Raw genomic sequence first — 57671 nt, forward strand, 5'->3', positions numbered from 1 at the left:
AGCGCTGCCGGGCACATCCATCACGAGCAATGCGGGCGCGAAGTGGGTCGACTACAACCCGCCCGCGCTCTACGCCGGTGTCGCACGGCAGGCCACGCAATACATCAGGATGCCCGACGGCACGAAGCTCGCGGCGTATGTGACGCTGCCGGCCGACGCCTCGGGCAACGCAGTCGCCGGTACATTCCCGACCGTGCTGGTGCAGACCTCGTACAACGGCGGCAACGCACAGTACGAAGCGTCAATTGGCGCCGCGCTAGGTGCGGCCGATCCGTACATCGTCCAGCACGGCTATGCGACGGTGGTGGTGGACGTGCGCGGCACAGGCCAGTCGCAAGGCACGTGGGACGCCTTTGGCGCCGACGAGCAGAGCGACTACGGCCACGTGGTCGACTGGGTCACGCAGCAGCCGTGGAGCAACGGTGCCATCGGCCTGTACGGCGTGTCATACCTTGGCATCACAACAGTCATCACGGCGGCGCAGAACCATCCGGCGGTCAAGGCGGCCTTCCCCATCGTGCCGATTGGCGATGGGTACCGCGACATCGTCTTTACTGGCGGGCAGACCAATCTGACGTTCATCCCGGCGTGGTTCGGGCTGGTGTCGGTGCTGAGCCTGACCGACCCGACACTGGTGACCGACCCCACCATCGGTCTGCCGGCGGTGCTGCAGCACCTGGTGTCTGCGGTAACGACATTCCAGTTGCCGACCATGCTGCAAGCGCTGCTCGGCACAACCGCCACCGCCTATGACGGCGCGTTCTGGGCGACGCGCTCGCCGCTGGAGAACGACGGCAAGATCAAGGTGCCGACGTTCGTGGTGGGCGGCCTGCACGATCTCTTCCAGCGCAGCGAACCGCTCACCTACGAGGCCATCAAGACGCAGGCGCCGGCCAAGCTGCTGATCGGCCCATGGACGCATCTGCAGGCTGGGGTGGGCAACGGGTTGCCGGTCGATGGCGTGCCGCCGCTGAACCATATTCAGTTGCAGTGGTTCGACCAGTATGTAAAGGGCATGAATGTGGACGCCGATGCGCTGCCGAACGTCACGCAATACGTGACTGGCCACGGCCACTACGCCACGGCGACCGACTGGCCGCATCCCCAAGTGCAGGCGCAGCAGCTCTTCCTGCGCGGCGACAAGAGTCTGTCAGCCACAGCGCCCGCGGCCAATGAAGCCAGCAATCAGGTCGCCCAGCAGCCACTGAACGGCGCGTGCTCGATCAGCTTGGCGCAATGGACAGCCGGTTTGACTGGCTTCATCCCGCTGCCATGCCAGACCGACGACACCCTGGCTGAAGCCGCTGATGTGAAGTTCGAAACGCCGCCCATGCCGGCTGATGTCTACCTCAACGGGCCAATTGAAGCGGACGTATGGATCTCCACGACTGCGCTGGATGCCGGCGTATCGGTGCGCATTGACGACGTGGATGCCGCAGGCAATGTCACGCCGCTCACCGACGGTCTGCAGACGGCCTCGTTGCGCGCGTTGGACACAAGCCGTTCACGCACGATGAACGGCCTGACGATCCAACCGTGGCACCCCTTCACGCCCAGCTCCGTGCAGGCGCTTGTGCCTGGCGAAGCCGTTATGGTGCCCGTCGAGGTATTCCCGACCAGTGCACTGGTCGCCAAGGGCCACAAGTTGCGCGTCGCCGTGGGCGCGAGCAACCTGCCCCAAGGCGTGCCGCCGCTGCCCACGCTGCTCAACTCGCTGATCGGCGTGCTGACGATCTATAGCGATGCGGCCCACCCATCCAAGGTGGTGCTGCCGGTCGTGCCCGCCACCGCGTTGTAGCAGGCACCCTGCTCCTCTGTTGTCTGACGGCCCGCTCTGGCGGGCCGTTTTCTTTGCACACTACGCGTAACCAAAATATGTAGTTATCTAGATACATGCGAAAAACCACGCAATGCACAGCCCGTAGAGAAAATAGAAATACCTGACTTCATTTACCGCAAATACGGTAGAGAAAAGTTGGCAACCGGCACCTCGTATAACCCGTCTCACGATACGGAATCCTGTAGCGCGCCCCCTTTCGAATGAGGTTTCACGTGCGAAACACGCGCACCCTCCATTGCCACACCCTCCATTGCATTAAGTGAAAACGCGTATGAAGAATGTTATTCAGAATTTTCTTTTCAATGCCGATAACCCTTGAGGAGACAGAAAAGCGAACGGAGACAAATCGGTCTCGCTGTGACTGAACCCGCATTTTTCTCATCTCACCTCATCTACGCAGCACCTTGCACATAACCAACGTGGCCGTCGACCGTCTTTCTCAAGTCGCTCCGGTGCGAGGCCACGCCTCAATTCAGTCTGCAAACCGGAGGACGCTGTGAACCTTTCCCGGATGACCATCAAGGCCAAGCTCGCCACAGGCTTTGGCGTGCTGGCAGCCATCGTTGTCGTGGTGTCGGGCATGTCGTTGCGGGCACTGTCCGAATCGACTCAAGGATTCCTGAACTACGTGCACGGCATCAGCGCCCGCGCAGACGTCGCCAACGACGTGCGTACGGCGGTGGATCGCCGCGCTATTGCCGCGCGCAACCTGGTGCTCGTGGTCACGCAACAGGACCTGGAACTGGAAAAGGCTGACGTCTTTCGCGCGCACGACGATGTGAAGAACAAGCTCAAGCAGCTCAACGACATGATCGCGAGCGCCAGGGACACCAACGACCGCGCCCGTACGCTGGTGGAAGACATCAACCGCGTGGAAGCGCAGTACGGGCCCGTGGCCACCGACATTGTCGGGCTGGCACTGGCCGGCAAGCGCGATGAGGCCATCCAGAAGATGGACAACGAATGCCGCCCGCTGCTGGCTAAGCTCATCAAGACCACCGATGCATATGCCACTTACACGCACGAGCGCCAGGAACAGCTAATGCAGGCGTACGAGGCACAGTACGGCATGCAGCGCAATCTGCTGGCCGGTCTGTCGATCGGCGCGGTACTGCTTGCGGTGATGGCCGGCATGATCATCACGCGCTCGATCACGCAGCCGATCCGCACTGCCGTGGATGTCGCCAGAACGGTGGCCCGTGGTGATCTGAGCAGCCGCATCAACGTGCAAGGCAAAGACGAAACGAGCCATCTGCTCTCCGCCCTGCGCGACATGAACGGCCGCCTGACCGAGATCGTTGACAAAGTGCGCGACAGCAGCAGCAGCGTCGCCGGTGCCGCCAAGCAGATTGCCGCCGGCAATGCCGACCTGAGCCAGCGCACGGAAGCGCAGGCATCGTCACTGCAAGAAACGGCCGCCAGCATGGAAGAGCTGACTTCTACCGTCAAGCAGAACGCCGACAACGCACAGCACGCCACCACGCTCGCCTCCACCGCGTCGGAAGTGGCGCTCAAGGGCAGCACGGTCGTGAGCCAGGTCGTGTCGACCATGCAAGACATCAGTGAGCGTTCGAGCAAGATTGCCGATATCACCGGCATCATCGAGGGCATCGCATTCCAGACCAACATCCTGGCGCTGAATGCCGCCGTGGAAGCCGCACGCGCAGGTGAGCAGGGCCGCGGCTTTGCGGTGGTCGCCAGCGAGGTGCGCAGCCTGGCGCAGCGTTCGTCAACGGCGGCCAAAGAGATCAAGGAACTGATCGCCTCGTCGGTGGAACGCATTCACGATGGCTCCACGCTGGCGGGTGAGGCGGGCGTGACGATGACGGAAGTCACGCAGGCGGTGGCCCGCGTTACGCACATCATGGAAGAAATTGCCGCCGCGTCGGTCGAGCAGAAGCGCGGCATCGAGCAGGTCAACCAGGCGATCTCGCAAATGGATGAAGTCACGCAGCGCAACGCAGCGCTGGTGGAAGAGGCTGCAGCCGCATCGCAATCGCTGCAGGATCAGGGGCAGGAGCTCAACGCAGCGGTATCGTTCTTCCGCGTCGATCCGCACGCCGTGCACGCCTGAGCAGAGCGATCCATGTCGTAGCCGTTATCTCCGAGCTGTCATTGCGCCCGCCGCCGAAAGGCCGCGGGCGCTTTCTCTTTCCGTCCTGTGTCTTTCGTTAGGCCGTCGTACGTGACTTCCGCCGCATTGGCGGGCGTGCAAGTGCGACGCAAAGTGGATTTGCCCCGTGCAACAAAACCAACGGGGCAAGCCAGGGCCGCGCACGGCCCACCCTGCCGACGAAGGCCACCATGCAAGCGAGCCAACCACACCTGCCGTGCCGCCGGTTCTGCGCTGTCATGCCGCGCATGCCATCCGTGCTACCCATGCGGTGCGATGGCGGGAGTCCGGCATGATCCCGCACGCCCTGGGGCACTGGCTATGCCCGCGTGTGGTGCCGCACATGCATCCAATTCCGGCTCTTGCTGAACAGCTTCGTGAGGAATGCGAGGCCATGGCCCGCTACGCCCTGCACCACGGGCTGCCAGTCGCACCAGAACTGATCGCCCAGCTTGGCGACCTGATCGATCGGCAGATGCCGGCACGTGCCACGCCGCACCACGCGTTGGCGGCCATCCACCGCAAGCTCGCGGCGGCCATCGCGCCAGCCACGCCGCAGGCCGTCACCCTGCTCGACGCGCAGCATCGCAGCGATCACCCATTCGCATGGCTTGGGCCCGTGCCGTTGATCCGGCTGCTGACCAGCGCGGCCATCGCCTTCCTGATCGCGGTGATTGCCACCGGCATGTCGCCCGACGTGTCGAGCGCGAACATCGACCGGGGCTTCCTGCAATCTGACGGCACACGCCTGCTATGGAACACGCTGTTCCTGCTGTTCTGCGCCGGGCTGGGGGCGTCGTTTGCCACGCTGTTTCAGGCGCATCGCTATGTTGCCGCCTCCACCTACGACCCGAAGTACGACGCTTCGTACGGCGCACGGTTGATCCTCGGCGTGATTGCCGGGCTGATCCTGGTGGAGATGCTGCCTGCGCAGCTGTTTGACCGCGGCAGCATGCACAACTTCGGCAAGCCGGCGCTGGCGATGCTGGGCGGATTCTCGGCCACCGCCGTACACCGGTTGCTGCAGCGGCTGGTGGATGCGCTGGAAACCCTGGTGCGCGGCGACCGCTCGGCCGATGCCGACGCCGCCATGCAAACCTACCGCGCCCGCGCCGCCAGCGAGCGCACGCAGTGGCAAAGCGAACTCGCTGCCAACCTGATTGACCTGCAGCAATCGTTCGACAGCACCGCCTCGCCCGAAGCGATACGCCAACGCCTGGCGGATTTCACACGCGCCATGCTCGCCGCCAGCGACCCGGCGGCCTCCTCTTCCCCCGCCACCCGACCATTCAAGGAGTGACCCCATGCTGTTCCTCTACAACATCCCCGCTTGGGCGATGGGTGCGCTCATCGTCTTCGCAACGCTGTTTCTGGCATTGGGTGGCTACGTACTGTTCCGCCGGTTTTTTCCGATCACGCTCGATGCCGAACAGCGCAGCATGACCATCGCCATGATGACGGCCGTCACCACCATCAACTCCTTGCTGGTGGCGTTCTCGGCCATTTCGGTATGGGGCGCGTATCAGGCCGCCGCCGACATCGTGGCCGCTGAAGCCGCGTGCGCCACAGAACTCGCTCGCGATCTCTCGGCGTTCTCGCACCCGAGTGCCACGACGGCGCGGCGCGAGCTGGTGGCCTATCTGGAACACGTCGTGCATGATGAATGGCCAAGCATGCAGCAGCACGCCCAGCCTGATGCGGATACGGAGACAGTATTCAACCGCATGTTCGCCACGGCCAACCGCATCACCCCGCGCGACGACCGCGAGCGCGTGCTGTTGATCGAAGTGCTCGCCCGCGTCAACGAGATGGTGAAGTACCGCGAAAAAAGGTTGCAGAACCTTGAGGCTGCCATGCCCGGCACGCTCTGGGGCGTGATGCTGATCGCCAGCGGCCTGTCGTTGCTGCTGCTCTATGCACTGCCGGCCACGCGTTTTCACATGGCGCTGGTGGCGGTATGGGCCATCACGCTGGGCCTGGCGTTCTTCTTTGTGCTGGCAGTGGACCGCCCCTTTGCAGGCGAAGTCAGCGTCAGTGCGGCGCCGCTCGATCGGGCCATCCAGACATTGTCGAACGACAAGCCGCAGACGAATCCTCTGCCCTCGCCCAACTAAGTGCGCCGCCTCGCCACGATGCCCGCCACGATGCCCAGCATGCAGGCTGGCGAGAGCGCTAGCCCTCGGGGCGGCGCCCCCCACGCTTCGGCCCCGCCTTTTACCGGCTCGTCGGGGGCCGGTTTTTTTACAGCGGCTCGCGAATGTAGCCGACCAGCTTATCGATCACCGGCCGGTTCGGTCTGGTGAGCAGACTTACGACAATCGCCACCACAAACCCCGCCGGCACGCCGAACGCTCCCGAGGCAATCGGGTCCACGCCAAACCACGGCTGGCCCAGCGCGCCCGTCATACGCGTGAAGAACGGATAGTTGGCGATGATGTAGTACACACTCACAGCCAGCCCGGTCAGCATGCCCGCGATGGCTCCGGCGCGGTTGGTGCGCCGCCAGAACACGCCCAGCACCAGCACCGGAAAGAAGCACGACGCCGCCAGCGAAAACGCCGCCCCCACCAGGAAGAGGATGTTGCCCGGCTTCAATGACGTCACGTAAGCCGCCAGCAACGCCACGCCCAGCAGCACCACCTTGGCGCTCGTCACACGCCGTTGATGGCTGGCCGTGTTGTCAATCATGTGGAAGTACACGTCGTGCGACAGCGCATTGGCGATGGTCAGCAGCAGGCCATCGGCGGTGGATAGCGCGGCCGCCAGCGCACCGGCTGCAATCAAACCAGACAGCACGTACGGCAGCCCGGCGATCTCGGGTGCGGCCAGCACGACCATGTCGGGCTGCATCATCACCTCGGCCCATTGCACGATGCCGTCACCGTTGATGTCGTGCAGCGCAAACACCGGCGGATCGACCTTGCGCCACGGCACGATCCACTGCGGCAAGTCAGCAAACGGCGCCCCCACCAGATGCTGCAGCAGGTCGAGCTTGACCAGCGCCGCCAGCGCCGGCGCCGACACATATAGCAGCACCACGAAGAACAGCGTCCAACTGACCGAGTTGCGCGTCTCCTGCACCGACGGCGTGGTGTGAAAACGCGTGAGGATGTGCGGCAGGCTCGCCGTGCCCACCATCAGGCAGAACACCAGCAGCACGAAATTCAGCCGCTCTGTACCGCGCCCGTTTTCCGATGTCGATGGGAACGGCTCAATAGACGGCGGTGCCACCCGGCTACGGGCCAGCGCATCTTCGCGCGCCTGGTTCCAGAGAATCGACGCCGTGGCGGCATCGGGCGGAAACTCCTCGCGTGCGCGCTCCAGCACCTTGATCTCGCGCAGCGGCGCATTGCGCTCACGCGCCAGCTTGAGCTGTGTGTTCAGCGCCTCGCGCGCGTTTTCGAACGACTGCGGCAACTGCGAGATGCGCTCCTGCAGCGCGCGCGCCTCGTCCAGAAAATGCTCGCGCACGTGCTGCTCGGCGGGGTCATGGGCGATGCGCTGTTCCTGTTTCTCGATCTGCTCCAGCAGGCGACCGGTTGAAAACTGCGGCACCGGATCGTGATGCTGATACCAGCCAATGATCGACACCACGCCCAGGAACGACACGATCATGATGATGTACTGCGCGACCTGGGTCCACGTGACCGCGCGCATGCCACCCAGGAACGAACACACCAGGATGCCCGCCAGCCCGAAGAACACGCCCACCGAAAACTCCACGCCGATGAAGCGCGTGACCACCAGCCCAACACCCTGGATCTGCGCGACGAGGTAGACGAACGAACACAGCGTCGCACCCAGCACCGCGATGCCGCGCACGACAGAGCTGCCGCCACGCTCCCCGTTGCCGTAGCGGTTGGCAAGAAAATCCGGCACCGTATAGCCGCCGAACTTGCGCAAGTACGGCGCCAGCAGGAAGGCGACGAGGCAGTAGCCGCCTGTCCAGCCCATCACATAGGCCAGGCCCTCGTAGCCGGAGGCAAACACAATGCCCGACAGGCCGATGAATGAGGCGGCGCTCATCCAATCGGCCGCGGTGGCCATACCGTTGAAGAACGCAGGCACGCGGCGCCCGGCCACGTAGTACTCGGTCAGATCAGCCGTGCGGCAGATGAGCCCGATGCACGCATAGATGGCAATCGTGACGAACAGGAACACATAACCGAGCCATACGCCCGGCCCGCGCACGCGTTCGATCGCGCCCATCATCACGATGAAGAGCAGCAGCCCTACGGTGTAGAGCCCGTAATAGAGAAACAGCCGCTTGCGAAAGCGGCTGTCTGGTTGGGAGTCAGTGGCCAAGATTGGCGACCAGCGCGACCGGTTAGCGGGTTTCCTTCAACTGGTCGAGGATGGCCGGGTTCTCCAGCGTGGATGTGTCTTGCGTGATGTCCTCGCCCTTGGCCAGCGAGCGCAACAGCCGTCGCATGATCTTGCCCGAGCGCGTCTTGGGCAGGTTGTCGCCAAAGCGGATGTCTTTGGGCTTGGCGATCGGGCCGATCTCCTTGCCGACCCAGTTGCGCAGTTCCGTGGCGATCTGCTTGGCCTCGTCGCCATCGGGGCGCGAACGCTTGAGAACCACGAACGCGCAGATGGCCTCGCCGGTCATGTCATCGGGGCGGCCCACCACAGCGGCTTCAGCCACCAGCGGGTTGGCCACCAGGGCCGATTCGATTTCCATCGTGCCCATGCGGTGGCCCGAGACGTTCAGCACGTCATCAATGCGGCCCATGATGGTGAAGTAACCCGTGTCCTTATCGCGGATGGACCCATCGCCCGCCAGATACAGATTGCCGCCCAGCTCTTCCGGGAAGTAGCTCTTCTTGAAGCGCTCCGGGTCGCCCCAGATGTTGCGAATCATCGACGGCCACGGACGCTTGACGACCAGGATGCCGCCCTGCCCGTTCGGCACGTCGTGCCCGGTTTCATCGACGATGGCAGCCATGATGCCCGGCAGCGGCAGCGTGCACGAGCCCGGCACAAGCGGCGTGGCACCTGGCAGTGGCGTCATCATGTGGCCGCCCGTTTCGGTCTGCCAGAACGTATCGACGATCGGGCAACGGCCCCCGCCAACATTCGTGTGGTACCACATCCAGGCTTCCGGGTTGATCGGCTCGCCCACGGTGCCAAGCAGGCGCAGGCTGGAGAGGTCGTACTGCTTCGGGTGAATTTTTTCATCCGCTTCGGCCGCCTTGATGAGCGAGCGGATCGCCGTCGGCGCGGTGTAGAACGTGCTGACCTTGTGGCGCTGGATCATGTCCCAGAAGCGGCCGGCGTTCGGGTACGTCGGCACGCCTTCAAACACGACTTGTGTGGCGCCAGCGGCCAGCGGGCCATAGGCAATGTAGCTGTGGCCGGTCACCCAGCCGATGTCGGCCGTGCACCAGAAGACGTCATCGGGCTTGAGGTCGAACGTCCACTGCATGGTCAGCAGCGTCCACAGCAGGTAACCACCCGTGCTGTGCTGCACGCCCTTCGGCTTGCCAGTCGAACCCGAGGTGTAGAGGATGAACAGTGGGTGCTCGGCGCCCACCGGCGTGACCTCGCAGGTGTCCGGCTGGCCGGCTTCGACCTCGTCCATTGCGCGGTCACGGCCTTCCACCCAGTTCACGTTGCCGTTGGTGCGGCGGTAAACGATCACGTGCTTGATGGCGCCGGTGCCTTCCATGGCCAGCGCTTCATCGGCGATGGCCTTGAGCGGCAGCGCCTTGCCGCCGCGCATCTGTTCGTCGGCGGTGATGAGCGCCACGGCGCCCACGTCGACAATGCGCTCCTGCAAAGACTTGGCCGAAAAGCCCCCGAACACCACCGAGTGCGTCGCACCAATGCGCGCACAGGCCTGCATGGCGACGATGCCCTCGACCGACATCGGCATATAGATCACCACACGATCGCCCTTCGTAATGCCGAGCGCCTTCAACCCGTTGGCAAAGCGGCAGACGCGTGCGTGAAGCTCGCGATACGTGATGCGCGTGACTTTGGCGTCATCCGTCTCGAAAATGATGGCGACCTTGTCGGCGTTGCCGTTCTCAAGGTTGCGTTCGAGGCAGTTGTACGAGGCGTTGAGTTCGCCGTCTTCAAACCACTTGTAGAACGGTGCGTTGGATTCATCCAGCACCTTGCTGAAGGGCTTGTGCCACAGCAGATGCTCGTGTGCGAGACGTGCCCAGAAGCCTTCGTAGTCGTGCTCGGCTTCGGCGCACAGCGCACGGTACGCATCCATGCCGGCAATGTTTGCCTGTTTGACAAAGGATTCGGGCGGGTCGAACACGCGCGTTTCCTGCAGGACAGATTCAATGCCAGTCATGGTGTCTCCTGATAGCGATGTCTGTAGTCGTTTTGCGGCGAATCTAAGGGAGTGACCTGACTCCAGCCTTACGCATTTGTGCACCGCAAGCCGGCACGAAGGGCACTACTATAATGCGTCACCTTACGTTACGGCACGCATCGCAATGCAGCATGACCGGCCAGAGAGCCGCGTCCCGTGCCGGTTTCCACCTGATTTCGTCATCGTGCCCATCCACGCCTTTTTCCTCATTGCTGCCATGGCATTGGTCGGCAGCAACGTCGGTTTCGGTAAGTCGATCGTCGCCGTCATACCGGTGATGCTGTTTGCATTGCTGCGCTTTCTGATCGCCATCATTTGCATGGCGCCGTGGTACAAGCCGTCGCGCATGCGGCGCGTGACGCGGAGCGAATGGACCAACCTGTTCCTCCAGGCATTGTTCGGCACGTTCGGTTTCACGCTGCTGATGCTCAATGGCGTGAAGCTCACGTCTGCGCTGGCTGCAGGCATCATCACCAGCACGATTCCAGCCGCGGTGGCGCTGCTCTCGTGGCTGGTACTGCGCGAGAAACCGTCCGGCCGCACGCTGGTATCGGTGGTGCTGGCGGTGGCGGGCGTGGCCATCCTCAATGCCTATCGCGGCGGCGAGTCGTCGGGGGCTGCGCCGGCCGATGCCTCGCAAGAACTCCTGGGCAACGCGCTGGTGATGGGCGCGGTATTGTGCGAATCGATTTACGTGATCCTGTCGCGGCGGCTGACGCAAACATTGCCCGCCATCGAGATCTGCGCGTACACGCATTTGATTGGCGGCCTCTTGATGCTGCCGCTGGGGCTGGTGCCGCTGCTCACGTTCGATGCGTCGAGCGTGCCGCTATCTATCTGGGGCCTGGTGCTCTGGTATGCGCTGTCTGCCAGCATTTTCTCGTTCTGGCTGTGGATGAAGGGCATCCGGCATGTGCCGGCGCACTTGGCAGGCGTGTTCACCTCGGTGCTGCCGATTGCAGCCGCCACGTATGGCATTGTCGCGCTGGGCGAAACACCGGGCTGGCCGCACGGCGTGGCGCTGGCGTGCGTGGTGGCCGGTATCCTGGCGGCGAGCTGGCCCGCACGGCCACGCAAGCCAGTGCGGCGTGGGCGGGTGATTGACCCATTAGACCCGCTCGATCCGTCGCTGGACCAGGAGTAAAGCGCAACGCAAGCGTTTTCCTGTAAACGATTTCGCAATCACGGAACGTTACAATCGCGCGGTTTTTTTCGTCCACCCGCCCGTTCCGCCTTATGAAGCCGCCCATCGCTCCACTGCGCCCGATTCCGCGTCTGATCTTCTTTTCCCGCTGGCTGCAACTGCCGCTTTACCTGGGGCTGATCATCGCCCAGGCAGCGTATGTGTACCTGTTCGTCATCGAGGTGTGGCACCTGGTTTCGCACCTGGGCGACATGGACGAAACCAGGATCATGCTGGCCGTGCTCGGGCTGATCGACGTGGTGATGATCTCCAATCTGCTGATTATGGTGATCATCGGCGGGTACGACATCTTCGTGTCAAAGCTCGGCATCGAGGGGCACGAAGACGAGCCCGAATGGCTGGACCACGTCAACGCCGGCGTGCTGAAGGTCAAGCTGTCGATGGCGCTGATCAGCATTTCGTCGATCCACCTGCTCAAGACTTTTATCGATGCGGCCCAGAAAGACGCGCATACGATTCTGTGGCAGGTCGTGATTCACGTGGCGTTCTTGGTGTCGGCGCTGGTGATGGCGTGGGTGGATCGCATCGTTTCGCACGCGCATCCGCACGGCGGGGCCGTTGACGCACATTGACACCGCCGCCTTGTCGGACCAGCGATTCCGATCAATCCGCTCGGACAATCCGCCCGCAACATTGGGTGTATGATCTCAGGCTGTTCTGAGCCTGCGGCGCCCGCCGTCCAGGCCACAGGCAGGGTGTGCCGATTGCTGAGCCCGCCCTGCCGCACCCCGGCTTTTCATTCCTATACGTTGGTCCCCCACCATGACCGTCATTCGTCAAGAAGACCTCATCCAGAGCGTCGCCGACGCACTGCAATACATCAGCTACTACCACCCGATGGACTACATCACTGCTCTGGGCCGCGCCTATGAGCAGGAGCAGAGCCCCGCGGCCAAGGACGCCATCGCGCAGATCCTGACCAACAGCCGCATGTGTGCAGAAGGCAAGCGCCCGATCTGCCAGGACACCGGCATCGTCACCGTGTTCCTGAAGGTCGGCATGAACGTGCGTTGGGACGGCGCCACCATGAGCCTGGAAGACATGGTCAACGAAGGCGTGCGCCGTGCGTACAACGACGTCGACAACAAGCTGCGCGCAAGCGTGCTGGCAGACCCCGCCGGCAAGCGCACCAACACGAAAGACAACACTCCGGCCGTGATCAATATGTCGATCGTGCCGGGCGATACGGTGGATGTGATCGTCGCGGCCAAGGGCGGTGGCTCGGAAGCCAAGTCGAAATTCGTGATGCTCAATCCGTCCGACTCGATCGTCGACTGGGTGCTCAAGACCGTGCCGACCATGGGCGCCGGCTGGTGCCCGCCGGGCATGCTGGGCATCGGCATTGGCGGCACGGCGGAAAAGGCCATGCTGCTGGCCAAGGAAGCCCTGATGGAGCCGATCGACATTCAAGACCTGATCGCCCGCGGCCCGAGCAACCGCGCGGAAGAACTGCGCATCGAGCTGTACGAGAAGGTCAACGCGCTGGGTATCGGCGCGCAGGGCCTGGGCGGCCTGGCCACCGTGCTGGACGTCAAGATTCTCGACTACCCGACCCACGCGGCCAACCTGCCGGTCGCCATGATCCCGAACTGCGCAGCCACGCGCCACGCGCACTTCACGCTGGACGGCAGCGGCGTTGCCAAGCTCGAAGCGCCAGACCTGTCGCAATGGCCGAAGGTCGAATGGGCACCGAACACGGAAACGTCGAAGCGCGTTGATCTGAATACGCTCACGCCGGAAGAGGTCGCCTCGTGGAAGCCGGGCCAGACGCTGCTGCTCAACGGCAAGATGCTCACCGGCCGCGACGCCGCGCACAAGCGCATCGCCGACATGCTGGCCCGCGGCGAGAAACTGCCGATCGACTTCACCAACCGCGTGATCTACTACGTCGGCCCGGTTGACCCGGTGCGCGATGAAGTCGTCGGCCCGGCCGGCCCGACCACCGCCACGCGCATGGACAAGTTCACCGAGACGATGCTCGCCCAAACGGGCCTGATCGCCATGGTGGGCAAGGCCGAGCGCGGCCCGGTTGCCATCGAATCCATCCAGAAGCACAAATCGGCCTACCTGATGGCCGTGGGTGGTGCGGCGTACCTCGTGTCGAAGGCCATCCGTGGTTCCAAGGTGCTTGCATTCGAAGACCTGGGCATGGAAGCCATCTACGAGTTCGACGTGAAGGACATGCCCGTGACCGTGGCCGTGGACAGCTCCGGCACGTCTGTCCACAAGACCGGCCCGGCGGAATGGCAGGCGAAGATCGGCAAGATTCCGGTCGCAGCAGGCTGATTTGCTGAACGTCTGACATGACAACACGCGCGCAGGCACCGGTTGGAGTGTTCGACTCCGGCCTCGGAGGGCTCTCCGTCCTGCGCGCGATTCGCGCCGAACTGCCGGCCGAATCGCTTCTCTACCTGGCGGATTCCCGCCATGCCCCATATGGGGAAAAGTCTCCCGAATACATTGCCGATCGCACACTGCGCGTGTGCGAGTGGCTGGTCGGCCAGGGCTGCAAGGCGCTGGTCATCGCGTGCAATACCGCCACGGCACAGGCGGTGCATGTATTGCGGGAAAAGCTGACAGTGCCGGTAATTGGCGTTGAGCCGGGCCTCAAGCCGGCGGTGGCAACGTCAAAGAGCCGTGTAGTAGGTGTGCTCGCCACCGAAAGCACGCTACGCAGCGAAAAATTTGCGCGTTTGCTGGCCGCCGTCTCAGGCGATTGCAAAGTGCTGAGCCAGCCCGGCTACGGCCTCGTCCCGTTGATCGAACGCGGCGATACGCACTCCCCCGCCGTTCTGGAACTGCTGCAGGCCTATCTGCAGCCGATGCTCGATGCGAACGCCGACACGCTGGTGCTCGGCTGCACGCATTACCCCTTTCTGGAAGACGCCATCCGCGAGATTGCGGGCGATCGGTTGACGCTTGTCGATACCGGCCACGCGGTTGCGCGGCATCTGGGCCGCACCCTGGCGACCGCGCACTTGCAGGCGTCGGGGCAAGCCGCGTCACCGTGCTTCATGAGCACCGGCGACGTGCTCCCACTGCAGGCCATGGTAGCCGCGCTGCTGGGCGAAGCGCCAATGGCGCAGCGCGTTGATATTGGCGAGGCACCCATGACATCCATCGAAGCCTCGCTCGCTTCTCAGCCCGAATAATTCCCAGCGTGAATACAACAACGCCGCCCGAAGTGGGCGGCGCGTTGCGTTGCTGGCGTCAGCCGGCGCTCGGCTGTACAGCGGGCTCGGCGGCTTCCTCCGTCTCCTCTTCTCCCACCGGTTCGTACTTCGCCACCACGGCCGTCGCCAGGCTGTTGCCGATTACGTTGGTGGCCGTGCGGCCCATGTCGAAGAATTGGTCGATACCGATGATCAGCAGCAAACCCGCTTCCGGCAGGTGGAACATCGGCAGCGTGGCCGCCACCACCACCAGCGAAGCGCGCGCCACACCGGCCATGCCCTTGCTCGTGAGCATCAGCACCAGCAGCAGCGTCAGTTGCTGCGTGAAGCCCATCTCGATGTTGTAGGCCTGCGCGATGAACAGCACCGCAAACGCCTGATACATCATCGAGCCATCAAGGTTGAACGAGTAACCCAGCGGCAGCACGAAGCTGGAGATGCGCTTGGGCACGCCAAAACGGTCCAGGGCTTCGATGGTCTTCGGGTAAGCGGACTCGCTGCTCGCCGTGGCAAACGCCAGCAGTGTCGGCTCGCGAATCAGCCCCAGCAGGCGGCCCAACGAACGGCCCAGCAGTACATAGCCGACGAAGAACAGGATGGCCCACAGCAGCGCGAGGCCCAGATAAAACTCGCCGATCAGCTTGCCGTAGGTCCACAGCACGCCCACGCCTTCCACCGTGATGGCGGCCGCCATGGCGGCAAACACGCCCAGCGGCGCGAAGCGCATCACGTAGTCAGTAATGCGGAACATCAGCTTGGTCAGCTCTTCCAGGCCACGGCCGATCACGCTTTCCATCGGGTTCTTCATGGTCGACAGCGCGGCGCCGAAGAACAAAGAGAACACCAGGATCTGCAGGATTTCGTTGGTGGCCATTGCCTCCACAATGCTGCGCGGGAAGACGTGCGTGATGAAGGCCTTGAGCGTGAAGTCGCCCGTCTTCAGGCCCGACGTGGCCGACACATCAGGCAGCGCCAGGTTCAAGTGCAGGCCCGGCTGGAAGAAGTTGACCAGCAGCATGCCCAGCGCCAGCGACGTGGCCGATGCGCACACAAACCAGATCATCGCGCGCAAACCCACGCGGCCGACCGCATTGCCACCGCTCATGCTCGCCAGCCCCGTCACCAGGGTCGAGAACACCAGCGGCGCGATGATCATCTTGATCATGCGCAGGAAGATGTCAGTGATGATGCTGAAGTACGAAGCGATGTCCTTGGCCGCCGCGGCGTCCTTGGCGTATTCGTGGCAGCCCCAGCCGACAGCAATGCCCAGCAGCATCGCCAGTCCGATATGGGAGGTCAGACGTTTGGTGTTCAAGACTTTCTCCAAGGAATACCCGTGGCCGGAAGGACGGCGCGCGGAGACGCGGATCTCATGGGGCCAAAGGCCGGCCCAAGTTCGTCACGCTTTATAAAAAGCGACGATATTAGAGAAGCGCACGGCGATCGTTATGTCGATGTTGCATAGCACCATGCAATTTCTGCATACATTGATATGACGCTGTTGACGCCTCGCTGCGATGCCGCATGGACATTGGGATTACGCGGTGCGAGGCGGATTATTGAGCCGCACGCAATGCCGTCGGGGAGTACCAACAAGCGCGGCCTCATGCACATGGAATGCGATGCCTGCGTCACGCAAGCCGTTGCTACCATCATGGGCTTACACGTCACCCACCGGAACCCTGCAATGAAAATGGCACCCTTCGCCTTCGGCACGACCGATTGGTCCACCGTTGAACCAACCGAACACGCCGGTGAGACCGGCATGGCTTACTGGCGCACACGCTCCTTTGGTGACGAGCCGAACCGCATCCGCGTGCGCATGGTCGAGTACACGCCCGGCTACCTCGCTGACCACTGGTGCAAGAAGGGCCACATCTTGTTCTGCCTGAACGGCGAACTGGAAACCACATTGGAAGACGGCCGCAAGTTCACGCTCGCGCCCGGCATGAGCTACCAAGTTGGCGATGATGCTGAAGCGCACCAGTCATACACCAAAGGCGGCGCCAAGCTGTTCATCGTTGACTGAAGACGAGACCCGTTTTTTGCCGCGTACACGGCCCCGGTTGACCGGGGTCAAGCGATTCAAAAATCCAGGTCTTTAAGGCTCGTTGACCACAATATGTAGTGCTAGTCTGACTCCATACCACTAGATGGAGTACCCCATGACGGGCACACAAGTCACCAGGCAAGTCACCAAGCGCGACGGCTCACTGGCGCCGTTTGATGCACAGAAGATCCACCAGGCCATTGCTGCAGCGGGCCACGCCACTGGCGAATTCCACACTGCCGAAGCGCGGCGCCTGACCTCGGGCGTGGTGGCGCATCTCGCCTCGCTGCCCTGCCCGGGTATCGAAGTCATCCAGAACAGCGTGGAAGAGGTGCTGGTGGATGCCGGCTACTGGCGCACCGCGCGCGCCTACATCGTCTATCGCGAGCAGCACGCTCGGCTGCGATCGCTCAAGCACACGCTGGTTGATGTCGAGAGCACGATGGACGAGTACCTCGAGCAGCGCGACTGGCGCGTCAATGCCAACGCCAATCAGGGCTACAGCCTGGGCGGGCTCATCCTGAACGTGGCGGGCAAAGTCACCGCCAACTACTGGCTCTCGCACGTCTACAGCCCCGAGGCCGGCACGGCGCACCGGGAAGGTGACCTCCACATCCACGATCTCGACATGCTGTCGGGCTACTGCGCGGGGTGGTCGTTGCGGCAGTTGCTGACGGAGGGCTTCAACGGCGTGCCGGGCAAGGTGGAAGCGACGCCGCCACGCCACATGTCAGCGGCCATCGGGCAGATCGTCAACTTTCTCGGCACGCTGCAGAACGAATGGGCCGGCGCACAGGCGTTCAGCTCGTTCGATACGTACATGGCGCCGTTCATCCGCCGCGACGGCATGTCGTATGCAGCGGTGAAGCAGTCCATGCAGGAGTTGATCTACAACCTGAACGTGCCTAGCCGCTGGGGCACGCAAACACCGTTCACCAACCTCACCTTCGATTGGACGTGCCCCGCCGACTTGCGCGAGCAGATTCCATACATCGGTGGCGAAGAGATGCCTTTCACCTACGGCGATCTCCAACCCGAGATGGACATGATCAACCGCGCGTACATCGAGGTCATGATGGCCGGCGATGCCAAGGACCGCGCGTTCACATTCCCGATTCCGACCTACAACATCACGCCCGATTTCGATTGGGCGCACCCAAACACCACGCTGCTGTTCGAGATGACGGCCCGCTACGGGCTGCCCTACTTCCAGAACTTCCTCAACTCCGATCTGGAGCCGCACATGGTGCGCTCGATGTGCTGCCGCCTGCAGCTCGACCTGCGCGAGCTGCTCAAGCGCGGTAACGGGTTGTTTGGGTCTGCCGAGCAAACGGGGTCGATTGGGGTGGTGACCATCAACTGTGCGCGGCTGGGCCATCTGTATGCGGGCGATGAAGCGGCACTGCTGGCGCGGCTTGATACGCTGCTCGCCTTGGGCCGCGACGTACTGGAAGTCAAGCGCAAGTTCGTGCAGCGGCTGATCGACCAGGGGCTCTATCCGTACACACGCCGCTACCTCGGCACGCTGCGCAACCACTTCAGCACGCTGGGCGTGAACGGCATCAACGAGATGGTGCGCAACTTCACGCGCGATGCTGATGACATTACCACGCCCTTCGGCCACACCATGGCGGTACGCCTGCTCGACCACGTGCGCCAGCGCATGACGGAATTCCAGGAAGCCACCGGCCATCTGTACAACCTGGAGGCCACGCCGGCCGAGGGCACGACTTACCGCTTTGCCCGCGAAGACCGCAAGCGCTGGCCGGGCATCCTGCAAGCCGGCACGGCCGAGCAGCCGTACTACACCAACTCCAGCCAGTTGCCCGTCGGTTACACCGATGACCCGTTTGAAGCGCTGGCCCGCCAGGAGGCGCTGCAGAGCAAGTACACGGGCGGCACAGTGCTGCATTTGTATATGAACGAGGCGATCTCATCGCCGCAGGCGTGCAAGGAACTCGTGCGCCGCGCGCTGGCGAACTTCCGCCTGCCGTACATCACCATCACCCCGACGTTTTCGATCTGCCCGAAACACGGCTACCTGTCTGGTCATCACGCGTTCTGTCCAAAGTGCGATGCCGAACTGCTGGCCCAGCAGCCTCAGAGCAAATGTGGTTGCACAACGGCAGACACCCCAGGTTCTTCCACCCCGCTTCATCACGAAGGAGCATCCACATGAGCACACTTACCCAAACCACCGCATCCGTCGCACAACTCGACGACAGCCAGCGCACGCGCTGCGAAGTCTGGACCCGCGTGATGGGCTATCACCGGCCAGTCAGCTCGTTCAACATCGGCAAGCAAGGGGAATTCCGTGAACGCCGCTTCTTTGTTGAAGACCGCGCCCGCTGAGCCACCGCACTGCCCGCCGCCGGCCATCGGCGGCCTGGCACCGTTTTCCAGCGTCGACTGGCCCGGGCAGCTTGCGGCGGTGGTATTCGTGGCGGGCTGCCCGTGGCGCTGCCACTACTGCCACAACCCGCACCTGCAGACGCGCGAGCGCACGCTGGATTGGGACGACGTCTTCGCGTTCTTGCAGCGCCGTGCGGGCCTGCTTGATGCCGTCGTGTTTTCCGGTGGCGAGCCGCTGAGCGAACCGCTCCTGCCGCAACTGATGCGCGACGTGCGCGCACTCGGCTACAAGATCGGCCTGCACACGGGCGGCATCTACCCCGCGCGCCTGGCGCAAGTGCTGCCGCTGGTGGATTGGGTGGGACTCGACATCAAGACCAGCGCACCGCGTTACGACGCGCTCACGGGCCGCCGTGGCAGCGCTGCGCCGGTCGATGCGTGCCTGGATCTTCTGCTGCAAAGCGGCTGCACATTCGAGTGCCGCACGACGTGGCACCCCGACTGGCTGCCAGAACCGCAGCTCCTTGCGCTGGCGCAAAACCTCAGCCAACGCGGCGTGAAACACTACGCACTACAAGCCTACCGAAGTGCCCCCGGAACCCCGGCCATCACGCTGCCCAGCGAGGGCACTCAGCACGCATTGGCCGCCTGCTTTTCTTCTTTCTGTTGCCGGTGACACCATGCACGACACCCTCGCTTCCCTCGATGTCGGCGATCTGCTCAAGCACAGCCCGCTGTTCCAGAACCTCGACAACGATGACATGGCCGTGCTCACGCGCGACAGCCGCGCAGTGCGCGTGTCGCGGCACGACTTCGCATTCCGCCGCGGCAGCCGTGCCGATGGCTTCTACGTCGTGGTGGTCGGCGCCATCAAACTCGTATTGCCAGGCGCGCACGGGCAATGCAAGGTCATTGAATTCTTCGGGCCTGGCCAGTGCTTTGGCGAGCCCTTCATGTTCATGAACCGGCCCCATGCGGCGGACGCGCAAGCCATGGAAGACAGCCTGCTCGTCTGGATCGACAAGCGCGCCATTGATGACGCACTGCACGTGCATCCGTACTTGGCGCGGCAGATGCTGACAGGGCTGTCTGAGCGGCTGCACACGCTGATGTGTGACATCGAAACCGTCAACCTGCAAAGCGCCAACGAACGGCTGATCGGGTATCTGCTCTCGTTGCCGCGCAAGTTCGATCGCACGCGGTTCCCGTGCAGCAAGAGTCTGGTCGCATCCAAGTTGGGGCTGGCACCGGCCACGCTTTCACGCGCGCTGCGGCAGTTGATTCGGGAGGGGTTGATTCTGGTTGAGGGCCGCGAGGTCATCATCCCGAACACCACGGCATTGCAGCGCCAGTTGATGGCGGGATAGCCGTGGCGGCGAGTCAATCGCCTGCAGTGTCGATCTGGCGCTGGAGCGTGTTGACAGCGTCATCCACCAACGCGGCGGCGGCGCTCAACTCATCGTCACTGCAATCGGCGTGATAGCGCTTTTTAGCGCCGAGCTGGTTGAGCACGAGATGGATATCCGGCACAACATCTGCCGAGGCCAGACACGCTTTGACGCATGCCAGCGCACAGCCATCGAGCGCAAGAATGGGCCGCCCGCTGCGCGCCGTCTTGACGAGCGCACGCACCCCGCCGCCCACACCGCTGATGCACGACATTTCTGCCCTGCCCGCGCGGTCCAGATCGACGGCCAACCGGTTGGCCGCCTGCGCCACACTGGAACAGCCAGAGCACGCATAGACGAGCGGCAACGCACGTGAAGACATGGCGCCCTCTCTACCGCGATTGCCAGCGCGCGAGCCACGCGGGGCGTGCGGCCGCATCGAGCCAGTTCTTGACGATCAGCCCAAGTTCGGTATCGCCCGCAATCTTGAGGCGGCGCTGGAAGAACAGTGTGTCTGCATCGGCCGTACCGCGAACAAGCGCAACAAAGTCGCCTACGCCCGCACGCAACTCCAGTTCAGGTTCAGGGCTGGAGGCCGAGAGCATGTGGAACGCGCCGCTGCGGCAGCCGAAGCAGGCGCGCAATCCGAGGTCATCCACGGTGATGGCAAAGCGCCGTCCTTCCAACTCCGGAGGCGGCGTCAGCCACGACAGGCGCCGGGCCAGATCGAGCCCGATCACAAACGGAAAGGACGTGAGCGGCACCGGCAGGCGGCGCGCCATGCGAACGAACGCCTCGGGTGGACGCAAGCGCGTCATTGCGGCACCTCCAGCCATTCAATGCCGGATTGCCCGTGCCAGTAACCATTGCAGCGGCCAATGCCTTCGGGCGGCTGCACTTCTTGCACGGGCAAGCCGAGGCGCAAGGCATCCAGCGCCGCCACGGCCTCGAGCGTGCCGCGCGATTGCGGACTGACGCGCAGCACCTTCACGCCCAGCGCAGACAATGCGGGCGCCTGATCCAGAATGTCCAGGCACTGCCCCGATTGCGTCTGGATACCGTTGATGGCTAGAAATTCCTGCCCTTCACGCGTGCGCACCGCCAGGCCATCGGGGTGCTCAATGCAGCGGAAACCGCAGTCGTCCTTGTTGAGCCGGAAGTGCCGCGCCGTAAAGCAACGCGCAGAAAACGCCAGCGGCAAGCGCCCCCACACCATGGTTTCGATGTCTAGCTCAGCGGGCTTCTCACGCATCAGATCGGCCAACGTGGCCTGGCTCATTTCCAGTGGCATGACAGCGCGTACCGCGCCCAGCCCTGCCAGCCATGCCAACGTGGCACCGTGATACGCATTGCAATGCGGCCCCGCAACGAATGGCCGGCCGCCCAGCAATCGCACAGCACCGAGCTCGCCAGCCTCGACCATCCAGTCGCCCTGCTGGCACTGTTTGCGCAACGCCTGCGCTTCGGCGCTGGTTTCGATGAGCGTGCGCGTGGACAGCACAACCGATTTACCGGCCTCGCGCAGCATCGCCGCGATATCGAGCCAGTCATCCGCGCGCAGTTCGTGGCGGCGGCTGCAGACCGTCTCACCCACATAAACAATGTCGACAGGGCTGGCGGCGACTTCTGCGTAGAACTCAAACGTCTGTAAGCGCGGCCAGTAGTACAGCAGCGGACCAAGTGAAATTTCGTAGGACATGGTGTGTCTTTATTTCCAGGGCCGATCAAACGCGCCTTGCGTCACCTGCGCGCCTTCCGCATGACGCACGAGCGCGGCTTGCCAATCGGGCTTGACAGAGAAGCGTGCCGGGTCTGCCTGAGCGGCATCCAATGCCGCGCGCAACGTGGCCACCACTTGCGCCACATACGCCGGGCTGCGCTGACGCCCCTCGATCTTGATCGCCGACACACCCATGGCCAGCAACCGGGGCAGCAAGCTCAGCGCATTGAGGCTCGTGGGTTCTTCCAGCACATGGTCGACTTCGCCGTCGACCAGAAAGCGCCCCTTGCACAGCGTCGGATAGCCAGCCGGTTCGCCCGGCGCATATTGATCAATCAGGATGTGGTTCAGGCGCGCATCCAGGCTGCCGTCGCGCTCGACCCAGCGCACGGCATGCGCGGGCGAACACACGCCCTTGTTGTTGGGCGAATCGCCGGTGGCATACGACGACAACAGGCACCGCCCTTCGGCCATTACGCACAGGCTGCCAAAGCCAAACACCTCGATCTGCACCGAGGTCTGCTGAATCACGCGTTCAACTTCGGTCAATGTCAGCACGCGCGGGAGCACCGCGCGATGGATGCCAAACTGCTCGCGCATCAGCTCAATGGCATCGGCATGCGTGGCCGAGCCTTGTACAGACAAATGCAGCCGCAGATCGGGATAGCGCTCGCGCGCATAGGCCATCAACCCAGGGTCGGCCAGGATCACGGCATCGGCGCCCAGCATGTAGGCGGCATCGACGGCCATGCGCCACTCAATGCCGCGGCCAGGCTGCGGAAACGTGTTGATGGCAAACAGCACTTGGCGGCCTTTTCCGTGCGCATACTCGACGCCGGCGCGGATGTCGCTCTCGGTAAAGTTCAGGCCGGCGAAGTTGCGCGCGTTGGTCGCGTTCTTCAGGCCGAGGTAGACGGTATCGGCCCCGGCCTCCACGGCGGCCTTGAGTGCGGCCAGGCTGCCGGCGGGCGCCACCAGTTCAATGGGGGAAACGTTCTGTGTCATGGCGGTCAGTCTGAGACTTGTCCGCCAATGTGGTTTTGCGTTCCGTCAATCGCGCGCGAACGCTCGCGAGACACGGCGAAAGATCAGCAGCGCGCGGCACAGCATCGCACCCAGCCACACGTGCGCCAGCGCGAACAGCATGCCGGCGATCACCGCCATCCGTGCCGGCTGCAGCGGCACCAGCAACAACGCCAGCAACACGAACAGCAGCAGGCGCGCATGCCAGTGCTGCTGCCGCTCGCCGATCAACGTTTGCATCGCCGGCAACCGCACGTGCCGGGGCACGCGTCTGCGCAAGTGCATCCAGACCATAAACGGGATGATCTTGCCGAGCATCGCATTGACAGGCAGCACGCCACCGCCCACGAGGGCAAGCACGCCCATCCACCATGCGATGGGCCAGTCTGCCGGCAGCCAGGATGCGACCAGGCCCAGCATGGCGACCGTCAGCCACGCAACGGTGGCCGCCAGCCACAATCGCCAGCCCGGATCGTGCCGGCGACGGGCGCTGCATACCGCTCGCACGCCAATGGCCGCCAATGCGGCCAGCGCCAGCCAGGCCCACGTCTGCCACAGCACCACGGCACCGAGCCAACCGCTCAGGCTGCCGAGTACGCTTCCAAGCAACAGCGGCGCCCACAGCCACCCCGGCAACAGCCGATGCCAGCGGTCCGGCAGACGGCCTGTTTGCCAGAACATCGGCAGCACGGTCGACGCCACACCCGCCACCAGCGTCGCCAGCCAGCCGCCGAGGCCCCAGCCGACATGCAGATCCAGCAACACGAGCGATGGCGCAAACCGCCCGCTGCCCAATGCCGTGCCAAGCGTCGCACCGCTGGCCAGCGTCGCCAGCAACGCCCAGCCGATGCGGCGCAGCGTGCGCAAGGTTGCGTGTGCATTGCGCGGATGCGCGACGTGCGTACCCGCCAGGATGATCAACACCGCAGGCACCGCCAGCAACGGCGCGCCCAACCACGCAGCCAACCCGAATGCCCGAGGCTCACCGCCAAGGAAGCCCGTTGCCAGTGCAACTACCGTTGCCACGCAGGTTACCGCCACCCACGGCGACACCCACTTCGCACCACGCACCTGCACGCCCGCCACTACGGGAAACATCTGGAACAACGCGCCCAGCATCGCGGGCAAGAGCATGCCGACCGCCAGCACGTGAACCAATGCAAGCAACAGCGGCGCAAAGCGATCAGGTACCCCCGCAGACGGCCCCAGCGCCAGCAGAAGGCCAGCCGCCGCCCCAACCCACGGCACGGGCAACAGGCAGCCGAACACCACGCCGGCTGGCGGCATGCGTTCGTAGAACAGCGTGGGTATGGTTGGCATCGGGTCGGCTGAACTTCTATCCAACCGACCACGTTAGCGTAGCCGCGTCTGCACGCATTTGATGTGTGTTAAGCGCTTAACGCGGCGTGAACCCAATGGAGCGCCGCTCGCGCAACTCGGGCTTGATGGAGTGTTCCTGCCGCAGTTGCGCAAGGAAGGCTTCCGGGTCAAGCATCTCGCCCAGCAGCACAGCCTGCTGTTTGACCACCGCGAAGTCGCCGGGCGTCAGCATGTCGAGCGAGGCCAGCATCTCGCGCCACACGGGCTTGAGCGCCTCGGCCTTGCCGCCCAGCGCCTCGGCAATGAACATCTGTTCGCGCTGCGCACGCACCAGCGGCTTGAAGCGGATTTTGAACGCAAAGCGCCGCAGCGCCGCCTCGTCGATCCGATCGAACAGGTTGGTCGTGCAAATGAAAATGCCATCAAAGCGCTCCATGCCCTGCAGCATCTCGTTGACTTCCGACACCTCGTAATTGCGCACCGCCCCCTGGCGACTCTGCATAAAGCTGTCGGCCTCATCGAGCAAGAGCAGCGCACGTTCCTCCTCCGCGCGCGAGAACATCGCAGCGATCTGCTGCTCGGTTTCGCCGACGTACTTGCTCATCAGGTCCGAAGCTCGGCGAATCATCAACGGCATGTCGAGTTGCACTGCGATGTGCTCGGCCAGCACCGTCTTGCCCGTGCCCGGCGGTCCATAAAAGCACAGCGTGCCGCGGCGCCGCGCGCGCAACGCTTCGATGATGCGCTCGACTGAAAACCGTGTCTCCAGGTTGAGGTAGTCCAGCTTGTATTCGGTCACAACGCGATGCGCCTGCACGTCGGGCCGCACGCCCATGGCCTGATCGGCGTGATTGAGCTGGCGCTCGATCAGCGATTCGGCGGGCTCTTCCATTGCTGCCTGCGTCAGGCGCGCAAAGCGTGCGGCGGAATCAATCTGCGCAGGCGTCAGCGTTTTGCGCGCCGCCAGCTTGGCCATAAAGGCGTCGGACACCTCCAGCCCTTCCAGGTGCTTGCGGATGATGCTCTCGCGCACTGTCGGCGGTGGCACCTTGAGTTCGAGATGAAACTGGAAGCGGCGCAAGTACGCCGGGTCGATCTGGCGAATGGAGTTCGACACCCAGATCACGGGCACCGGATTGTGCTCGAGCGTCTGATTAACCCACGCCTTGCCGTTGACGGAGCCGCGCGGCTCGTCATGGCCAAACAGGCTCATCAGCTCGCGCGTCGGGCCGGGGAACACGTCTTCCACCTCATCGAACAGCAACACCGCCCCGGGCCGCCCACGCAGGAACGCCTGCGACACCTGCAGCGAGCGGTAGCGGTCTTTGCCTGTGAGGCTGTTGCCGTCCTTGTCCAGGCAATCCACTTCATACAGCTCGCAGCCGGCGTCGCGCGCCAGCACGCGTGCCAGTTCCGTCTTGCCGGTACCAGGCGCGCCGTACAGCAGAATGTTCACGCCTGCCGCACGCTGCCGCGAGGCATTCTCCAACAGCGCAGTCAGGTAGCGCGCATCGGTTTCCACGTGCGGGTAATCGGATTGCGACAGCGTGGTCGGCGGCGCCGGGCGCGTGAAGACGGCCATCATGTCCGCCTCGCTGGCGTAGTCGCCCAGCAGCACGTGCAGCAGGCGGTCAGAGATGCGCATCAAGTCGCCCAGGTCAGTGACACTGTTCTCGGGCAGCGGTGGCTCAATCAGCCCCAGCGTCTCCAGCCGCGAACCTGGCCGCAATGATGCAGCCACATCCGCCGTGCTCGCACCGGCCAGGCTGGCAAGTAATTGGAACGCTTCCTGGCTGTGCGCGACCTTGCAGTCGACCATCACGGCGCGCAGGTCGCGCTTGTATTTCACCAGCGACGCAAACAGCAGCAGCGCCCGTTCGTGGGCGGGCAGGCCCAGCACGCGCGCCAGCATGTCGATGTTGCCGACCAGCAGCACGCGCTCCGTCGAAAGCCGCTCGCCCAGCGCGTCACACGAGGCACCAAACACGGTGAACATGTCCTTCGCGTGATGCTTGACGTACTCGTCGAGGTAATAGAACAGCGAGCTTTCATCGAAGGCGCTGCTCCACTGGCCGTGGCGGTCCATAAAGGTGGGCAGATCAAGCTTGCCGACAGCGCGCCAGCCCGGCATGTCGGCGCAGCGCGCAGACAGGAAACGCTGCAGGCGCTGAATCACCGTCACCGGCCAGATCAACTCCGGCGCGCAGACGGTCAGGATGTCGTTGATATTGGTGCGCAGATTGAACCGCAGGCCCATCGCGCAGACCGTGCGCAGCGCAAATTGCGCGCACATGGAATCGAGCGAGGACAACAGCAGTGCCTGGGGCTGCTTGCCGCCCGTGGGGACGAACGTGCCGTCGTCGTCAGCGTCGTCCATGTTGAGGTTGGCTTCATCCATGGTCGCCCCCTTCTTCCCCGTTTCACGGTTGGCCGGCCGGACACCGTGTTTGAATGCTTTTCATCCTAGCGCGTTTGCACACACAGCGTACCCCGGGTGGACCCGTGTAGTTGCAACTTACACGCCCGCTGTACCCCGAATGACCGACCGCCTGCACAGGCAATTTCTCGCCATCAGCCGTCCGGATGTGATCCCCACCCCACGAAAGACAGGGCATTTATTCGCAAATGGGAATCATTATCGTTTATACTCCGTTGATCGACACACTAGGCTGAACGCCAACCGGGTTCGGTTGTCGCAACACTGTTGCAGTTGCGGGCCTACAATACCTGTCATCCCGACGGTGATCCCGCCGGCTTCAACGCTAGGCGCCATGGAATTGCTCCTGAGTCTGCTCATCAGCATTGGGGTTTCACTGATCGTCTTCGGCAAGCGCTAACGCTACGCCGCTTTCGCTGCTCATCCCACCACCATCGCATCGCATTCCTTTTTTCTGCTTTCGATTTCCGGTCGTTGATGATTCACCCTCGTACTCTCAAAATTCTGGTGGTCGTGCTGTTGCTGCACGCGGGCGTGCTGATGCTGATTCAGCTTGGCCTGATCGCTCCGCGCCCGACTGTCGAAGAACCGCTGGAAATCCAGGCGCACATCATTCCGGCCGCGCCTGAGCCCATCAAGCAGCCGGAGCCGCCCAAGCAGCAGCCGGTCAAGCAAGAGGCGCCCAAGCCTGTCAACATCGTCAAGCCGATCGCGCAGCACAAGCCCACGCCGATGCCGACGCCCGCCCTGCCGCCGTCAGACAACGCGCCCGTGGTGCCCGCCGCGCCGCCCACGCCGCCAACACCGGCTCCAGAACCTGCGCCCGCGCCGGCACCGGTTTCGTCTGGCCCGATCAGCATCGGCATCAACGACATCCAATGCAGCGAACCGCCGCTCGCCTATCCCAGCATGTCGCAAAAGATGGGCGAGGAAGGCCGCACCATGGTCAAGATCTCCATCGGCACGGCAGGTGAAGTCACCAACGTGGCGATCACGTCGTCGTCTGGCTCACCGCGTCTGGATCGCGCCGCCACCGAAGCCGCGCGCGCCATCAAGTGCAGCCCCTACAAGCAGAACGGCCGCGCCGTGCCCGTGGTGGCCAGCAAGCCGTTCGTCTTCAAGCTCGATAACTGATCCAATTCGATTCCGCTTCTCGCTTAGTCTTTCGCTCAATTCAGGACATTTACCATGCAGGAACTCGGTCTTTCTCACCTCTGGACACAAGGCGATATCGTCACCCGCGCCACGGCGATTCTGCTGCTCATCATGTCGCTCGCTTCTTGGATCGTCATCTTCACCAAGGCGTGGGACATCGTGCGCCTGAAGTCGATGGCGCAAGGCGCAGAAAAGCGCTTCTGGCATTCCGATGATTTCGATCACGCCATGCAGACGCTGGGCTCCGCCAAAGACAACCCGTTTCACGTGCTCGCGCAAACCGGCCGCGAGGCTGCGCAGCACCATCGCGCCAGCCAGCCGCAGTTGCACGACGTGATGGATATCTCCGACTGGATCACGCGCTCGCTCAAGAGCACCATCGATGAGTCCATCGGCCAGATGCAATCGGGTCTGGCCGTGCTGGCATCAGTCGGCTCGACCGCGCCGTTCGTCGGCCTGTTCGGCACGGTGTGGGGCATCTATCACGCCCTGCTGGGCATCGGTGCTGTGGGTGTGCCAACCATCGACAAGGTGGCCGGGCCCGTAGGCGAGTCGCTCATCATGACGGCCTTTGGTCTGGCCGTCGCCATTCCGGCGGTGCTCGGCTACAACGCGCTCACGCGCGGCAACAAAGCCATCATCGCCAAGCTCAACCGCTTCGCGCACGACCTGCACGCCTACTTCGTGACCGGCGCGCGCCTGCGCCCGGGCGCCTCGCGTGATGACACCGGCGTGCGCCTGACCGCGGTCAAGCAGCAGTAAGGAGGGGCCATGGCATTCGGATCCTTCGACAACGATGACGAGGTCATGAGCGAGATCAACATGACGCCGCTGGTCGACGTCATGCTGGTGCTGCTGATCATCTTCATCATCACCATTCCGGTGATCAACCATGCGGTGAAGATCGACCTGCCGCGCGCGTCCAACAAACCCGACGACGCCAAGCCGCAAAGCGTGAACGTCGAGATCAACGCAGACGGCAAGGTGTTCTGGAACAATCAGCCCGTCGACGAAGCCACACTGCAGGCCGACATCGCTCAGGCCGCGCAACAGCAACCGCAGCCGGAGATGCACCTGCGCGCTGACCGCAACGTGCGCTACGAGCGTGTGGCGCAGGTGATGGCCACCATCCAGCGCGGCGGCCTGTCGCGCATCGGCTTCGTGACAGAGCCTCAGCATTAACGCGGGCACCCCGCGCCCCCCCCCGGAACCCCCATCCTTGCACGGGGGTTCGTCATTTCTGGGCCTGCCGTGCATTTGCATTGGGAGAGCGCTGACTGTACTTTGTGACCATCCATCCTCTTGCGAAAGCATCGCCTTCCCATGCCCAATTCCGCCGCTGAATCGCCGCCCTCCCCCGCCACCACACCGCGCACCACGCTTGTCCCGCAGGTTGTCGTGCCGGCGCTCAGTGTGCTGGTGTTGCTGCTGGTGCTGTGTAGCGTCCAGCCCGAACTGGCCGACCACGTCTTCGGCATTGCGCAGCGATGGGTAACGGGACATTTCGACTGGTTCTACATGCTTGCGGTCACGGGGTTTCTGGTGTTTCTCGTCATCGTGGCGGCCAGCCGTTTCGGCGACATCCGCTTGGGGCCCGACGAAGCCGAACCCGAATTCAGCTTCGTTTCCTGGACGGCCATGCTCTTCGCTGCCGGCATGGGCATCGGCCTGATGTACTTTGGCGTCGGCGAGCCGATGCAGCACTACCTGCAGCCGCCGACCGCCACGCCGCAAACTGCACAGGCCGCGCGCGAAGCGATGCTCACCACCTTCTTCCATTGGGGCCTGCATGCCTGGGCCGTCTACGGCGTGATGGGGTTGGCGCTCGCGTATTTCGCATTCCGCTACAACCTGCCGCTCACGATGCGCTCGGGCTTGTATCCGCTCTTGCGCGAGCGTATCAACGGCGCATTGGGCCATGGCGTTGATGCCTTCGCACTCATCGGCACCGTCGCTGGCATTGCAACCACATTGGGCTACGGCGTGCTGCAGCTCGGCGCTGGCCTGCACCAAGTGGGCGGTTGGCAGACTGATTCCGATGCGTTTCGGGTCGCGTTGATCTGCGTGGTGGTCGTGCTTGCAGGCATCTCCGCTGCGTCGGGCCTGGGCAATGGCGTGCGGCGCCTTTCGGAGCTGAATCTCACGCTGGCGTTTCTGCTGCTCGCCTTCGTCATCGTCGCCGGCCCAACAGTGTTCCTGCTGCAGGCCTTTAGCGAGAACGTCGGCAACTACATCTCGAACCTCATCAACCTGTCGTTCCGCACCTTTACTTACACGCCCGCCAACTCGGCCGACTGGTTCAGCGGCTGGACCATCCAATACTGGGCGTGGTGGGTGTCGTGGTCGCCGTTCGTGGGGATGTTCATTGCACGTATTTCGCGCGGGCGCACGGTGCGGCAGTTCGTGATCGGCGTTTTGATCGTGCCCACCATGTTCAATCTGCTGTGGATGACGGCGTTCGGCAACAGCGCCATCTGGCTCGATTCGCACGTGGCGATGGGCAAGCTCGCGCAGACAGCCACCAACGTAGACGCGCTGCTCTTCCGCTTCTTCGATTTCTTCCCCGGCACCACGGCGCTGTCATGGCTGGCCATTGTGCTGATCGCCGTGTTCTTCGTTACCTCGGCCGATTCGGGCGCGTTCGTGATCGACACGATTGCCTCGCGCGGCGCTGTGCAATCGCCGGTGTGGCAGCGGCTGTTCTGGGCTGCGGTGCTCGGCGCAACGGCGGCCATCCTGATGCTGGCTGGCGGCCTCAAGGCGTTGCAGGCAATGACGCTGGTGGCCGCGTTACCGGTGGCCATCATCATGGTGCTGCTGTGCTACGGCCTGTGGCACGGCATGTCGGCCGACCGCGCACACTACTCGCGCAAGCTTGCGCCGGCAACATCGTTCTGGAGCGGGCAGCATTGGCGCCGCCGTCTCGCGCAGATGGTGCACCCCGCCACCCAGGCCGATGTGCGCGCCTTCCTCGCTGAACACGTGCGACCCGCCATGAACGACGTCGTTGCCGAGCTCGCTGCGCGCGGCATCCAAGCGCATGTCAGCGAGGTTGAAGACAACGTCCGTCTGACCATCCCCGATGCTTCATACCGTGATTTCGTCTATGGCGTGCGCATCGTTCTCAAGCCATTGCCGGCGGTCACACCGCGCCAGGCCGCCGAGCCCCAGAATATGCACATCTACGAGCCCATCACCTTCTTTGAAGACGGCCGCGAAGGCTACGACATCGAGTACCTGCGCGGCGAAGAAATCATCGCCGACGTCCTTCGCCACTACGAGCGCTACCGTGCCCAGCGGGCCGATCAGCGCACGCGCCTGCTGCGCGAAGCGCCAGGCCACACCTGATCCGCAGCACCTCAATACAACCGGGCCACGCGCCCGGTTTTTTGTTTTCCAGGCATGGATCAGCACATCGTCAGGTCGCGCTTGTAATGATAACGATTCTCATTTAATCTGTTCGGCATTCGCTGGAAATGCATAGCCAGCCACCCTCTCAGCCAACGCTTTTCCGCCCGCCAGGACATCGCCATGAACGCTGCCGAACACCAAGATGCAGGACGCACCGTGACCCGCCGTCGCCACGTCATCGTGGCCCGCAAACGCCCCGCCGGCCTGGATGCCGCGCCCATGACGACGTCCACCGCGCCTGCCGCATCCGAAGCCGTTCAAGATGGGCCAGCCACTATCGGCGACACGCGGGTAATGACCTCGGAACAACTCTTTGCCGGCCAGAATGCCGTGGCTATCCGCCACAACGGCGCAATCTACACGCTGCGCGTGACACGCTTCGGCAAACTCATCCTGACCAAGTAACACCGCAGCACCGCAACACGTACCGACTTTTGTGGGGACGTCTCTGTCAGGAGACATTCGGCCGTAGCCAGCCATCGTCAATTCGCGTTGGCAGACAACCAGACCCGTCTGCCGGACGAACGCCAGCCAAGCCGTTCTTTTCCCTCGCCCTGCGCCCAAAGAAAAAGGGCGCGACCTCCGCCCCGCCCTTCACTTTGATTCGCTTGATGTGACTGCGTATCAGCAGATCACGTTCACCGCGGCGATGCCCGCCTTGGCGATTACCACGTCTTCGGACGACTTCACGCCCGACACACCCACCGCACCGGCACACACGCCTTCCACCATTACCGGCACGCCGCCTTCGAGCATGCCCTGCAGATGCGGTGCCGACAGGAACGAGATGCGGCCGTTGTTGATGATGTCTTCATAGACCTTTGATTCACGGCGGCCCAGCGCAGCCGTACGCGCCTTTTCCGGCGCGATATATGCCGAGATGGTGGCGCAGCCGTCCATGCGGCGCAGGCCCATCAGGTGGCCGCCGTCATCCACCACGGCAATCGTCACGTTCCATTGGTGTGCGTGTGCTTCTTTCTCTGCAGCATCCAGAATCTTGGTGACATCGTCCTGGCACAGGCACGGTTTCGTTTTCATTGACGTTCTCCTTAGTGGTTGTAATGCAAAAGGCGCAAGGGCTGTGTAAAGCCCGGATCAGGCAAAAGTATGCCACCGGCATCGGTCACTTCCACAACATGATCCTGAACTAATCACGCAAAAGAGCCGATACATTCCCGCGCTTAAGTAGCGTCGCCCATACGCCGTACGCCTGTGTTTCTTGCGTTCTTGCAAGCCAACGCTAACACGCGGCCTGCGCTCGAGAGATGCACAAAGAAAAAGCCCGGGTATCGCCCGGGCTTGATGTTGCGATGCGGCAGCGATTCTGCCGCTGCCGCATGACAGTTGCGTTATGGCTGACGATCGGTGCAGGCGCCGTCGGTATATGGGTCCGCGCGGCCCATCTTTGCGCCGTCGGTGTACGGATCGACGCGGCTTACCTTGGCCCCATCGGTATAAGGATCAGCGCGGCTCACCTTGTAGATGGAGTGATAAGGATCGATCGAGCCGGCGTGCGCGACCGCCGCGCCTAGCGCCAGGGCCAAGCCGCTTGCGGCTGCAACCAGAGTGCGCGTTGCAAAGCGTTGCGTGGTGACTTGCATGAGGACTCCTTCGGTCATGACACTGCGAACACCGTGTGCGCTGCCACGCAGCACACAGCACACGTGCCCGCATGGTTCGCGCGGACGTCATATCGACTGGGTAAGCGAGCCGCCAGTTCTGCGCTGCGCCGCTCCTTCGTCACGGCGGTCTTGCGCGCTTACTCGTCATCCAGATCGACGCAGATGCCGTGCCAAGCGTGCGCGTGCCGGCAAAGAAAAAGACTCCCGAAGGAGCCTTTTTCCTGGCAAACGCGCCGTTTAGCGCCACCGGCCCCAATAACGGCCGTCGTACCAGCGATAACGCGGGCCCCAGCGGTACCAGCCAGCGCCCACCACCACCGGTGCCGGGCCATACGTCGGCGGACCGTAATATACGGGCGCCGGGGCGTAATACGCGGGGGGTGGCGGGGGCGGCACGTAATACGCCGGTGGAGGCGGCGGGTAATACACAGGAGCGGGCGCCACATACACAGGCGCCACCGGCACGCCAAACCCGATGCCGACACTCACGTGCGCCGACGCCACTTGCGGCACCGCCAGCACGGCCAGTGCCGCTGCACCTGCAATCCACAGCACATTGCGTCGAATCATCATCGTCACCTGCAGCTTGAGGCGCCGGGCGAACCCGTAGCCGGCGCTGAATACGGTATTTATATTGTATTCAGGGCCGTTGACACAGGTGATACGGCGCTGGCGAATTAGTAACAGAACGTAACGCCACATCGTACTAAAGATCGCCGGGCGATCAACTCCAGTCAGTTCAACGCAGGGCTGCAGTCGAACTGACCGGACGCGATCATCGCTTCTGCATACGTGCGCGCGGCCTCGAGGGCGCTGGCGGCGCTCCGGTACGTGTTCGCCGATTCGCGCACGGTCGTGCGGGCTAACAGGGTCTCACCGTTGCTGACGCGCAGGATGCTCACTTCCGCGCGCCACGCTTGCGGCGAGAGTTCATAGGCAGATACCTCGATTTTGCAGTCGTCTCGGAAAGTCATGCGTCCTCCGGTTCGTATTGAATGGGCCCAGCCCCGTGTCAATGCACGAACAGCCAGATCACCAGCAACACAAAGGCGGGAACACCCAAGAGCCACGCAACGAGATAGGACATGACAACCTCCTACATGTTGATAGGCATGCAGGAAGTGTAAAAACGAGCGCACGGGCGGAGTATCAATGTCCGCCCGCGCCGTTTTGTAGGACTGTGCCGAAATGACTGTCGGCCCACGCCGACGCATCTCACCCGTATAGAGGAGCCTCAGCGTGCTGTGCCATCCTTGGCGACTACATCACTTGGGGTCAGGATTCGGCTCGAACCTGCGTTTTCTGCTGCGTCTTCTGCCGCCTCGACGGCCGCGACTTCCAGGCCGACCGATGCCTTGAAGAAATTCACGGCCGCCTCGGCGCCCGGAGGTGTGGCGTCCACCAGGTTTTCTGCGACAAAGCCCCACTGGCGGCGCACTTCGTCGCCGTGCCGATGCAACGCGCGCGCAATGCCGTTCTGCGTCTCGACGCCGATTTCAACAAAGTTGCGCGTATAGCCGGAAACACGCTCGCCAGCCGGCTGCAGATAGCGCGCCTGCGCGTTCCACCATTCGCCCGCGTCCTGTGCGCCGGCGGCGTCATACAGACAGTGTTCTGTCTCGCCAAGACCGGCTTTGATGGCCTGCAGATTGAGCCCAATCAGGCGATTAACGCCGCTCACCGCCTCTTCAGTGACAGCCATCCAGGTTTCAAGCTGTGATCGTTGCAGAACGCCGAGTTGCTCCAGAGTCATCATGTCGGTTTCTCCCTTGTTGAGATCGGTGAATACGTCCGGCATGTGCCGGGCGCTTCAGTGTAGTTGCGGGCGATGCCGATTTTCGTGACATCACCCGTTTGTCCTACAGGCGTTTCGGACACCCTCGCCTGCGGCGCCAGCCATGTGCGCATTAGAGTGAAACGCATCCTTCACCAGACCACGGAGTCACGATGAAACGTTTCGCTGCTGCCCTGATCGCTACCGCTTCCATTGCCGCCGCGCCGCAGGTTTTCGCGCAAGTCGCGGGCCATGCCGCGCTGGGTGTATCCGTTACTGAACTCGATGCCATCATCAAGGGCGTGAGCGTGAAGAAGCAGGTGCTCGGCAAACCGGTCTATAACGAAGCCAACGAGAAGGTCGGCAATGTGCAGGACTTGATCGTGACACCGGAAAACGCCGTGTCGTTTGCGATCGTGGGCGCAGGCGGCTTCGTGGGCGTGGGCCGTCATAACGTAGCCATCCCCGTGAATCAGTTCAAGTACGACCAGGGCAAGATCGTGCTGCCTGGCGCCAACAAGGATGCCATCAAGGCACTGCCGGAATTCAAATACGAGCGCCAGGAAAAGCCTGCCAAGGCCTGATGACGTGCGGGAACTTTGCCGTCAGAAGCCGTGCTGAAAGTGTGGGAATCGGCTGACAAACCTTTCAGGCAACGTGACCTGCACATAACGGAGCACATCGTCTTCAATAGAGGTACACAAACGACAAAAGGAGTTTGTTATGCGTGCCTTCGTATCCTTGATTCTGGCGGCCGCATTGGCATCCGTCAGCGGATGCGCGGACATGACGCCAAAGCAGCGTAATACTGCGCTTGGCGCAGCCGCAGGTGGTGTCGCCGGGGCGGCCATCTGGGGCGGTCCGGGCGCCACGTTGGGCGGTGCGGCTCTGGGTGGCGTGGTCGGTAACGCCGTCACCAAGTAACTTCCGCCACACGCGCAGCAATGCGCTCTGCAAGCTGGGGCCAGACCATGTTGTCTGGCCCTTTTTGTTGCCTGAGAACGCGCCATACCATTGCACATTCCCCTCATACGCATATGCGGATGCCAGCGCATAATCGGCGTTTTGCAACGGAGGCAATGTGCGATACGAGCAAGAAGGTTTTGGCGTGGCCAGCACACCGATCCTGAGCGTCGAAGGCCTGTGCAAACGGTACGGCGGCCAGACCGTCGTCGATAACCTGAGCTTCAGCGTCCGCCGCGGCCAATGCTTCGGCTTGCTTGGCCCGAACGGCGCCGGCAAGACCACCACGCTGCGCATGCTGCTCGGCATGACGATGCCCGATGCGGGCAGCCTCCGGCTGTGCGACGAGCCCGTTCCCGAAGCCGCACACCGCGCACGGATGCGTGTGGGCGTGGTGCCGCAGTTCGACAATCTCGATCCTGATTTCTCTGTCTCAGAGAACCTGCGCATTTTCGGGCGCTACTTCGGTCTGTCATCCGCGACCATCCGCGATCGCATTCCGACCCTGCTGGAATTCGCGCGGCTCGAACAGAAAGCCGATGCGCCGGTCCGCGCGCTTTCGGGCGGCATGAAGCGCCGGCTGACGGTGGCGCGCGCGCTCATCAACGATCCGGACATCCTCGTCATGGACGAGCCCACCACCGGGCTCGATCCGCAGGCCCGCCACCTGATCTGGGAACGCCTGCGCTCGCTGCTGGCCGCCGGCAAAACCATCCTGCTGACCACGCACTTCATGGAAGAAGCCGAGCGCCTGTGCGACGAGTTATGCGTGATCGACAATGGGCGCAAGATCGCGCAAGGCAAGCCGCAAGAGCTGATTGTCCGCGAGATCGGCTGCGATGTCGTCGAGGTCTACGGCGACGACCTCAACGCCCTGCGCACGCTACTGACACCGTTGGCCGACCGCGTGGAGACCAGCGGTGAGACCCTCTTCTGCTATGCACGCGATCCGCAGCCGTTGGTCGCAGCACTACGTGCGCACGCAGAAACGCACACCATGCCCGGCCTGCGCTACCTGCACCGCCCCGCAAATCTCGAAGATGTGTTCCTGCGCCTCACCGGCCGCGAGATGCGTGACTGAGAACCCCCAATGTCCACTGAAACCGCACTCCCCCCTACGCAGCAGCGGGCCTTTCCGCAGCCGCTGCTGCCGCTCAACTTCCGCAACTGGCAGTACGTCTGGCTGCGCAACTTCATGGTGTGGCGCAAGCTGGCCATTCCGTCGATGGCTGGCAACCTGGCCGACCCGATGATCTATCTGTTCGGGCTTGGGCTCGGTCTCGGCCTGCTGGTCGGGCGTGTCGACGGCGTGTCGTACATCGCGTTCCTGGCCGCCGGTACGGTGGCGTCCAGCACGATGATGTCGGCGAGTTTCGAGGCGATGTATTCCGCGTTCTCGCGCATGCACGTGCAGCGTACGTGGGAAGCGATTCTGTACGCGCCGCTCAGCCTCGGCGATGTGGTGCTCGGTGAGCTGCTCTGGGCTGCCAGCAAGTCCGTGCTCTCGGGCTTGGCGATCATGCTGGTAGCTGGCGCGCTCGGGTATGCGTCGATGCCGCAAGCGCTGCTCGCTCTGCCCGTCATCGTGCTCACCGGCTTCACCTTTGCCTGCCTGGCAATGAACATGACGGCCCTCGCGCCCAACTACGACTTCTTTATGTTCTATCAAACGCTGGTGATCACCCCGATGATGCTGCTTTCGGGCGTGTTCTTCCCACTGTCGCAACTGCCGGCGCCCGTGCGCGCCGCAACGAGCGTACTACCGCTGCCGCATGCCGTCGACCTGATCCGCCCGCTGATGCTTGGCCGCACGCCAGACAACATCATGCTGCACCTCGGTGTGCTGCTGCTGTACGCCGTTGCCGCCCTGCTGCTGTGCCTGTGGCTGTTGCGCCGTCGCATGCTCAAGTAAGACGCAACCCCAACGTCCAACAAAAAAGCCCGTCGCAATGACGGGCTTTTCGTTTGCTGCGGTCCAGATTTACTCGTTCACTGCAGAGCGCTGCAGGTGCAACTGCGTACGCGGGTCATCGTTCTGCGCGTTCTCACGATCGGCATTGGCGGCCGAACTGTTGCGCGCAGTCTCCAGACGATCGAGGTACGCCTCATCGATGTCGCCCGTCACGTACTTGCCGTCGAAGCACGACGCATCGAAATCCGTGAGCGCCGGGTTGACGTCACGCACGGCGCGCTTCATGTCTTCCACATCCTGGTACACGAGCTGGTCGGCGCCGATGATCTTGGCGATCTCTTCATGCGTGCGGCCGTAGGCCACCAGTTCGCCACGTGTCGGCATGTCGATGCCGTATACGTTCGGGAACTTCACCGGCGGAGCAGCCGAAGCAAAGATCACCTTCTTCGCACCCGCGTCGCGCGCCATCTGCACGATCTCCGACGAGGTCGTGCCGCGCACGATGGAGTCGTCAACGATCAGCACGTTCTTGCCCTTGAACTCGATGGCCATGGCATTGAGCTTCTGACGCACGGACTTCTTGCGCACTGCCTGTCCAGGCATGATGAAGGTGCGCCCCACGTAGCGGTTCTTGAAGAAGCCTTCGCGGTATGGCACGCCCAGGTGGTTGGCAACCTGCATGGCGGCCGGACGCGACGAATCCGGAATCGGCATCACCACGTCAATCTTGTCGGTCACCTCGCGCTTGATCTTCTCGGCCAGATAATCGCCCATACGCAGGCGCGCGTCGTACACCGACACGCCGTCCATGCGAGAGTCCGGACGTGCGAGATACACGTACTCAAAAATGCACGGCGAGAGCACCGGGTTCGCGGCGCATTGCTTGGTATGCAGTTTGCCTTCCAGGTCGATGAAAATCGCTTCGCCGGGCGCAACGTCGCGCTCGAACTTGAAGCCGATGCCTTCCAGCGCCACGGATTCCGAGGCCACCATGTATTCGATGCTGCCGTCTGGCGTTTCCTGGCTACCCAGCGCCAGCGGACGGATGCCGAACGGGTCGCGCACAGCCAGCACGCCGTAGCCGGAAATCTCGGCAGCAATGGCATACGAGCCGCGCACGCGGCGGTGCAAGCCTTCTACGGCGGTAAAGATGGAGTCGCGGTTCAGCGGAATGTCGTTGCTGGCGCGTTGCAACTCGTCGGCCAGCACGTTAAGCAGCACCTCCGAATCAGACTGCGTGTTGATGTGGCGACGGTCGCGCCGGAACATCTCTTCGCGCAGTTGATCGGAATTCGTCAGGTTGCCGTTGTGTGCCAGCACGATGCCGAACGGCGCGTTGACGTAGAACGGCTGGGCTTCTTCTTCGCTAGAGGAGCCTGCAGTCGGATAACGCACCTGGCCGATGCCGCTCGTGCCGGGCAGGCCGCGCATATTGCGCGTGCGGAACACGTCACGCACCATGCCGTTGGCCTTGTGCATATGAAAAGTACTGCCTGACGCAGTGGCGATGCCTGCCGCGTCCTGCCCCCGGTGCTGCAGGAGCAACAGGCTGTCGTAGATCAGCTGATTGACGGGCGTGGCTGAGACCACCCCAACGATACCGCACATGTCGAACTCCAGCGAGAACGTATTTGGTGGCGCCCACACCCGTTGCGGGCGCCGGAAAAGCTTCCCAGATCATCCAGCTCGTGGCCAGAAGTTCCAGATTCAATAGTGAACGTACTTTGCGACGTCCGGTGGCAACAGCGGCTTGGCCGCTTGTGCTGCCTGCTCCGCATACGGCCGCGTAATCGCCTCGCGCCAGAACGGTTGCTCGGGCAAGCTGGTAAAACCCGCCACCGTCATCAGCACGAGGATGATCACGCCGCCGCGCACCAGCCCGAACACCAGCCCCAATCCGCGATCTGCCGGCTTGAGCCCCGCGCTCGACAGCGCAGCCGAGAGCAGCGCGCCCACCAGCGACGTTGCAATTACCGTCACGATAAACAGTAGGACGAAACCGAGAACCATGCGTGCCACCGGCCCGCCGGGCAGCGACTCAGGCATCCAACCCGCCGCCACGCCCGAAAACGAATACGCCACCCACGCGGCAAACAGCCATCCGAGTAGTGCCAGCACCTCGCGAATCAGTCCGCGAAACAATCCGATCAGCGCCGACGTGACGATGATGAACAGCACGCCGTAGTCAAAGAAAGTCGGTTGCATCGGGCAGCGGCTTGGGTTGACTTTGACCGGGACCGGCGCAGCGAATCAGCGAACCTGACATGTGCGCTGAATGCACGTTGGGCCGCATCGTTATTGCTGCACGAGTTTGGGCGTCAGGCCGATCTGCTCGGCACGCTTCTGCGCCGCTTCCGCCGACGCACGGTCATTGAATGGGCCTGCACGCAGCAGCGCCAGATCGCCCTTCTCAGGCACCCTTTTGTGTTCAATGTAGCCGGGAATTTTCTCGCTCTTGAGCTTGCCCAGCCAGTTGCGGGCGCGATCCTCAGAAGCAAAAGCGCCAATCAGCAGAATAAACTTGCCGCCGTTGGCATCGGTGCTCGGCGCAGCGGCTTGCTGTGCGGGCTGTGCGGCGGGTTGGACTGGCTTTGCGGCGGGCTTCGATTCGGTTGGCGGCGTCTGGCTGGCGACCGTCTTGGGCGGTGTTGTCAGCTTGGCAGTTGGCGTGTTCGAGGGAGCAGCAGCTGGCGCATCGTTGCCGGCGACAACCTCTTCGCCCTGGTCAAGCGCCTGCGCCTGGTCAGCCGAGGCGCCCGTCCCACGCGATGCGGAACGGCGGCTGGCAACCTTCGGTTCATCAGTCGACACCTTGGCACCGCGGTCAATCGGCTGATCCTGAATCTGCACGGCCACCGCATCGGTCACGGGGCGCGGCTTGGCGTCGAACACGACGGGCAGCACGATCACAGCGGCGCCCACCAATACCACTGCACCAATCAGGCGGCGGCGGGCGCGTTGCTTTTGCGGGAGTTCGGGGTCGAGGCCGTCGCCGTCATCGTCTGTGCGCCGGGCCGCACGGCTGCGGGTATTCGACGATGCGCGGGATTCACGCACCGCTTCGCGAGCCACATCGGCGGCGCTGCTGGAGTTTGCTGTCGTGCCGCGCGAGCGTTCGCCTTCAGCGTTCTTGCGGGAGGAGAAGATGGAAAACAGTCCCATGAGGGCCCCGTGTTTAGTGCGCGCGACGCTTGCGCTCCGCCAGCACGCCGGCAACGGTGTAGAACGATCCGAAGACAACGATTCTATCATCCTCGGTCGCCCGCTCCATGGCGTTGCGGTAGGCTGTGGCGGGATCGCTGAATGTATTCACGCTCGCGTCCTTGCCTGCGCGGAAGCCGGCATCGGTCAGCGCTTTCTCCAGGCTGGCGGCGCTCGCAGCGCGCGGTGTCGGCAGATCAGTCAGGCACCAGTGGTCGATTTTGTCGAGCATGTGGCCAAGCACGCCGACGATGTCCTTGTCCTGCATCGCGCCAAATACTGCATAGGTGTAGCGGAAGAACCCCATGTTTTCGAGGTTCTGCCCGAGCGCCGCCGACGCGTGCGGGTTATGCGCCACGTCCAGAACAACCGATGGGCGCCCCGGCAGCACCTGGAAGCGCCCCGGCAATACCACCTGCGACAAGCCCAGACGCACGTCCTGCGCCGAAATCGGCAGCCGATCGCGCACCGACTCCAGCGCCGCCAACGCGGCAGATGCGTTCAGTAACTGATTCGCGCCGCGCAGCGCCGGATAGCCGAGACTCGGCCAACGGCGTCCTCGTCCGCTGAAGCCCCACTGCTGCTTGTCACCCTGGAAGTTAAAATCGCGACCGATCAGCCAAAGGTCGGCGCCAACGGTTTCCGCCTGCTTAACCAGGGAGATGGGCGGTACAGGATCAGAGCAGATCGCCGGCTTGCCGGCGCGGAAGATGCCGGCCTTCTCAAAGCCGATCGCCTCGCGCGTATCGCCGAGATAGGCCATGTGATCGAGATCGACACTGGTGATGATGGCGCAATCGGTATCGACAATATTGACGGCATCCAGCCGGCCACCCAGGCCAACTTCCAATATCACTGCGTCGAGGCCCGCGTTGGCAAACAAATGCATGATCGCCAGCGTGGTGAACTCGAAGTACGTCAGGCTGACGGGCTCCGGGAAGCTGCAACGCGCCCGCTCTACCGCCTCGAAGTGCGGCAACAGCATCGCGTCGGTGGCAATCTCGCCGTTCACGCGGGCGCGTTCGTTGAAATCGATCAGATGCGGCGAGGTATGGCAACCGACCTTATAACCGGCGGCCAACAGGATCGTCTCCAGCATCGCGCAGGTCGAGCCCTTGCCGTTGGTGCCCCCCACCGTGAAGACGACGACGGAGTTAAGGTCCAGCCCGAGTGCGTCGCGCACGCGGCTGATGCGGGCCAGGCCCATGTCGATGCCGACCGGGTGTGCGGTTTCCAGGTGGGCCAGCCAGTCGGGCAGCGTGTCGAATGTAGGCATGCGAAATAGGTGGCGCGGACTCCGGGAAACCGGCCGCGCAAAAACAAGAAGCGCGGACTCTCGCCCGCGCTTCGGTTCAACAGGTGTACTGCATCAGGCCAGCGCGTCGGCCGGTTGCTTCTGCAAGAGCGCCAGAAGCTCGGCAATCTCTCGGCGCATGTTGCGGCGGTCGACAATCATGTCGATGGCGCCCTTTTGCAGCAGGAACTCGGCGCGCTGGAAGCCTTCGGGCAGCTTTTCCCGCACAGTCTGCTCGATCACGCGCGGGCCGGCAAAGCCGATCATTGCCTTGGGCTCAGCGATCACCACGTCGCCCATGAAGGCAAAGCTGGCGGACACGCCGCCTGTGGTCGGATCAGTCAGCACGCTGATGAACGGCAGCTTGGCCTCTGCCAGCTTCTGGACCATCGCAGTGGTCTTGGCCATCTGCATCAGTGACAGCAGGCTTTCTTGCATGCGCGCACCGCCCGAAGCCGTCACGCAGATAAACGGCACCTTCTGCTCCAGTGCCATTTGCGCGCCGCGCGCGAAACGCTCGCCCACCACCGAGCCCATCGAGCCGGTCATGAACTCGAACTCGAAGCAGGCAACCACCACGGGCAGCGCATGGATGGCGCCACCTAGCACGACCATCGCGTCGGTCTCGCCCGTGTTATCCATGGCAGCCTTGATGCGATCAGGGTACTTTTTGCTGTCCTTGAACTTGAGCGCATCGACCGGCAGGATCTCCTGGCCCAGCTCATAGCGACCTTCAGCGTCCAGCAGTGCGTCCAGACGGGCACGCGCGCCGATGCGCATGTGGTGATCGCACTTCGGACAGACGTGCAGATTGGCTTCGACGTCGGTACGGTACAGCACCGACTCGCAAGCCGGGCATTTGACCCACAGGCCTTCCGGGATGCCCTTGCGTTGCGACGGATCGGTCTGTTGGATCTTGGGCGGAAGCAGTTTGTCCAGCCAGCTCATGCGTGCTCCTTGAATGCAGTGTCGCCGAGATCAGGCGTCGAGCGCCTGGCGAATCTCTGCGATGAAATCAGTCAAGTATTGTACCGCTTGTTCGCGAGGTGCCTCTTCAAGCAATTGCACAATGCGGGATCCGATAACGACTGCGTCCGCCACACCGCTGATCGCACGTGCCGTTGCCGCATCCCGGATGCCGAAACCGACACCCACTGGCAGCCGCGCGTGCTGCCGGATTTGCGGGATGCGCGCCGCCACGGCGTCGAGGTCGATGGTTGCCGCACCGGTCACGCCCTTGAGCGACACGTAGTAGATGTAGCCGCTTGCCACACGGGCGATTTGCGCGATACGCGCCTCGGTGGAAGTGGGCGCGAGCAGGAAGATCGGATCGATGCCGGCAGCGCGCATGGTCTTGGCAAAGGCCTCGCACTCTTCGGGCGGATAGTCGACCACCAGCACGCCGTCCACGCCCGCTTCGGACGCGGCCTTGGCGAAGGCTTCAATGCCCATGCGCTCGATCGGATTGGCGTAGCCCATCAGCACCACGGGCGTCGTCGAATCGGTGGCGCGGAAGGTACGCACATACTCCAGCACCGTGCGCAGGCCAACCTTGTTGGCCAATGCGCGCTCGGACGCACGCTGAATAACGGGGCCATCAGCCATCGGGTCGGAGAACGGCACGCCCAGCTCAATGACGTTGGAACCGCCTTTGACCAGCGCGTGCATCAGGTCGACGGTCATCTCGGGATACGGATCGCCCGCCGTGATGAACGGAATCAGGCCCTTGCGGCCCTGTGCGGACAACTGCGAAAAAGTTTGAGCGATGCGGGACATAAAGGGATGAGTGTGTCAGGCGACCTTGATGGTCTCAGGCGCCTGCGATTCAGTCGGTTGGGCGTGGGCGGCAGCGGCATGCACAGCAACCACCCGCTCGCGCGCCACGCGGCAATAGTCGGCGTTGATCTCGAAGCCGGCGAAGCGGCGGCCAAGCCGCGCACACGCCGCAGCCGTGGTGCCGCTGCCCAGGAACGGATCCAGCACCAGGCCGCCCGGCGGGCAGCTCGCCAGAATCATGCGCTCCACCAGCTCCAGCGGCTTCTGCGTCGGGTGCTCCGCGCGCTCCGGGTCTTGCCGGTGCAGGCGCGACACGCTCCACACGTCCTTCGGGTTGTAGCCGACTTCCAGCCACTTCTTGCCCTCGAAACGCTTGCGGCTGCGCGCCTTCTTGGTCTCTGCGTCGTACGGAATGCGCACGGCGTCGACATCGAAGTAGTACTCGCGCGATGCGGCAAAAAAGCCGATGTTGTCGTGCACCGACGAGAACTTGCGCGTGCTGCCGCCCATGCTGGGCACGCGGCGGTCCCAGATGATCTCGTTGACCATCGTCAGGCGCTGCTTGAGCATCACGAACAGTTCCGGCGCGTATTGCCACGTGCAGAACACGTACATGGAGCCGTTGCGCGCCAGCTTGCGAACCACCGCATCGATCCAGCGTTCAGACCAGGCCAGGTAGGCATCGCCCGACAGCTTGTCAGAGTCGTTGCCGTAATCCTTGCCCAGCCCGTACGGCGGGTCGGCGATGACGAGGTCCACACTGCCGTCGGCCAGATGCCCGACCCCGGTAATGCAGTCCTCGTTGAAAATGCCGTCAATGGCGCGCTCGGTCATGCGTGTGGCAGTGCCGTTAGATTTTGATGCCGGAGAATTCGGCGACGGTGTGCATGTCCTTGTCGCCGCGGCCCGACAGGTTCACCAGCAGGATCTTGTCCTTCGGCAGCGTCGACGCCAGCTTGCAGGCATACGCCAGCGCGTGGCTCGATTCCAGCGCGGGGATGATGCCCTCCATGCGGCACAGGTCATGGAAGGACTGCAGCGCTTCCTTGTCCGTGATACCGACGTATTCCGCGCGGCCGGCATCCTTCAGCCAGGCATGCTCTGGGCCGACGCCCGGATAGTCCAGACCGGCCGAGATCGAATGCGTCTCGATGATTTGGCCGTCTTCATCCTGCAGCAAATACGTGCGGTTGCCATGCAGTACGCCCGGCGAACCGCCCGTAAGCGATGCCGCGTGGCGGCCCGTCTCGATGCCCTCACCCGCGGCTTCCACACCGATCAGCTTCACGTCCGCATGGTCGATGTACGGATAGAAAATGCCCATAGCGTTGGAGCCGCCGCCCACGCAAGCGATCACGGCATCCGGCTGGCGGCCAACCATCTCGGGCATCTGCACCTTGCATTCCTCGCCGATCACGGCCTGGAAGTCGCGCACCATCATCGGATACGGATGCGGCCCCGCCACCGTACCGATGATGTAGAAGGTGTCAGCCACGTTGGTGACCCAGTCGCGCATCGCCTCGTTGAGGGCGTCTTTGAGCGTGCGCGAACCGGATTCCACCGGCACCACGGTCGCACCCAGCAACTTCATGCGGTAGACGTTGGCCGCCTGGCGGCGCACGTCTTCGCTGCCCATGTAGACGACACATTCCATGCCGTAGCGCGCAGCGATAGTGGCAGTGGCCACGCCATGCTGGCCGGCGCCGGTTTCAGCAATCACGCGCGGCTTGCCCATGCGGCGTGCCAGCAGCGCTTGGCCGATGACGTTGTTCACCTTGTGCGCGCCGGTGTGGTTCAGGTCTTCGCGCTTGAGATATATCTGCGCGCCGCCGCAGTGCTCGGTCAGGCGGCGGGCGTGATAGATGGGCGACGGACGGCCGACGAAATGCTTCAGCTCGTACTCGTATTCCTTGATGAACTCGGGATCGTGCTGGTAGCGCGCATAGGCGTCGCGCAATTCATCCAGCGCGTGGGACAGCGTTTCCGCTACGAAGGTGCCGCCATAGGGGCCAAAGTGGCCATGGGCGTCGGGCAGGTTGTACATGGCAATCTCTCGAGGCATCCGCCGAGGTCAGGGTGAAGACCCATCAGCGGAGATATTCAGGAAGGCGTGCTCCGCGAGAAACCTGCCAGATCGGCTCAGGCCTGAACCGATGCGCCCAGGGCTGCATCGGCCTCGCGGACCGCACGCACGAATGCGGTCATACGGGCGTGATCTTTCACACCCCGTGCGGCCTCGATCCCGCTGCTTACGTCAACAGCGTAGGGCCGCACGCGCTCAATCGCGCCAGCGACGTTTTGCGCGCTCAACCCACCACTCAAAACGAGCCGAGGAGCGGCGCTTGTGGTTGGCGAGGATGGCGATTGCGGGAGCCATTGCGGGGGAATCAGGGTCCAGTCGAAGACGTGGCCGCCACCGCCATAGCCCTCAACAAACGCGTCGAGCAGCAAGCCTTGGGCAGCGACAAACCGATCGGCGAATTCTACCAAATCGGCCCCCGGCTGAACACGCAAGGCGCGCAGCCAGGGCAATCCCACCTTCCCCGCGATCTCAGCGCACAGCTCAGCCGGCTCATCGCCGTGGAACTGAAGCAGCGTCAGCGGCACTTGGTCGAGCACGCGCGCCACATCATCCGCGCTGGCATTGACGAAGAGGCCCGTCATGGTAACGAATGGACCGGCACGGCGGGCCAGTTCTGCGGCATGCTCGGCAGTCACAAAACGGGGACTGGGCGGGTAGAACACCAGCCCGATGGCATCTGCGCCCAGCGCGACGGCGTGGTCGACGTCGGTCGGCTGGGTCAGGCCACAGAGCTTGATACGGGTACGGTGCAACGACATGGCAAATAAGCGGCTCACAGCGCGGCGTGCTCGGCAAACACGCCGCGAAACAGACTGGACGATGCCGGGGATGCGGGCAATTGAAAGACATCAGGATAGCCGACCTCGGCCAAGTACAGCCCGTCCGGCATGAAGGTGGGCGCGGCGGCCACGCGGCTACGGGCAGCCAGCACATCCGCCATCCACGATGCCGGCTGGCGGCCTCGGCCAATCGCCACCAGGCATCCCATGATGTTGCGCACCATGTGATGCAGGAAGGCACTGCCGCGAATGCGAACGAACACCCACTCGCCCTCGCCTCGCACTTCCATCGAATACATCGTCTTGACCGGCGACTTAGCCTGGCATTCCGCCGCGCGGAAAGAAGAAAAATCGTGCTCACCCACCAGCACCTGAGCAGCCTCGTGCATGGCTGCCACGTCAAGCGATTGGTCGGGCGGCAGCGTCACATAACCCGCTTTGCCTTCGAGCAGCGGCGCGCGCGTCGGCCCGAAGGTCAGCGCGTAGTAATACGTGCGGCGATGGGCGGAGAAACGCGCGTGGAAATCCTCTGGCATTGCCTGCGCCCAGCGCACGGCCACAGTCGACGGTAGAAAAGCATTGGTGCCACGTACCCACGAGAACGGATCGCGCACGAGATCGGTGTCAAGGTGGACGATCTGTCCCAGCGCATGCACGCCAGCATCGGTGCGACCAGCGACCGTGGTCGGCAATGCCACGCCGGCAAACTGCCGCAGCGCTGCTTCCAGCGCGTCTTGCACGGTGTTGCCGTGCGGCTGCGATTGCCACCCCGAAAACGCGGCACCGTCGTACTGGATGCCGAGCGCGATGCGCGTCATGCCGTGTGAATCCTCATGCGTAAAGAAAAACGCCGGCAGGATACCACCCTGCCGGCGCTGTCGATGGCGTATAACGCGGTACGTCAGCCGATCTGGCGCATCAAGGCTTGCGCCTCGGCGTGGAACGACGGATCGCCCAGGTCCAGCACTTCCTGCAGCAGCTCGCGTGCGCCTTCCTTGTCGCCAATCTCGATATAGGCCTTGGCCAGATCAAACTTGATCTGCAGATCGCGCACACCGTCGGCACCGTGCTCGCCGGACAGCGTGTGCGGCAGGTTGGTATCCAGACGGATGGCCGATTGCGGCTCGTCGTTGGCGACTTCGGCGTGCTCGCCGTGGCGCTCAGCGTGATGCGGCTCGGATTCGAAGTGCATCGGGGCCTGAGACAAGTCGGTCGGCTGTGCCCAGCTCGGCAAGGCTTCCTCAGAGGCCGCTGCTGCTGCCGGGGCAGCCGTTTCTGCGGAAGGCGGCGTCGGATTCAGATCCAGCGACAGATCCGACAGATCCATATGCAGCGGCGGCGCGGCGACGGGCTGGTAAGCCTCGCCAGCGTGCGCGTTGAACTGCGGCAGATCCGCCTGGGGTTCGGCGTGCACCTTGAAGATGTCCGATGCCACTTCCGGCGCAGTGATCGGCTCACCTGCAGCCGGCGCCGGGAACGACTCCAGCGGCAGATCGAAATCTGCCAATTGCGGTGCCTTGGTCGACGGGGCGGACGGGTCCATATCCGGCGACAGCGTGGTCCAGTCGTCGCCGCGGCGGGTGGTTTGACCGGTCACCGTCGGGCTGAAGGTTTCAGCGGCCACCGCAGCACCAACACCGGCCAGGGCAGCGGCGCCTGCAACTGCGGCACCAGCGTGGCTCGGTTCTGCATGCGCTTCGGCACCCGGATGGTGTCCATCACCCTGCACCGTCAGATACAGCGGGTTGGCCGGATCGAACTTGCGGCCCATCGCGGCAGCCTCCGCCCATTCCGGCGAGGCAGCGCCGACTTGCGCCAGCATCTCTTCAGCGATGGTCTGGAAACCATGTGCGTCCTGACGATTGGCGTAGATTTCCATCAACTTCAGGCGAATGGCTTGGCGCTCCGGATGTTGCTCCAGCGCCTCGCGCAGAATTTCTTCGGCCTGCACATCACGACCGTAGGCAATATAGACATCGGCCTCGGCAATCGGGTCAACCTCATTGCTCTCGTTGCCGCCACCAATGCGGAAATCCGCACCGAACACGCTGTGCTGCGAAGTGTCAACACTCTGACCGCCGGCCGCGCCGAACAGCGAGTTGGCACCCGCCATCACCGTGCTTTCCTGCGACAGCAGGCTGTCCTGGAAGCCATGTGCCTGCTCAGGCTTCTGCTGGCGACGGCGATACACCACCAGACCACCCAGCAGGGCAACGACCAGGCCGCCCAGACCCAAGGCCATCGGGTTAGCCAGCAGCGACGAGAAGAACGATTCCTCCTGGACCGGCGGCGGTACCACAACCACCGGCGCCTTCTTCGGCGCAGCGGCCGGAGCCGATGCAGCGCCCACCGGTGCGCTTGCAGCCGCTTGCGGTGCCGAGGCCGCAGCCACGGGCGCCGATGCGGCTTGCGGTGCAGAAGCCGCCGCGGCAGCCGTTGCGGACGAAGCCGGTGCAGCAGCGGCTGTTTCCGCCGGTGCAGCAGCAACAGGGGCCGGAGACGGCGCCGCAGTCGTCGGTGCGGGCGCATTGGCCGCCGCCACAGCGGGAGCGGCCGTGGACGGTGCAGCACCAGCAGCCGGTTTGGCAGCGCTGGCTGCCTTGGCCAGTTCGGCGTTCTTCAGTTCAACCAGGCGCTGCATGTCAGAGAGATTCTTCTCCAACTGTGCAACACGCGATTCCATCTCCTTGAGCGCGCGCTCCTTGGCGACGAGCTCTTCATCGCGAACCGGTGCCGCGCCAGCCTTGCCGGTGCGATCGGCCTTCGACAGACGCAGCTCATCGCGGCCGCTGGCAGCCGGCGTAGCCTGATCCTGCACGCGGGCCGACACGCTGCCGCTTTGCTGGCGGGCCGAGTCGGTATCGGTGGCGGCATTGGCCTGCGCTGCGGTTGCCAAGCGATTGCGGTAGCCGGCAAAACCGGAGGTCTGCGCAACCACTTCGCGGCGCGCCTCGCGTGCCGACGTCTTCTGCGCCTCAGCCTGCGACGGCACCTTCAGCACCGAGCCGGTACGCAGCCGGTTGATGTTGCCGCCAATAAAAGCGTTGGGATTGTTGCGGTACAGCGCCAACAGCATCTGGTCGAGCGACACGGCATCCTGGCCTTGCGCAGCCGTCGACGCAACGTCGTAGAGGCTATCGCCGCGCTGCACGGTGTACGAGCCACCAGGCGTGGCGTCCGGGGCGGAGGCAGCAGGAGCGGCCTGCTGAGGACGTGCAGCCTGACGAGCAGCGCGGGGCTGGCGCGTCGGTGCCGGCGCGGCAGCAGCCGGGGCCGCAGCTTGCGGTTGTGCAGCCGAAGCGGCTGACGCCGGCTCAGCGGCGCCCGGCGCCGTGGCCTGCACCACCGGTGTTGGCGCGAAATTCTGTGTGGAGTTGCTGGAGCCAACCGGGTCCAGCAGGAACGTGTAAGCGCGCGAAACGTGGCCGCTTGCCCAGTTCAGGTCAACCAGAACGTCAACAAACGGCTCAGCGACGGGCTGAGTCGAACGCAGGCGCACGACATAGTTGCCATTCGACTGGCGCTCCAGCGATGCGCGCAGCGAGGAAACGATCGGGTTATAGGTCAAGCCGGCACGCGAATAGGCATCCGGCGCAGCAAGCTTGGCGACCAGGTTTTGCGCCTCTTCGGGCGTCACGCCAGTCAGATCGATTTCGGCCTGCAACGGCTGGCCGAGGCTGGAACGCACGTGCAGCGCGCCGAAACCGGCCGCGTGCGCCGCGGGCTGAATCAGCAGCAGGCTGGCCGCAGCAAACGCGACGGCCGACCAGCGAGGACTGCGATGGGACGATTCTCTCCGGCGGTATTGGCTCACCCTCACCTTCGACTCCGTTATCTTTTAATGTGCAAACGAACTTAACATCAACAAGTTAGCGCAGCAAGTTCACCCAAAAAGTGAAGTGCCGAATAAGAACCGCCGTCAATTTTTATGAAAACGACACAATTGGCGAGATTCTGAAGCGCCCGACGTACCCCCCGGAATGCGCGCGCTTCCATGTGGCGCTAACCTTTCCCCGCGTCCCGTCCACCCCACGAATGGGCGGACAATGTTCCGGCCGCTATTGTGTACCAACGTTACAAGCCGTGGGCATCCAGATGGCACAACGCCGCGCAGGCCGCGCGGCGTTGGTGGAAAAAGCGCACTTTCTGTTGTCAGGCCGCAACGACGGCCACCAATGCCCGGCCCGACAACGAAAGCAAAGTTCGAATCACTTGCCCAGCAGGATGCGCAACGTACGGCGCAGCGGCTCGGCAGCACCCCACAAAAGCTGATCGCCGATCACGAAGGCGCTCACGTACTCCGGCCCCATGTTCAGCTTGCGCACGCGGCCCACACCGATCTCCAGGCCACCGGTAATGGACGCAGGGGTCAGTTCCTTCTCGGTAATGCTGCGATCGTTCGGCACCCACTTCACCCACGGGTTGCCCGAGCGGATGATCTGCTCGATCTCTTCGAGCGGCAGGTCGCGCTTGAGCTTGAGCGTCAGGCCCAGGCTGTGGCAGCGCATTGCGCCAATCCGCACGCACAGGCCGTCGACCGGGATCACCGCATCCTGCTTCGTGCCCAAAATCTTGTTGACCTCGGCTTGGCCCTTCCACTCTTCCTTCGATTGGCCGTTGTCGAGCTGCTTGTCGATCCAGGGGATCAGGCCACCAGCCAGCGGTGCCGGGAAGAATTCGGTCGGCACATCTTCGCGGATGGTCTTGGCAACCTTGCGGTCGATGTCCAGAATGGCGGACGCCGGGTTGGCCAGCTCATCAGCCACCGCACCATGGATCACGCCCATGCCCTTGAGCAGTTCGCGCATGTGGTTGGCGCCGCCGCCCGAAGCAGCCTGGTAGGTCATCGAACTGACCCATTCAACCAGCCCTTCGCGGAACAGGCCGCCCACGCCCATCAGCAGGATGGAGTTGGTGCAATTGCCGCCGATGAAATTCTTGGTGCCGGCCGCCACCGCGTTCTTGATGAGCGACAGGTTGACCGGGTCCAGCACGATCACGGCGTCATTTTCCATACGCAGTGTCGAAGCGGCGTCGATCCAGTAGCCGTTCCAGCCGGCGGCGCGCAGCTTCGGGAAGACTTCGGTGGTGTAGTCACCGCCCTGACACGTGATGATCGTGTCGCAGGCCTTGAGTGCCTCGATGTCGTTGGCGTCGGCCAGCGGCGCATCCGTCTTGGCGAATGCGGGCGCCTTGCCGCCAGCGTTGCTGGTGCTGAAAAACACGGTGTCGATCAGGTCGAAATCTTTTTCTTCCTGCATGCGCTGCATCAGCACGCTGCCGACCATGCCGCGCCAACCGACGAGACCTACCTTCATGATGTGAACCCTTAGTGATTTTCCCCGCCTCGGCCGCCCGGCGTGACCGTGCGGGGAAGGCGAGCGGACACGACGGACGATCTACGAGATCGTTTTTTTGGTAATAATTTTGGTGGTCGTGCCAATCTTGACAGACGTAACGCGCGCGCGTGCGGCAGTGCCCGTGGCTGCGAGTGCCAGGGTGCCCAGAATGCCCAGTACGAAGACGGGGAGCGCGGTCGAGATCATCTGCAAAAATATACACGATTTGGCGGCACGCACAATGCGCTGCAACATACGTCCGCCGAAAAAACATCGCTGCGGCACCGTATGTGATGGCACCGCAACGCATGGTCCGGCTTAGAGCGCAGCCAACACCGCCTCGCCCATCTCCACCGTGCCGACCTGTTTGCAGCCCGGCGTCAGGATGTCGCCGGTGCGGTAGCCCTGGGCCAGCACCTTCTTCACGGCGTTTTCGATGCGATCAGCCTGCTCAGCCTTGCCCAGCGAATAGCGCAGCATCATGGCCGCCGACAGGATCGTCGCCAACGGGTTGGCCACGCCCTTGCCCGCGATGTCCGGTGCCGAACCATGCGACGGCTCGTACAGCCCCTTGTTGTTTGCATCAAGCGACGCCGAGGGCAGCATGCCAATCGAGCCCGTCAGCATAGCGGCCTCGTCCGAGAGGATGTCGCCGAACATGTTGCCGGTGACAATCACGTCGAAGTTCCTCGGCGCCTTGACGAGCTGCATGGCCGCATTGTCGACATACATGTGCGACAGCTCGACTTCCGGATATTCCTTGTGCACATCGGTAACGATGTCCTTCCAGAACTGGAACGTTTCGAGCACGTTGGCTTTGTCGACGCTGCACAGCTTCTTGCCGCGCTTGGCCGCGGCCTGGAAGGCAACGTGCGCGATGCGGCGGATTTCCGGCTCGGCGTAGCGCATGGTGTCAAAGCCCTCGCGCGCACCGGCGAACAGGCCGTCCGGCGCGGCACGCACGCCGCGCGGCTGGCCGAAGTAGATGTCGCCGGTCAGTTCACGCACGATCAGGATGTCGAGACCACCGACGATTTCAGGCTTCAGGCTCGATGCCCCCGCCAGCTCCGGATAGCAGATCGCCGGACGGAAGTTGGCGAACAGTTGCAGATGCTTGCGCAGGCCGAGAATGGCCTGCTCCGGGCGCAGCTCGCGGGCCAGCGTGTCGTACTTCCAGTCACCCACGGCGCCGAACAGGATTGCGTCGGCTTCCTTGGCAAGCTTGAGCGTGTCTTCCGGCAGCGGATGGCCCTTGGCTTCATAGCCAGCGCCACCCACGGGCGCGAATTCCATCTCGAATGACTCGCCCAGCGCATTCAGCACCTTGACGGCCTCGGCCACGATTTCCTTGCCAATGCCGTCGCCCGGCAACACTGCAATCTTGGTCATGCGTTTTCCTTGTGATTCGAGGATCAGACAGCGGGGCTCAGCCGACGAGCTTGTGTGCGAGCCACGGCATTTTGGCCAGGCGCTGCGCTTCGTAGGCTTTGATCTGATCGGCATAACGCAGGGTCAGGCCGATGTCGTCAAAGCCATTGAGCAGACAGTATTTGCGGAACGCCGTAATGTCGAACGGATATGCGGTACCACTCGGCGTGACGACAACCTGCTTGTCCAGGTCGACAGTCAACTGATAGCCGACAAAGGCTTGCGTCTCGTTGAACAGGTGATCGACTTGCGACTCCGTCAGTACGATCGGCAACAGGCCGTTCTTGAAGCAGTTGTTGAAGAAGATGTCGGCAAAGCTCGGCGCGATGATCGCGCGGAAGCCGTACTGCTGAAGCGCCCACGGTGCGTGCTCACGCGAGCTTCCGCAACCGAAGTTCTTGCGCGCCAGCAGCACCGATGCGCCTTTATAGCGCGGCTGGTTCAGCACGAAATCCGGGTTCAGCGGACGCTTGCTGTTGTCCTGACCGGGCTCGCCCACGTCCTTGTAGCGCCATTCGTCGAACAGGTTCGGACCGAAGCCCGTGCGCTTGATCGACTTGAGGAATTGCTTTGGGATGATGGCGTCGGTATCAACGTTCTCGCGGTCGAGCGGGGCCACGAGGCCGGTGTGGATGGTGAATTGTTCCATGATCGTTGTTCTCCTTCCTACCGCTCAGGCGAGCTTGCGCACGTCGACGAAGTGGCCTTCCAGCGCCGCGGCGGCAGCCATTGCCGGGCTCACCAAATGGGTGCGGCCACCCGCGCCCTGACGGCCTTCGAAGTTGCGGTTGGACGTGGACGCGCAGCGCTCGCCCGGGTCAAGGCGGTCAGCATTCATCGCCAGGCACATCGAACAACCCGGTTCGCGCCATTCAAAGCCCGCAGCCTTGAAGATCTTGTCGAGCCCTTCACGCTCGGCCTGCTCCTTCACAAGCCCCGAGCCCGGCACGACCATCGCCAGCTTCACGTTGGAGGCAATGCGCTTGCCCAGCTTCTGCACGACCCAAGCCGCAGCGCGCATATCTTCGATGCGGCTGTTGGTGCACGAGCCGATGAAGACCTTGTCAATGTTGATATCACTGATGGCAACGTTCGGCTGCAGGCCCATGTATTCAAGCGCGCGCTCCATGGCGTTGCGCTTGTTCGGGTCTTTTTCCTTGTCGGGATCCGGCACGCGGTCTTCAATGCTGACCACCATTTCCGGCGACGTGCCCCAGCTCACTTGCGGGCGGATCTCTTCGGCACGCAGCTCGACCACGTGGTCGAAATGGGCACCCTCATCCGAATGCAGCGTGCGCCAGTAAGCGACGGCCTGCTCCCACTCAACACCCTGCGGCGCGAACGGACGGCCCTTGATGTATTCGAGCGTGACGTCATCCACGGCGACCATACCGGCGCGTGCGCCGCCTTCGATCGCCATGTTGCACACCGTCATGCGGCCTTCCATCGACAGCGCCCGGATGGCCGAGCCTCCGAATTCCATGGCGTAGCCTGTGCCGCCTGCCGTACCGATCTTGCCAATAATGGCGAGCACGATGTCCTTGGCTGTGCAACCACGCGGCAGCGTACCTTCCACCTTCACGAGCATGTTCTTGCTCTTCTTGGCAAGCAGCGTCTGCGTGGCCAGCACGTGTTCGACCTCAGACGTGCCGATGCCATGCGCCAGCGCGCCGAATGCACCGTGCGTGCTGGTGTGCGAGTCACCGCAAACCACTGTCATGCCCGGCAGCGTCGCACCCTGCTCCGGCCCGATCACGTGCACGATGCCCTGACGCTTGTCGGTCATTTTGAATTGCGTGATGCCGTAGCGGTCGCAGTTGGCATCGAGCGTATCTACCTGCAGCCTGGACACCGGATCGGCAATGCCGTGCGAGCGGTCGGTGGTCGGCACGTTGTGGTCGGACACGGCCAGATTGGCGCTGATGCGCCAAACCGGACGCTCCGCCATCTTCAGGCCCTCGAACGCCTGCGGGCTCGTTACTTCGTGCAGCAGTTGGCGATCGATGTAGAGCACGGTCGTGCCGTCCTCTTCGGTATGAACGACGTGATCGTCCCAGAGTTTGTCGTAGAGCGTCTTGGCCATGATGCGATCCGTGCACAACGCGCCCTCCATATGAACTTGGGGCGGCTGCGCGAGCAGTTTCGTGGGGAGTGATCGATTATGCCACCCGGCACATCGAGCACCGGACGTGACTGACGAAAGGGGGTTTCGCCATTTCGCGAGGGCGCATCTGCCACAACAAAGAGGCAACAAAAAACCCCGCCGGTTGCCCAGGCGGGGTTTCTGTGCAGCGTGTTACCTGGCTGCAGCTTAGCGCTTGTCAACCGGCGGCACTTCGCGCGTGGCGGCGCCGTTGAACAGCTGGCGCGGACGGCCGATCTTGTATTCCGGATCGGTGATCATCTCTTCCCACTGCGCAATCCAGCCCACCGAGCGGGCCAGCGCGAAGATGCACGTGAACATCGACGACGGGATGCCCAGCGCGCGCTGCACGATACCCGAGTAGAAGTCGACGTTCGGGTACAGCTTGCGGCTGACGAAGTACTCGTCTTCCAGCGCGATCTTTTCCAGCTCCATGGCGAGCTTGAACAGCGGGTCGTTGTGCAGGCCCAGTTCGTTCAGCACTTCATGGCAGGTTTCGCGCATCAGCTTGGCGCGCGGGTCGTAGTTCTTGTACACGCGGTGGCCAAAGCCCATCAGGCGCACACCGCTGTTCTTGTCCTTGACCTGCTTGATGAACTCGGGAACCTTGTCCACCGAACCAATCTCTTCCAGCATATTCAGTGCGGCTTCGTTCGCACCACCGTGCGCCGGGCCCCACAGGCAGGCGATACCGGCAGCGATGGCAGCGATCGGATTCGTGCCCGACGAACCGGCCAGACGCACCGTCGAAGTCGAAGCGTTCTGCTCGTGGTCTGCGTGCAGGATGAAGATGCGGTCCAGAGCACGCTCCAGCACCGGGTTCACCTTGTAGTCTTCGCAAGGGGTGGCAAACATCATGCGCATGAAGTTGCCGGTGTACGACAGGTCGTTCTGCGGATAGATGCTCGGCTGCCCGATGTTGTACTTATAGGCCATCGCCACCAGCGTCGGCAGCTTGGCGATCAGGCGGATCTGCGAGATTTCGCGCTCACGCGGGTCGTTGATGTTGGCGGCGTCCGGGTAGAACGCGCTCATCGCGCCAACCAGGCCCGTCAGCACGGCCATCGGGTGCGCATCGCGACGGAAGCCACGCAGGAAGAACTGCATCTGCTCGTGCACCATCGTGTGGTTCGTCACGACATTGTCGAACTCGGCCTTCTGCTTGGCGTTGGGCAATTCGCCCTTCAGCAGCAGGTAGCAGATTTCCATGAAATCGCACTTGCTGGCCAGATCGTCGATGGCGTAGCCGCGGTACAGCAGCTCACCCTTGTCGCCATCGATGTAGGTGATCTTGGAATTGCACGACGCGGTCGACATGAAGCCGGGGTCGTACGTGAACTTGCCCGTCTGGCCGTACAGCTTGCGGATGTCGATCACGTCCGGGCCAACCGTGCCCTTGTAGATCGGCAGCTCTACGCTGGGCGAGCCATCGGAAAATGATAGGGTGGCTTTCACTTCGGACGGCGTCATGTCGGTTTCCTTCTCTGCTGTTTATAAAAATGAAGTCGGGAGACTCCCGCCAGACGGATCGAGGGGCGCAGGCCGGGGGGCGGCTGAACCGATTCGTCTTGCGGCAACCTCTCGCGCGCCGGCTCAGACCGAGCGCAGCAAGGTCAGGACGCGCTGGATATGCGGCACGTCGAGTTCGCCCTCCGGCTCCTTGCGTGCAAGCAGGAGATCCATCAGGTCGTTGTCGGGTAGCTCGAACAATTGCGTGAGGGCGGCAACGTCGTCATCCGACAATTCCGTCTCGTAGCGGTTGAAGAAGCGCTCGACGATGATGTCGTTCTCCAGCAGGCCACGCCGGGCACGCCAGCGCAGACGCGCGCGCTTGTGCGGA

General features: G+C 63.2%; 53 protein-coding genes (2 of these 53 cut by a window edge). 22 read left to right on the forward strand and 31 right to left on the reverse strand.

The features are described from left to right. The 4 genes from PSUB009319_RS18050 to PSUB009319_RS18065 form a co-directional block, all read left to right on the forward strand. Nucleotides 1-1798 carry the 3' portion of a CocE/NonD family hydrolase gene (locus PSUB009319_RS18050; protein ID WP_124383575.1) on the forward strand. 227 nt of this gene lie to the left of the window's left edge, so 1798 of the gene's 2025 nt are visible here — the last part of the coding sequence; its start codon lies off the left edge, out of view; the stop codon is at nt 1796-1798. A gap of 553 nt (nt 1799-2351) precedes the next feature. Continuing rightward, complete coding sequence (locus tag PSUB009319_RS18055) at nt 2352-3914, forward strand: methyl-accepting chemotaxis protein (RefSeq protein WP_124383629.1); 1563 nt, start codon at nt 2352-2354, stop codon at nt 3912-3914. 331 nt (nt 3915-4245) lie between these two features. Further along, the gene (locus tag PSUB009319_RS18060) at nt 4246-5253 is read left to right on the forward strand and encodes a hypothetical protein (protein ID WP_124383576.1); all 1008 of its coding nucleotides are present in this window, start codon (nt 4246-4248) and stop codon (nt 5251-5253) included. A 4-nt stretch (nt 5254-5257) separates the two neighbouring features. Then, nucleotides 5258-6067 (forward strand): DUF4239 domain-containing protein, encoded by an 810-nt coding sequence (locus PSUB009319_RS18065; RefSeq protein ID WP_124383577.1) that lies wholly within the window; start codon nt 5258-5260, stop codon nt 6065-6067. Between the two features lie 127 nt (nt 6068-6194). On the opposite strand, the gene PSUB009319_RS18070 is transcribed toward PSUB009319_RS18065, so the two are convergent. Beyond that, on the reverse strand, nt 6195-8261 hold the full coding sequence (locus PSUB009319_RS18070) for a sodium:solute symporter family protein (RefSeq protein ID WP_124383578.1): 2067 nt from the start codon (nt 8259-8261) through the stop codon (nt 6195-6197). A 19-nt stretch (nt 8262-8280) separates the two neighbouring features. Continuing rightward, nucleotides 8281-10263: an acetate--CoA ligase gene (gene acs / locus PSUB009319_RS18075; protein WP_124383579.1), complete on the reverse strand. Its 1983-nt coding sequence runs from the start codon at nt 10261-10263 to the stop codon at nt 8281-8283. 205 nt (nt 10264-10468) lie between these two features. On the opposite strand from acs, the gene PSUB009319_RS18080 reads away from it, so the two are divergent. The 4 genes from PSUB009319_RS18080 to murI all read left to right on the forward strand — a co-directional run bounded on the left by PSUB009319_RS18080 (nt 10469) and on the right by murI (nt 14640). Next, nucleotides 10469-11428: a DMT family transporter gene (locus tag PSUB009319_RS18080; RefSeq protein ID WP_124383580.1), complete on the forward strand. Its 960-nt coding sequence runs from the start codon at nt 10469-10471 to the stop codon at nt 11426-11428. 92 nt (nt 11429-11520) lie between these two features. Then, on the forward strand, nt 11521-12060 hold the full coding sequence (locus tag PSUB009319_RS18085; RefSeq protein WP_124383581.1) for a TIGR00645 family protein: 540 nt from the start codon (nt 11521-11523) through the stop codon (nt 12058-12060). A gap of 190 nt (nt 12061-12250) precedes the next feature. Beyond that, the gene (locus tag PSUB009319_RS18090; RefSeq protein ID WP_124383582.1) at nt 12251-13774 is read left to right on the forward strand and encodes a fumarate hydratase; all 1524 of its coding nucleotides are present in this window, start codon (nt 12251-12253) and stop codon (nt 13772-13774) included. 17 nt (nt 13775-13791) lie between these two features. Then, complete coding sequence (murI, locus tag PSUB009319_RS18095) at nt 13792-14640, forward strand: glutamate racemase (protein WP_124383583.1); 849 nt, start codon at nt 13792-13794, stop codon at nt 14638-14640. Nucleotides 14641-14698: 58 nt separating this feature from the next. Here the strand turns inward: murI and PSUB009319_RS18100 are convergent, their stop codons facing one another. Beyond that, nucleotides 14699-15976 (reverse strand): dicarboxylate/amino acid:cation symporter, encoded by a 1278-nt coding sequence (locus PSUB009319_RS18100; protein WP_124383584.1) that lies wholly within the window; start codon nt 15974-15976, stop codon nt 14699-14701. A 372-nt stretch (nt 15977-16348) separates the two neighbouring features. Between PSUB009319_RS18100 and PSUB009319_RS18105 the strand changes: the two genes are divergently transcribed. From PSUB009319_RS18105 to PSUB009319_RS18125, 5 genes are all read left to right on the forward strand, one after another. Continuing rightward, the gene (locus PSUB009319_RS18105; protein WP_124383585.1) at nt 16349-16690 is read left to right on the forward strand and encodes a DHCW motif cupin fold protein; all 342 of its coding nucleotides are present in this window, start codon (nt 16349-16351) and stop codon (nt 16688-16690) included. Nucleotides 16691-16826: 136 nt separating this feature from the next. Beyond that, nucleotides 16827-18890: a ribonucleoside triphosphate reductase gene (locus PSUB009319_RS18110; protein ID WP_124383586.1), complete on the forward strand. Its 2064-nt coding sequence runs from the start codon at nt 16827-16829 to the stop codon at nt 18888-18890. Beyond that, on the forward strand, nt 18887-19063 hold the full coding sequence (gene nrdD, locus PSUB009319_RS18115) for an anaerobic ribonucleoside-triphosphate reductase (RefSeq protein ID WP_124383587.1): 177 nt from the start codon (nt 18887-18889) through the stop codon (nt 19061-19063). The genes PSUB009319_RS18110 and nrdD overlap by 4 nt, the downstream gene beginning before the upstream one ends. Then, on the forward strand, nt 19026-19739 hold the full coding sequence (locus PSUB009319_RS18120; RefSeq protein ID WP_124383588.1) for an anaerobic ribonucleoside-triphosphate reductase activating protein: 714 nt from the start codon (nt 19026-19028) through the stop codon (nt 19737-19739). The genes nrdD and PSUB009319_RS18120 overlap by 38 nt, the downstream gene beginning before the upstream one ends. 4 nt (nt 19740-19743) lie before the next feature. After that, entirely contained in the window at nt 19744-20430 is a 687-nt protein-coding gene (locus tag PSUB009319_RS18125) for a Crp/Fnr family transcriptional regulator (RefSeq protein ID WP_124383589.1), read from the forward strand. Nucleotides 20431-20443: 13 nt separating this feature from the next. On the opposite strand, the gene PSUB009319_RS18130 is transcribed toward PSUB009319_RS18125, so the two are convergent. The 6 genes from PSUB009319_RS18130 to PSUB009319_RS18155 all read right to left on the reverse strand — a co-directional run bounded on the left by PSUB009319_RS18130 (nt 20444) and on the right by PSUB009319_RS18155 (nt 26912). Then, nucleotides 20444-20833, reverse strand: coding sequence for a putative zinc-binding protein (locus PSUB009319_RS18130; protein ID WP_124383590.1), 390 nt, complete (start codon nt 20831-20833; stop codon nt 20444-20446). Nucleotides 20834-20843: 10 nt separating this feature from the next. Continuing rightward, nucleotides 20844-21269: an SCP2 domain-containing protein gene (locus PSUB009319_RS18135; RefSeq protein WP_124383591.1), complete on the reverse strand. Its 426-nt coding sequence runs from the start codon at nt 21267-21269 to the stop codon at nt 20844-20846. Further along, nucleotides 21266-22150, reverse strand: a complete 885-nt coding sequence (locus PSUB009319_RS18140; protein ID WP_124383592.1) for a U32 family peptidase — start codon at nt 22148-22150, stop codon at nt 21266-21268. Before PSUB009319_RS18140 ends, PSUB009319_RS18135 begins: the two co-directional genes overlap by 4 nt. A gap of 9 nt (nt 22151-22159) precedes the next feature. Next, nucleotides 22160-23176 carry a peptidase U32 family protein gene (locus PSUB009319_RS18145; protein ID WP_124383593.1) on the reverse strand — a complete coding sequence of 339 codons (1017 nt, stop codon included), beginning with the start codon at nt 23174-23176 and terminating at the stop codon, nt 22160-22162. A gap of 45 nt (nt 23177-23221) precedes the next feature. Continuing rightward, nucleotides 23222-24514, reverse strand: a complete 1293-nt coding sequence (locus PSUB009319_RS18150) for a hypothetical protein (RefSeq protein ID WP_124383594.1) — start codon at nt 24512-24514, stop codon at nt 23222-23224. A 76-nt stretch (nt 24515-24590) separates the two neighbouring features. After that, nucleotides 24591-26912, reverse strand: coding sequence for an AAA family ATPase (locus tag PSUB009319_RS18155; RefSeq protein ID WP_124383595.1), 2322 nt, complete (start codon nt 26910-26912; stop codon nt 24591-24593). Nucleotides 26913-27428: 516 nt separating this feature from the next. Between PSUB009319_RS18155 and PSUB009319_RS18165 the strand changes: the two genes are divergently transcribed. The 5 genes from PSUB009319_RS18165 (at nt 27429) to hemP (ending at nt 31922) form a co-directional block, all read left to right on the forward strand. Continuing rightward, nucleotides 27429-28085 (forward strand): energy transducer TonB, encoded by a 657-nt coding sequence (locus tag PSUB009319_RS18165; RefSeq protein ID WP_124383597.1) that lies wholly within the window; start codon nt 27429-27431, stop codon nt 28083-28085. Nucleotides 28086-28139: 54 nt separating this feature from the next. After that, entirely contained in the window at nt 28140-28868 is a 729-nt protein-coding gene (locus PSUB009319_RS18170) for a MotA/TolQ/ExbB proton channel family protein (protein ID WP_124383598.1), read from the forward strand. Nucleotides 28869-28877: 9 nt separating this feature from the next. Further along, a complete protein-coding gene (locus PSUB009319_RS18175; RefSeq protein ID WP_124383599.1) occupies nt 28878-29288 on the forward strand; it encodes a biopolymer transporter ExbD in 411 nt (136 codons plus the stop codon). Nucleotides 29289-29429: 141 nt separating this feature from the next. Then, nucleotides 29430-31454 (forward strand): BCCT family transporter, encoded by a 2025-nt coding sequence (locus tag PSUB009319_RS18180; protein WP_124383600.1) that lies wholly within the window; start codon nt 29430-29432, stop codon nt 31452-31454. A gap of 183 nt (nt 31455-31637) precedes the next feature. Next, a complete protein-coding gene (gene hemP / locus PSUB009319_RS18185; RefSeq protein WP_124383601.1) occupies nt 31638-31922 on the forward strand; it encodes a hemin uptake protein HemP in 285 nt (94 codons plus the stop codon). A gap of 219 nt (nt 31923-32141) precedes the next feature. Here hemP and PSUB009319_RS18190 read toward each other — a convergent pair whose 3' ends face one another. The 5 genes from PSUB009319_RS18190 to PSUB009319_RS18210 all read right to left on the reverse strand — a co-directional run bounded on the left by PSUB009319_RS18190 (nt 32142) and on the right by PSUB009319_RS18210 (nt 34895). Then, nucleotides 32142-32555: a heme-binding protein gene (locus tag PSUB009319_RS18190; protein WP_124383602.1), complete on the reverse strand. Its 414-nt coding sequence runs from the start codon at nt 32553-32555 to the stop codon at nt 32142-32144. A gap of 311 nt (nt 32556-32866) precedes the next feature. Next, nucleotides 32867-33118: a hypothetical protein gene (locus tag PSUB009319_RS18195; protein ID WP_124383603.1), complete on the reverse strand. Its 252-nt coding sequence runs from the start codon at nt 33116-33118 to the stop codon at nt 32867-32869. A gap of 258 nt (nt 33119-33376) precedes the next feature. After that, nucleotides 33377-33709 (reverse strand): hypothetical protein, encoded by a 333-nt coding sequence (locus tag PSUB009319_RS18200; RefSeq protein ID WP_124383630.1) that lies wholly within the window; start codon nt 33707-33709, stop codon nt 33377-33379. Between the two features lie 164 nt (nt 33710-33873). Next, the gene (locus PSUB009319_RS18205; protein ID WP_124383604.1) at nt 33874-34113 is read right to left on the reverse strand and encodes a hypothetical protein; all 240 of its coding nucleotides are present in this window, start codon (nt 34111-34113) and stop codon (nt 33874-33876) included. Between the two features lie 260 nt (nt 34114-34373). Then, nucleotides 34374-34895, reverse strand: coding sequence for a phasin family protein (locus tag PSUB009319_RS18210; protein ID WP_124383631.1), 522 nt, complete (start codon nt 34893-34895; stop codon nt 34374-34376). A 191-nt stretch (nt 34896-35086) separates the two neighbouring features. Here PSUB009319_RS18210 and PSUB009319_RS18215 point away from each other — a divergent pair, with 191 nt between their 5' ends. The 4 genes from PSUB009319_RS18215 (at nt 35087) to PSUB009319_RS18230 (ending at nt 37788) form a co-directional block, all read left to right on the forward strand. Beyond that, the gene (locus tag PSUB009319_RS18215; RefSeq protein WP_124383605.1) at nt 35087-35497 is read left to right on the forward strand and encodes a PRC-barrel domain-containing protein; all 411 of its coding nucleotides are present in this window, start codon (nt 35087-35089) and stop codon (nt 35495-35497) included. Between the two features lie 139 nt (nt 35498-35636). Then, complete coding sequence (locus PSUB009319_RS18220) at nt 35637-35837, forward strand: glycine zipper 2TM domain-containing protein (protein ID WP_004634401.1); 201 nt, start codon at nt 35637-35639, stop codon at nt 35835-35837. Nucleotides 35838-35994: 157 nt separating this feature from the next. Further along, nucleotides 35995-36957, forward strand: a complete 963-nt coding sequence (gene nodI, locus PSUB009319_RS18225) for a nodulation factor ABC transporter ATP-binding protein NodI (protein ID WP_124383606.1) — start codon at nt 35995-35997, stop codon at nt 36955-36957. Between the two features lie 9 nt (nt 36958-36966). Further along, entirely contained in the window at nt 36967-37788 is an 822-nt protein-coding gene (locus tag PSUB009319_RS18230) for an ABC transporter permease (RefSeq protein WP_124383607.1), read from the forward strand. Between the two features lie 69 nt (nt 37789-37857). On the opposite strand, the gene purF is transcribed toward PSUB009319_RS18230, so the two are convergent. The 17 genes from purF to PSUB009319_RS18320 all read right to left on the reverse strand — a co-directional run. Further along, on the reverse strand, nt 37858-39396 hold the full coding sequence (gene purF, locus PSUB009319_RS18235) for an amidophosphoribosyltransferase (protein ID WP_124383608.1): 1539 nt from the start codon (nt 39394-39396) through the stop codon (nt 37858-37860). Between the two features lie 99 nt (nt 39397-39495). Beyond that, nucleotides 39496-39993, reverse strand: coding sequence for a CvpA family protein (locus PSUB009319_RS18240; RefSeq protein ID WP_124383609.1), 498 nt, complete (start codon nt 39991-39993; stop codon nt 39496-39498). Between the two features lie 90 nt (nt 39994-40083). Next, on the reverse strand, nt 40084-40950 hold the full coding sequence (locus tag PSUB009319_RS18245; protein WP_124383610.1) for an SPOR domain-containing protein: 867 nt from the start codon (nt 40948-40950) through the stop codon (nt 40084-40086). A 13-nt stretch (nt 40951-40963) separates the two neighbouring features. Further along, nucleotides 40964-42265 carry a bifunctional tetrahydrofolate synthase/dihydrofolate synthase gene (folC, locus tag PSUB009319_RS18250; RefSeq protein WP_124383611.1) on the reverse strand — a complete coding sequence of 434 codons (1302 nt, stop codon included), beginning with the start codon at nt 42263-42265 and terminating at the stop codon, nt 40964-40966. A gap of 93 nt (nt 42266-42358) precedes the next feature. After that, nucleotides 42359-43231 carry an acetyl-CoA carboxylase, carboxyltransferase subunit beta gene (gene accD, locus PSUB009319_RS18255; RefSeq protein ID WP_124383612.1) on the reverse strand — a complete coding sequence of 291 codons (873 nt, stop codon included), beginning with the start codon at nt 43229-43231 and terminating at the stop codon, nt 42359-42361. A 30-nt stretch (nt 43232-43261) separates the two neighbouring features. After that, entirely contained in the window at nt 43262-44059 is a 798-nt protein-coding gene (gene trpA, locus PSUB009319_RS18260; protein WP_124383613.1) for a tryptophan synthase subunit alpha, read from the reverse strand. 15 nt (nt 44060-44074) lie between these two features. Next, nucleotides 44075-44893, reverse strand: a complete 819-nt coding sequence (locus tag PSUB009319_RS18265; protein WP_124383614.1) for a site-specific DNA-methyltransferase — start codon at nt 44891-44893, stop codon at nt 44075-44077. 16 nt (nt 44894-44909) lie between these two features. Further along, entirely contained in the window at nt 44910-46103 is a 1194-nt protein-coding gene (gene trpB, locus PSUB009319_RS18270) for a tryptophan synthase subunit beta (protein ID WP_124383615.1), read from the reverse strand. A 95-nt stretch (nt 46104-46198) separates the two neighbouring features. Continuing rightward, a complete protein-coding gene (locus PSUB009319_RS18275) occupies nt 46199-46900 on the reverse strand; it encodes a phosphoribosylanthranilate isomerase (RefSeq protein WP_124383616.1) in 702 nt (233 codons plus the stop codon). A 14-nt stretch (nt 46901-46914) separates the two neighbouring features. Next, nucleotides 46915-47739 (reverse strand): tRNA pseudouridine(38-40) synthase TruA, encoded by an 825-nt coding sequence (gene truA / locus PSUB009319_RS18280; RefSeq protein ID WP_124383617.1) that lies wholly within the window; start codon nt 47737-47739, stop codon nt 46915-46917. A gap of 83 nt (nt 47740-47822) precedes the next feature. Further along, nucleotides 47823-50741, reverse strand: coding sequence for a FimV/HubP family polar landmark-like protein TapV (gene tapV / locus PSUB009319_RS18285; RefSeq protein ID WP_124383618.1), 2919 nt, complete (start codon nt 50739-50741; stop codon nt 47823-47825). Nucleotides 50742-51129: 388 nt separating this feature from the next. Further along, a complete protein-coding gene (gene asd / locus PSUB009319_RS18290) occupies nt 51130-52239 on the reverse strand; it encodes an aspartate-semialdehyde dehydrogenase (protein ID WP_124383619.1) in 1110 nt (369 codons plus the stop codon). A 339-nt stretch (nt 52240-52578) separates the two neighbouring features. After that, the gene (leuB, locus tag PSUB009319_RS18300; RefSeq protein WP_124383621.1) at nt 52579-53649 is read right to left on the reverse strand and encodes a 3-isopropylmalate dehydrogenase; all 1071 of its coding nucleotides are present in this window, start codon (nt 53647-53649) and stop codon (nt 52579-52581) included. A gap of 37 nt (nt 53650-53686) precedes the next feature. Then, nucleotides 53687-54337 (reverse strand): 3-isopropylmalate dehydratase small subunit, encoded by a 651-nt coding sequence (leuD, locus tag PSUB009319_RS18305; RefSeq protein WP_124383622.1) that lies wholly within the window; start codon nt 54335-54337, stop codon nt 53687-53689. Between the two features lie 24 nt (nt 54338-54361). Then, the gene (gene leuC / locus PSUB009319_RS18310) at nt 54362-55771 is read right to left on the reverse strand and encodes a 3-isopropylmalate dehydratase large subunit (RefSeq protein ID WP_124383623.1); all 1410 of its coding nucleotides are present in this window, start codon (nt 55769-55771) and stop codon (nt 54362-54364) included. Nucleotides 55772-55999: 228 nt separating this feature from the next. After that, complete coding sequence (gene gltA / locus PSUB009319_RS18315; RefSeq protein ID WP_124383624.1) at nt 56000-57301, reverse strand: citrate synthase; 1302 nt, start codon at nt 57299-57301, stop codon at nt 56000-56002. 123 nt (nt 57302-57424) lie between these two features. Continuing rightward, nucleotides 57425-57671: the 3' portion of a succinate dehydrogenase assembly factor 2 gene (locus PSUB009319_RS18320; RefSeq protein ID WP_124383625.1), read on the reverse strand. Its footprint extends 41 nt past the window's final position; only the last 247 of its 288 coding nucleotides appear in the window; its start codon lies off the right edge, out of view — the gene reads right to left on this strand; its stop codon occupies nt 57425-57427.

The organism is Ralstonia sp. SET104 (assembly GCF_003851545.1).
In the GTDB taxonomy this organism is placed as follows: Bacteria; Pseudomonadota; Gammaproteobacteria; order Burkholderiales; family Burkholderiaceae; genus Ralstonia.

Bases quoted from the DNA above. Each gene is read 5' to 3' on its own strand.
- gltA (WP_124383624.1), bottom strand. From the start codon at position 57,301: ATGACGCCGTCCGAAGTGAAAGCCACCCTATCATTTTCCGATGGCTCG.
- PSUB009319_RS18145 (WP_124383593.1), bottom strand. From the start codon at position 23,176: ATGACACAGAACGTTTCCCCCATTGAACTGGTGGCGCCCGCCGGCAGC.
- PSUB009319_RS18190 (WP_124383602.1), bottom strand. From the start codon at position 32,555: ATGAAAACGAAACCGTGCCTGTGCCAGGACGATGTCACCAAGATTCTG.
- PSUB009319_RS18130 (WP_124383590.1), bottom strand. From the start codon at position 20,833: ATGTCTTCACGTGCGTTGCCGCTCGTCTATGCGTGCTCTGGCTGTTCC.
- leuC (WP_124383623.1), bottom strand. From the start codon at position 55,771: ATGGCCAAGACGCTCTACGACAAACTCTGGGACGATCACGTCGTTCAT.
- PSUB009319_RS18090 (WP_124383582.1), top strand. From the start codon at position 12,251: ATGACCGTCATTCGTCAAGAAGACCTCATCCAGAGCGTCGCCGACGCA.
- leuD (WP_124383622.1), bottom strand. From the start codon at position 54,337: ATGGAACAATTCACCATCCACACCGGCCTCGTGGCCCCGCTCGACCGC.
- PSUB009319_RS18215 (WP_124383605.1), top strand. From the start codon at position 35,087: ATGAAACGTTTCGCTGCTGCCCTGATCGCTACCGCTTCCATTGCCGCC.
- PSUB009319_RS18245 (WP_124383610.1), bottom strand. From the start codon at position 40,950: ATGGGACTGTTTTCCATCTTCTCCTCCCGCAAGAACGCTGAAGGCGAA.
- leuB (WP_124383621.1), bottom strand. From the start codon at position 53,649: ATGACCAAGATTGCAGTGTTGCCGGGCGACGGCATTGGCAAGGAAATC.
- PSUB009319_RS18230 (WP_124383607.1), top strand. From the start codon at position 36,967: ATGTCCACTGAAACCGCACTCCCCCCTACGCAGCAGCGGGCCTTTCCG.
- PSUB009319_RS18195 (WP_124383603.1), bottom strand. From the start codon at position 33,118: ATGCAAGTCACCACGCAACGCTTTGCAACGCGCACTCTGGTTGCAGCC.
- PSUB009319_RS18220 (WP_004634401.1), top strand. From the start codon at position 35,637: ATGCGTGCCTTCGTATCCTTGATTCTGGCGGCCGCATTGGCATCCGTC.
- PSUB009319_RS18065 (WP_124383577.1), top strand. From the start codon at position 5,258: ATGCTGTTCCTCTACAACATCCCCGCTTGGGCGATGGGTGCGCTCATC.
- murI (WP_124383583.1), top strand. From the start codon at position 13,792: ATGACAACACGCGCGCAGGCACCGGTTGGAGTGTTCGACTCCGGCCTC.
- PSUB009319_RS18105 (WP_124383585.1), top strand. From the start codon at position 16,349: ATGAAAATGGCACCCTTCGCCTTCGGCACGACCGATTGGTCCACCGTT.
- PSUB009319_RS18110 (WP_124383586.1), top strand. From the start codon at position 16,827: ATGACGGGCACACAAGTCACCAGGCAAGTCACCAAGCGCGACGGCTCA.
- PSUB009319_RS18055 (WP_124383629.1), top strand. From the start codon at position 2,352: ATGACCATCAAGGCCAAGCTCGCCACAGGCTTTGGCGTGCTGGCAGCC.
- trpB (WP_124383615.1), bottom strand. From the start codon at position 46,103: ATGTACAACCTGCCCGACGCCCATGGCCACTTTGGCCCCTATGGCGGC.
- nrdD (WP_124383587.1), top strand. From the start codon at position 18,887: ATGAGCACACTTACCCAAACCACCGCATCCGTCGCACAACTCGACGAC.
- PSUB009319_RS18170 (WP_124383598.1), top strand. From the start codon at position 28,140: ATGCAGGAACTCGGTCTTTCTCACCTCTGGACACAAGGCGATATCGTC.
- PSUB009319_RS18165 (WP_124383597.1), top strand. From the start codon at position 27,429: ATGATTCACCCTCGTACTCTCAAAATTCTGGTGGTCGTGCTGTTGCTG.
- folC (WP_124383611.1), bottom strand. From the start codon at position 42,265: ATGCCTACATTCGACACGCTGCCCGACTGGCTGGCCCACCTGGAAACC.
- asd (WP_124383619.1), bottom strand. From the start codon at position 52,239: ATGAAGGTAGGTCTCGTCGGTTGGCGCGGCATGGTCGGCAGCGTGCTG.
- PSUB009319_RS18150 (WP_124383594.1), bottom strand. From the start codon at position 24,514: ATGCCAACCATACCCACGCTGTTCTACGAACGCATGCCGCCAGCCGGC.
- PSUB009319_RS18275 (WP_124383616.1), bottom strand. From the start codon at position 46,900: ATGTCGTTGCACCGTACCCGTATCAAGCTCTGTGGCCTGACCCAGCCG.
- PSUB009319_RS18210 (WP_124383631.1), bottom strand. From the start codon at position 34,895: ATGATGACTCTGGAGCAACTCGGCGTTCTGCAACGATCACAGCTTGAA.
- hemP (WP_124383601.1), top strand. From the start codon at position 31,638: ATGAACGCTGCCGAACACCAAGATGCAGGACGCACCGTGACCCGCCGT.
- accD (WP_124383612.1), bottom strand. From the start codon at position 43,231: ATGAGCTGGCTGGACAAACTGCTTCCGCCCAAGATCCAACAGACCGAT.
- PSUB009319_RS18205 (WP_124383604.1), bottom strand. From the start codon at position 34,113: ATGACTTTCCGAGACGACTGCAAAATCGAGGTATCTGCCTATGAACTC.
- PSUB009319_RS18135 (WP_124383591.1), bottom strand. From the start codon at position 21,269: ATGACGCGCTTGCGTCCACCCGAGGCGTTCGTTCGCATGGCGCGCCGC.
- PSUB009319_RS18140 (WP_124383592.1), bottom strand. From the start codon at position 22,150: ATGTCCTACGAAATTTCACTTGGTCCGCTGCTGTACTACTGGCCGCGC.
- PSUB009319_RS18240 (WP_124383609.1), bottom strand. From the start codon at position 39,993: ATGCAACCGACTTTCTTTGACTACGGCGTGCTGTTCATCATCGTCACG.
- PSUB009319_RS18060 (WP_124383576.1), top strand. From the start codon at position 4,246: ATGATCCCGCACGCCCTGGGGCACTGGCTATGCCCGCGTGTGGTGCCG.
- PSUB009319_RS18265 (WP_124383614.1), bottom strand. From the start codon at position 44,893: ATGACCGAGCGCGCCATTGACGGCATTTTCAACGAGGACTGCATTACC.
- purF (WP_124383608.1), bottom strand. From the start codon at position 39,396: ATGTGCGGTATCGTTGGGGTGGTCTCAGCCACGCCCGTCAATCAGCTG.
- PSUB009319_RS18175 (WP_124383599.1), top strand. From the start codon at position 28,878: ATGGCATTCGGATCCTTCGACAACGATGACGAGGTCATGAGCGAGATC.
- PSUB009319_RS18085 (WP_124383581.1), top strand. From the start codon at position 11,521: ATGAAGCCGCCCATCGCTCCACTGCGCCCGATTCCGCGTCTGATCTTC.
- acs (WP_124383579.1), bottom strand. From the start codon at position 10,263: ATGACTGGCATTGAATCTGTCCTGCAGGAAACGCGCGTGTTCGACCCG.
- PSUB009319_RS18155 (WP_124383595.1), bottom strand. From the start codon at position 26,912: ATGGATGAAGCCAACCTCAACATGGACGACGCTGACGACGACGGCACG.
- truA (WP_124383617.1), bottom strand. From the start codon at position 47,739: ATGACGCGCATCGCGCTCGGCATCCAGTACGACGGTGCCGCGTTTTCG.
- PSUB009319_RS18200 (WP_124383630.1), bottom strand. From the start codon at position 33,709: ATGATTCGACGCAATGTGCTGTGGATTGCAGGTGCAGCGGCACTGGCC.
- trpA (WP_124383613.1), bottom strand. From the start codon at position 44,059: ATGTCCCGCATCGCTCAAACTTTTTCGCAGTTGTCCGCACAGGGCCGC.
- PSUB009319_RS18180 (WP_124383600.1), top strand. From the start codon at position 29,430: ATGCCCAATTCCGCCGCTGAATCGCCGCCCTCCCCCGCCACCACACCG.
- PSUB009319_RS18125 (WP_124383589.1), top strand. From the start codon at position 19,744: ATGCACGACACCCTCGCTTCCCTCGATGTCGGCGATCTGCTCAAGCAC.